Origin of the sequence: Bradyrhizobium uaiense (genome assembly GCF_010811875.1) — a bacterium.
Taxonomy (GTDB): Bacteria; Pseudomonadota; Alphaproteobacteria; order Rhizobiales; family Xanthobacteraceae; genus Bradyrhizobium; species Bradyrhizobium uaiense.
On the sequence record NZ_VKHP01000042.1, the window covers coordinates 1 to 46,384 of the forward strand.

Annotated in this window: 50 protein-coding genes and 1 pseudogene; 24 read left to right on the plus strand and 27 right to left on the minus strand. The window is 64.5% G+C overall.

From position 1 onward, the window contains the following. A pseudogene (locus FNJ47_RS13005) lies at window positions 1-222 on the minus strand (metal-dependent phosphohydrolase); the annotation flags it as partial. A gap of 128 nt (window positions 223-350) precedes the next feature. On the opposite strand from FNJ47_RS13005, the gene FNJ47_RS13010 reads away from it, so the two are divergent. Continuing rightward, the gene (locus FNJ47_RS13010; protein ID WP_163153580.1) at window positions 351-752 is read left to right on the plus strand and encodes a DUF1330 domain-containing protein; all 402 of its coding nucleotides are present in this window, start codon (window positions 351-353) and stop codon (window positions 750-752) included. A 143-nt stretch (window positions 753-895) separates the two neighbouring features. Here FNJ47_RS13010 and FNJ47_RS13015 read toward each other — a convergent pair whose 3' ends face one another. Continuing rightward, window positions 896-1,513, minus strand: coding sequence for a TetR/AcrR family transcriptional regulator (locus tag FNJ47_RS13015; protein ID WP_163153582.1), 618 nt, complete (start codon window positions 1,511-1,513; stop codon window positions 896-898). 71 nt (window positions 1,514-1,584) lie between these two features. Between FNJ47_RS13015 and FNJ47_RS13020 the strand changes: the two genes are divergently transcribed. Next, a complete protein-coding gene (locus FNJ47_RS13020; RefSeq protein ID WP_163153583.1) occupies window positions 1,585-1,989 on the plus strand; it encodes a hypothetical protein in 405 nt (134 codons plus the stop codon). A gap of 155 nt (window positions 1,990-2,144) precedes the next feature. Here the strand turns inward: FNJ47_RS13020 and FNJ47_RS13025 are convergent, their stop codons facing one another. From FNJ47_RS13025 to FNJ47_RS13045, 5 genes are all read right to left on the minus strand, one after another. Next, window positions 2,145-3,299 (minus strand): alpha-hydroxy acid oxidase, encoded by a 1,155-nt coding sequence (locus FNJ47_RS13025; protein WP_163153660.1) that lies wholly within the window; start codon window positions 3,297-3,299, stop codon window positions 2,145-2,147. Between the two features lie 212 nt (window positions 3,300-3,511). Continuing rightward, window positions 3,512-4,321: an MlaD family protein gene (locus tag FNJ47_RS13030; RefSeq protein WP_163153585.1), complete on the minus strand. Its 810-nt coding sequence runs from the start codon at window positions 4,319-4,321 to the stop codon at window positions 3,512-3,514. A 156-nt stretch (window positions 4,322-4,477) separates the two neighbouring features. Further along, the gene (locus FNJ47_RS13035; RefSeq protein ID WP_163153587.1) at window positions 4,478-5,404 is read right to left on the minus strand and encodes a DMT family transporter; all 927 of its coding nucleotides are present in this window, start codon (window positions 5,402-5,404) and stop codon (window positions 4,478-4,480) included. A gap of 213 nt (window positions 5,405-5,617) precedes the next feature. Next, the gene (locus FNJ47_RS13040; protein ID WP_163153589.1) at window positions 5,618-6,004 is read right to left on the minus strand and encodes a hypothetical protein; all 387 of its coding nucleotides are present in this window, start codon (window positions 6,002-6,004) and stop codon (window positions 5,618-5,620) included. A gap of 396 nt (window positions 6,005-6,400) precedes the next feature. Next, entirely contained in the window at window positions 6,401-7,174 is a 774-nt protein-coding gene (locus tag FNJ47_RS13045; protein ID WP_163153591.1) for a LuxR family transcriptional regulator, read from the minus strand. Window positions 7,175-7,253: 79 nt separating this feature from the next. Here FNJ47_RS13045 and FNJ47_RS13050 point away from each other — a divergent pair, with 79 nt between their 5' ends. From FNJ47_RS13050 to FNJ47_RS13060, 3 genes are read left to right on the plus strand one after another with little or no spacing between them, the layout of a single operon-like run. Further along, window positions 7,254-7,910, plus strand: a complete 657-nt coding sequence (locus tag FNJ47_RS13050; RefSeq protein WP_163153593.1) for an acyl-homoserine-lactone synthase — start codon at window positions 7,254-7,256, stop codon at window positions 7,908-7,910. After that, complete coding sequence (locus FNJ47_RS13055; protein WP_235999855.1) at window positions 7,870-9,234, plus strand: cytochrome P450; 1,365 nt, start codon at window positions 7,870-7,872, stop codon at window positions 9,232-9,234. Before FNJ47_RS13050 ends, FNJ47_RS13055 begins: the two co-directional genes overlap by 41 nt. Window positions 9,235-9,272: 38 nt before the next feature. Then, window positions 9,273-9,491, plus strand: coding sequence for a hypothetical protein (locus tag FNJ47_RS13060; protein ID WP_163153595.1), 219 nt, complete (start codon window positions 9,273-9,275; stop codon window positions 9,489-9,491). Between the two features lie 124 nt (window positions 9,492-9,615). Here FNJ47_RS13060 and FNJ47_RS13065 read toward each other — a convergent pair whose 3' ends face one another. Together FNJ47_RS13065 and FNJ47_RS13070 are read right to left on the minus strand one after the other, a co-directional pair. Further along, a complete protein-coding gene (locus FNJ47_RS13065) occupies window positions 9,616-9,837 on the minus strand; it encodes a hypothetical protein (protein WP_163153597.1) in 222 nt (73 codons plus the stop codon). 8 nt (window positions 9,838-9,845) lie between these two features. Next, on the minus strand, window positions 9,846-10,244 hold the full coding sequence (locus tag FNJ47_RS13070) for a hypothetical protein (RefSeq protein ID WP_163153599.1): 399 nt from the start codon (window positions 10,242-10,244) through the stop codon (window positions 9,846-9,848). Window positions 10,245-10,346: 102 nt separating this feature from the next. Here FNJ47_RS13070 and FNJ47_RS13075 point away from each other — a divergent pair, with 102 nt between their 5' ends. Then, entirely contained in the window at window positions 10,347-11,240 is an 894-nt protein-coding gene (locus tag FNJ47_RS13075) for a LysR family transcriptional regulator (protein ID WP_163153601.1), read from the plus strand. Between the two features lie 37 nt (window positions 11,241-11,277). Here the strand turns inward: FNJ47_RS13075 and ybaK are convergent, their stop codons facing one another. Then, a complete protein-coding gene (gene ybaK, locus FNJ47_RS13080) occupies window positions 11,278-11,760 on the minus strand; it encodes a Cys-tRNA(Pro) deacylase (protein WP_163153603.1) in 483 nt (160 codons plus the stop codon). Window positions 11,761-12,108: 348 nt separating this feature from the next. Between ybaK and FNJ47_RS13085 the strand changes: the two genes are divergently transcribed. From FNJ47_RS13085 to FNJ47_RS13110, 6 genes are all read left to right on the plus strand, one after another. Beyond that, window positions 12,109-13,401: an adenylosuccinate synthase gene (locus FNJ47_RS13085; RefSeq protein WP_163153605.1), complete on the plus strand. Its 1,293-nt coding sequence runs from the start codon at window positions 12,109-12,111 to the stop codon at window positions 13,399-13,401. 34 nt (window positions 13,402-13,435) lie between these two features. After that, window positions 13,436-15,028, plus strand: a complete 1,593-nt coding sequence (locus tag FNJ47_RS13090) for a hypothetical protein (protein WP_163153607.1) — start codon at window positions 13,436-13,438, stop codon at window positions 15,026-15,028. Window positions 15,029-15,227: 199 nt separating this feature from the next. Next, window positions 15,228-15,662 (plus strand): DUF5413 family protein, encoded by a 435-nt coding sequence (locus FNJ47_RS13095; protein WP_163153609.1) that lies wholly within the window; start codon window positions 15,228-15,230, stop codon window positions 15,660-15,662. A 148-nt stretch (window positions 15,663-15,810) separates the two neighbouring features. Next, the gene (locus FNJ47_RS13100) at window positions 15,811-17,433 is read left to right on the plus strand and encodes an inorganic phosphate transporter (RefSeq protein WP_163153611.1); all 1,623 of its coding nucleotides are present in this window, start codon (window positions 15,811-15,813) and stop codon (window positions 17,431-17,433) included. Window positions 17,434-17,488: 55 nt separating this feature from the next. Continuing rightward, window positions 17,489-17,857, plus strand: coding sequence for a cyclic nucleotide-binding domain-containing protein (locus FNJ47_RS13105; RefSeq protein ID WP_163153613.1), 369 nt, complete (start codon window positions 17,489-17,491; stop codon window positions 17,855-17,857). 322 nt (window positions 17,858-18,179) lie between these two features. After that, complete coding sequence (locus FNJ47_RS13110) at window positions 18,180-18,731, plus strand: DUF4112 domain-containing protein (RefSeq protein ID WP_163153615.1); 552 nt, start codon at window positions 18,180-18,182, stop codon at window positions 18,729-18,731. Between the two features lie 113 nt (window positions 18,732-18,844). On the opposite strand, the gene FNJ47_RS13115 is transcribed toward FNJ47_RS13110, so the two are convergent. The 6 genes from FNJ47_RS13115 to FNJ47_RS13140 form a co-directional block, all read right to left on the minus strand. Beyond that, on the minus strand, window positions 18,845-19,135 hold the full coding sequence (locus tag FNJ47_RS13115; RefSeq protein WP_163153617.1) for a hypothetical protein: 291 nt from the start codon (window positions 19,133-19,135) through the stop codon (window positions 18,845-18,847). A 222-nt stretch (window positions 19,136-19,357) separates the two neighbouring features. Then, window positions 19,358-19,522 carry a DUF3309 family protein gene (locus FNJ47_RS13120; protein ID WP_163153619.1) on the minus strand — a complete coding sequence of 55 codons (165 nt, stop codon included), beginning with the start codon at window positions 19,520-19,522 and terminating at the stop codon, window positions 19,358-19,360. A 137-nt stretch (window positions 19,523-19,659) separates the two neighbouring features. After that, a complete protein-coding gene (locus tag FNJ47_RS13125; RefSeq protein ID WP_163153621.1) occupies window positions 19,660-19,971 on the minus strand; it encodes a hypothetical protein in 312 nt (103 codons plus the stop codon). 163 nt (window positions 19,972-20,134) lie between these two features. Then, entirely contained in the window at window positions 20,135-20,548 is a 414-nt protein-coding gene (msrB, locus tag FNJ47_RS13130; RefSeq protein WP_163153623.1) for a peptide-methionine (R)-S-oxide reductase MsrB, read from the minus strand. Between the two features lie 116 nt (window positions 20,549-20,664). Next, entirely contained in the window at window positions 20,665-21,381 is a 717-nt protein-coding gene (gene msrA / locus FNJ47_RS13135; RefSeq protein ID WP_163153625.1) for a peptide-methionine (S)-S-oxide reductase MsrA, read from the minus strand. A gap of 392 nt (window positions 21,382-21,773) precedes the next feature. After that, on the minus strand, window positions 21,774-22,883 hold the full coding sequence (locus FNJ47_RS13140; protein ID WP_163153627.1) for an ATP-dependent DNA helicase: 1,110 nt from the start codon (window positions 22,881-22,883) through the stop codon (window positions 21,774-21,776). Between the two features lie 203 nt (window positions 22,884-23,086). On the opposite strand from FNJ47_RS13140, the gene FNJ47_RS13145 reads away from it, so the two are divergent. From FNJ47_RS13145 to FNJ47_RS13175, 7 genes are all read left to right on the plus strand, one after another. After that, on the plus strand, window positions 23,087-24,292 hold the full coding sequence (locus FNJ47_RS13145) for an LLM class flavin-dependent oxidoreductase (RefSeq protein WP_163153629.1): 1,206 nt from the start codon (window positions 23,087-23,089) through the stop codon (window positions 24,290-24,292). Window positions 24,293-24,509: 217 nt separating this feature from the next. Further along, window positions 24,510-25,460 carry an aliphatic sulfonate ABC transporter substrate-binding protein gene (locus tag FNJ47_RS13150; protein WP_163153631.1) on the plus strand — a complete coding sequence of 317 codons (951 nt, stop codon included), beginning with the start codon at window positions 24,510-24,512 and terminating at the stop codon, window positions 25,458-25,460. 40 nt (window positions 25,461-25,500) lie between these two features. Next, window positions 25,501-26,454: a sulfonate ABC transporter substrate-binding protein gene (locus tag FNJ47_RS13155; RefSeq protein WP_163153633.1), complete on the plus strand. Its 954-nt coding sequence runs from the start codon at window positions 25,501-25,503 to the stop codon at window positions 26,452-26,454. Next, entirely contained in the window at window positions 26,436-27,617 is a 1,182-nt protein-coding gene (gene ssuD, locus FNJ47_RS13160; protein ID WP_163153635.1) for an FMNH2-dependent alkanesulfonate monooxygenase, read from the plus strand. Before FNJ47_RS13155 ends, ssuD begins: the two co-directional genes overlap by 19 nt. A gap of 158 nt (window positions 27,618-27,775) precedes the next feature. Continuing rightward, the gene (locus FNJ47_RS13165; protein WP_163153663.1) at window positions 27,776-28,522 is read left to right on the plus strand and encodes an ABC transporter permease subunit; all 747 of its coding nucleotides are present in this window, start codon (window positions 27,776-27,778) and stop codon (window positions 28,520-28,522) included. A gap of 8 nt (window positions 28,523-28,530) precedes the next feature. Next, window positions 28,531-29,370 (plus strand): ATP-binding cassette domain-containing protein, encoded by an 840-nt coding sequence (locus FNJ47_RS13170; RefSeq protein ID WP_163153665.1) that lies wholly within the window; start codon window positions 28,531-28,533, stop codon window positions 29,368-29,370. Window positions 29,371-29,377: 7 nt separating this feature from the next. After that, entirely contained in the window at window positions 29,378-29,968 is a 591-nt protein-coding gene (locus FNJ47_RS13175) for a flavin reductase family protein (RefSeq protein WP_163153637.1), read from the plus strand. Window positions 29,969-30,216: 248 nt separating this feature from the next. Here FNJ47_RS13175 and FNJ47_RS13180 read toward each other — a convergent pair whose 3' ends face one another. Continuing rightward, on the minus strand, window positions 30,217-30,594 hold the full coding sequence (locus tag FNJ47_RS13180; RefSeq protein WP_163153639.1) for a hypothetical protein: 378 nt from the start codon (window positions 30,592-30,594) through the stop codon (window positions 30,217-30,219). A gap of 160 nt (window positions 30,595-30,754) precedes the next feature. Between FNJ47_RS13180 and FNJ47_RS49835 the strand changes: the two genes are divergently transcribed. Then, window positions 30,755-30,910 carry a hypothetical protein gene (locus FNJ47_RS49835; RefSeq protein WP_165445668.1) on the plus strand — a complete coding sequence of 52 codons (156 nt, stop codon included), beginning with the start codon at window positions 30,755-30,757 and terminating at the stop codon, window positions 30,908-30,910. A gap of 38 nt (window positions 30,911-30,948) precedes the next feature. Here FNJ47_RS49835 and flbD read toward each other — a convergent pair whose 3' ends face one another. The 6 genes from flbD to sciP form a co-directional block, all read right to left on the minus strand. Then, window positions 30,949-32,334 (minus strand): sigma-54-dependent transcriptional regulator FlbD, encoded by a 1,386-nt coding sequence (gene flbD, locus FNJ47_RS13185; RefSeq protein WP_163153641.1) that lies wholly within the window; start codon window positions 32,332-32,334, stop codon window positions 30,949-30,951. A 56-nt stretch (window positions 32,335-32,390) separates the two neighbouring features. Then, window positions 32,391-32,741, minus strand: a complete 351-nt coding sequence (gene fliN / locus FNJ47_RS13190; protein ID WP_050631817.1) for a flagellar motor switch protein FliN — start codon at window positions 32,739-32,741, stop codon at window positions 32,391-32,393. A gap of 20 nt (window positions 32,742-32,761) precedes the next feature. Continuing rightward, window positions 32,762-33,385: a FliH/SctL family protein gene (locus FNJ47_RS13195; protein WP_163153643.1), complete on the minus strand. Its 624-nt coding sequence runs from the start codon at window positions 33,383-33,385 to the stop codon at window positions 32,762-32,764. Beyond that, on the minus strand, window positions 33,385-34,470 hold the full coding sequence (gene fliG, locus FNJ47_RS13200; protein WP_021077001.1) for a flagellar motor switch protein FliG: 1,086 nt from the start codon (window positions 34,468-34,470) through the stop codon (window positions 33,385-33,387). Before fliG ends, FNJ47_RS13195 begins: the two co-directional genes overlap by 1 nt. A 1-nt stretch (window position 34,471) precedes the next feature. Beyond that, on the minus strand, window positions 34,472-36,100 hold the full coding sequence (gene fliF / locus FNJ47_RS13205; protein WP_163153645.1) for a flagellar basal-body MS-ring/collar protein FliF: 1,629 nt from the start codon (window positions 36,098-36,100) through the stop codon (window positions 34,472-34,474). Between the two features lie 173 nt (window positions 36,101-36,273). Next, a complete protein-coding gene (gene sciP, locus FNJ47_RS13210) occupies window positions 36,274-36,549 on the minus strand; it encodes a CtrA inhibitor SciP (protein ID WP_002714638.1) in 276 nt (91 codons plus the stop codon). Between the two features lie 582 nt (window positions 36,550-37,131). On the opposite strand from sciP, the gene FNJ47_RS13215 reads away from it, so the two are divergent. After that, window positions 37,132-37,911, plus strand: coding sequence for an alpha/beta fold hydrolase (locus tag FNJ47_RS13215; protein WP_163153647.1), 780 nt, complete (start codon window positions 37,132-37,134; stop codon window positions 37,909-37,911). Window positions 37,912-37,966: 55 nt separating this feature from the next. On the opposite strand, the gene FNJ47_RS13220 is transcribed toward FNJ47_RS13215, so the two are convergent. Next, window positions 37,967-39,187, minus strand: coding sequence for an OpgC family protein (locus FNJ47_RS13220; RefSeq protein ID WP_163153648.1), 1,221 nt, complete (start codon window positions 39,185-39,187; stop codon window positions 37,967-37,969). A gap of 846 nt (window positions 39,188-40,033) precedes the next feature. Here FNJ47_RS13220 and FNJ47_RS13225 point away from each other — a divergent pair. After that, complete coding sequence (locus tag FNJ47_RS13225) at window positions 40,034-41,011, plus strand: helix-turn-helix transcriptional regulator (RefSeq protein ID WP_163153650.1); 978 nt, start codon at window positions 40,034-40,036, stop codon at window positions 41,009-41,011. A 154-nt stretch (window positions 41,012-41,165) separates the two neighbouring features. Here FNJ47_RS13225 and FNJ47_RS13230 read toward each other — a convergent pair whose 3' ends face one another. From FNJ47_RS13230 to FNJ47_RS13240, 3 genes are all read right to left on the minus strand, one after another. After that, window positions 41,166-41,384, minus strand: coding sequence for a hypothetical protein (locus tag FNJ47_RS13230; protein ID WP_163153652.1), 219 nt, complete (start codon window positions 41,382-41,384; stop codon window positions 41,166-41,168). Between the two features lie 340 nt (window positions 41,385-41,724). Next, complete coding sequence (locus FNJ47_RS13235; protein WP_163153654.1) at window positions 41,725-42,447, minus strand: flagellar hook assembly protein FlgD; 723 nt, start codon at window positions 42,445-42,447, stop codon at window positions 41,725-41,727. Between the two features lie 10 nt (window positions 42,448-42,457). Continuing rightward, on the minus strand, window positions 42,458-44,032 hold the full coding sequence (locus tag FNJ47_RS13240) for a flagellar hook-length control protein FliK (RefSeq protein WP_347341662.1): 1,575 nt from the start codon (window positions 44,030-44,032) through the stop codon (window positions 42,458-42,460). A 359-nt stretch (window positions 44,033-44,391) separates the two neighbouring features. Between FNJ47_RS13240 and mnmA the strand changes: the two genes are divergently transcribed. Both mnmA and FNJ47_RS13250 read left to right on the plus strand, forming a co-directional pair. Continuing rightward, window positions 44,392-45,588: a tRNA 2-thiouridine(34) synthase MnmA gene (gene mnmA, locus FNJ47_RS13245; RefSeq protein ID WP_163153656.1), complete on the plus strand. Its 1,197-nt coding sequence runs from the start codon at window positions 44,392-44,394 to the stop codon at window positions 45,586-45,588. A gap of 74 nt (window positions 45,589-45,662) precedes the next feature. Then, window positions 45,663-46,301, plus strand: coding sequence for a class I SAM-dependent methyltransferase (locus FNJ47_RS13250; RefSeq protein ID WP_163153658.1), 639 nt, complete (start codon window positions 45,663-45,665; stop codon window positions 46,299-46,301). The last annotated feature ends 83 nt before the right edge of the window (window positions 46,302-46,384 follow it).

The following is a 46,384-nucleotide window of genomic DNA, read 5'->3' on the forward strand; positions in this document are numbered from 1 at the left end:
CGCGCGGCCGCGCAGGATGGCGTGGCCGGCCAAGGTTACCAGCATGGTATGCTCGACATTGTGATAGAGCGCGTCGCTGTTGCCGATGCATTCGAGCGCGATCCGCGCGATCGAGGGCACCATCTCGACCAACTGGGTCTGCGAAGAGCCGAACCGGCGCTGCATATATTCGCCGAGGAATTTGCTGAGCGCGTCGGCCGCAAGTTCGGGAAGGGTCATCACGGCATTGACCTCCGAGATCGGGTGGTGAGCTTACGGCCTGGCAGCATTTCAGGGTAGTCCCGCGATGTGACATAATGTTTGCGGCCGGACCGACCCGGCTGGACCGATGCGGCCTTGGGGAGCGGGTGATGGGTGTCGATCTCTTGAACGTCAAAGGCCTGAACGAGCTGGATCAAGAGACTCCGGTCGTGATGGTCAATCCGATGCGGTTTCGTGCGCGATCGCTCGACGGCGACGGCTTGGGCTGGGATGCCTATCTGCGCTACAGCGCGCTCACCGTCCCCATGATCAAGGCGCGCGGCGGCACGTTGCTGTGGACCGGCAATGCCGAGACGGTCGCGCTGGGTGAGCCGGCCGGCCAGCACTGGGACTATCTCGCGCTGGTCTATTACCCGAGCGTCGCCGCCTTCATCGACATGATGACCTCGGCCGACTACGAAGACCGCTGCGACCCGCATCGCCGCAATGGCTGCGAGGAGCACGTCATCATCGCCACGCGCGAGTCCTACAGCAAGTTCAAGGTCGGGTGAGGGGTGTTAGAACGCACTCTACGTGACCGCATATTCAGCTGTATCACCGTCACCCTGAGGTGGCTGCTTCTTCAGCGGCCCTCGAAGGGTCGACGGCCCCACCGTGGCCGATTCATCCTTCGAGGCTCGCAAGCGCTCGCACCTCAGGATGACGGGTTTGACAGATTAGCAAGCGCTGCATGGCACGCCGTCTGCACCACACGGCAGACCTCATCCTTCGACCGCCCCGCGCTCAGCGAGGCGAAGGTCGGGTAGCTCGTCAGTGCGAAGATCAGGTCGACGGCGTCCTTGCGGGCCTGCGGCGAGGTATGCTTGCCCGCGATCCGCTCGATCAATGCGGTGACGCCGCGGCGGCGGCGTTCGTTGCGCTCGCGGATCGCCTCGGCGAATTCGGGATCGGTCGCCATCGCGTCGTGCAGGCGTCCAACGGCGGAATCGCGGCTCCAGAATCTGCAGAAGATCTCGACCATGCGGTCGAGCGCGGCGCGCGGATCGGCCATCGTCATGGCGTCGGCGAGCTGATGCAGCCCGCCATGGCGCGCGATCTCGTCGAACACGGCCTCGAGCAGCCCGCGCCGCGACCCGAACTGATTGTAGACGGTCAGCCGCGTCACGCCTGCCGCCTTCGCCACCGTATCCAGCGAGAACCGCGCGATGCTCTCGCCTTCGCGCAGCGTGCGCGACGCGGCCTCGATCACGCGCTCGCGGGTCTCGGCGGCAGCGGCGCTGCGGGCCGGGCTCACATAGCTGCGCGGCGGCATCGGCTTGTGCTTTCGTCAGATTGACTATACATTATGTATATCTAATTTCCAATACCCTTTGGAGCAACTTCATGCAGGCCGTCCTCATCATAGCCCTGTCCCTTCACGTCCTGTCATCGGTGTTTTGGGCCGGCTCGAGCTTCACTTTGGCGCGCACCGGCGGGCTCGGCGGCGAAAAGTTGCTGTTTCCGCAGATCGGCGCTGCGACGGTTGCGATCGTGACCGGCGCCACGCTGTGGCGCCTGGTCCATGAAGGTTCGTTTGCGCTGTCGGAAAAGATTCTGGCTGGCGGCGCGATCGCCGCACTGGCCGCGATTGCCGTGCAGATCATCGTCGGCGGCGGCGCGATCCGGCAGTTGCGCAGCGATGCGGGTGATACCTCAGCCGCACGTTCGCGGCTGGCCATTGCGCAGCGTGTCGCGGCCGGGCTGCTCGCGGTGACGGCGCTCTGCATGGGCGCCGCGCGCTACGCCTGAAAACTCTTACCTCTCCCGCTTGCGGGATCGAGACGAGCAAAGCTCGCTCTTAGGGGGCTCTCTCCACGCGATGACCGTCTCGCAAGTGGAGACACCCCCACCCCAACCCTCCCCCGCAAGCGGGAGAGGGGGCACAGATCCGCTGCGGATATTCTTCAAAACTTCCGCACCAGGTCCGGGGTGATCTCTTTCAGGCTGCGGATGCCGAGCAGCGCGAGGTCGCGGTCGATCTCGGCATGCAGCAGCGAGATCGCGCGCGACACGCCGGCCTCGCCCGCGGTCACGGCGGCATAGAGGAACGGGCGGCCGATCCAGACGAAATCTGCACCGAGCGCCAGCGCCTTGATGACGTCGGTGCCGCGGCGGATGCCGCCGTCGACCATCACGGTCATGTTGCCCTTCTGCGCCGCGATCTCCGGCAGCGTGCGCAGGCCGGAGACAGTGTAGTCGAGCTGGCGGCCGCCATGGTTGGAGACCATCACGCCGTCGCAGCCGTGCTCGCGCGCCAGCCGCGCGTCTTCCGGCGAGATCAGTCCCTTGACCACGAGCTTGCCGCGCCAGCGCTTGCGAATCAGCTCGACATGCTTCCAGGCCAGCTGATCGCGGCTGCCGATGTTGCGCATCAAATTCTTCGACAGCACCGGCGGGCCCTGCTTGGCGTCCATGTTCTCGAAATGCGGCATGCCGTGGTTGAACACGGTGCGGGCCCAGGTGTTCAGCAGCCAGTCCGGATGGGTGATGGTGTCCCAGAACACCCGCGGCGTGATCGCAAGCGGCACCTGGAAGCCGTTGCGGATGTTGTTCTCGCGGTTGGGCGGCACCGGCACGTCGGCGGTGACGACGAAGGTGTCGTAGCCGGCCGCCGCGACGCGATCGACCAGCGGCTCGATGCGTTCGGGCAGGCCCGCGAGATAGGCCTGGTACCAGGCCTGCTGATTGGCGGCGCGGACGTCCTCAAGCCGGATCAGCGAGGAGGCCGAAAGGATCATCGGGACGTTGGCGCTAGCAGCGGCGCGTGCCAGCACGATGTCGCCGCGATAGGCGCACAGCGCCGACGAGCCCATCGGCGGAATCCCGAACGGCGAGGCGTACCTCTTGCCGAACAGCGTCGTGGTCTGATCGCGGCCGGAGACGTCGTTCAGCACCCGCGGCACGAAGCCGTATTCGTCGAACGCCCGGCGATTGTCCGACCGCGCCGTGTCGGTCTCGGCGCCGCCGGAGATGTAGCCGTAGAGGAATTTCGGCAACAGCCGCCGCGCCTGCGGCTCGAAATCGTCGAGCGTGAGATAGCGCCGCAAATGCCGGGGCACCGCGGGGGCTTCGCGGTTGACGGTTGCGGGAGGCGGAGAGGGGGCTGCGGTCCGGTCGTGCACGTCTGGCGCTTCCGTTGTTCTTGGTTCTTGACACGGGCAGTCTAAAGCACGAACCGGACAAGTGCGAAGCGGTTTTGCCTCGCGGCAAACGCGGAACGCGTTGCGCGGAGATCATGGTTCAACACGGGGCTGAAGCGCGCTGATATGCCTTAGCGCCTGGCGGCGGGCCCGGCAATTTTCGCGTTGAACGCGTTGACGGACTGGCTGACGTCGCTGAGCGTCTTGCGCGGCTCGGCGATCATGACGCCGGATTTCTTGTCGAAACTCTGGATCAGCTCGCGCAGCGAGATCACGGTCGGCAGCAGCTCGCCGCCATATTTGTCGCTGCCGAAGCTCTTCAGGAACTTGTCGGCGGAGGTCAGCTTGGCGTCGACAGTGCTGATGCCGTCGTCGGCGGCGTCGATGAAGCCGGCGATCAGCTCGCCATTGCCGGACAGCGAGTTGGTGAAGTTCTCGAGCCCGAGCAGCGAGTCCTTGATGTCGGCCTCGTTCTCGGTGATGACGCGATCGACATTGCGCAGCGCGACGCGCAGCTTCTCCTGGATGCCCATCGTGCCTTCGGCATCGGCGGTCAGCTCGGGAATGCCGTCGGGGCCGAGCGGCGGCGGCGGGGCTTCGTCGGTGCCGCCGGTGAAGGAGATCGAGGCGATCCCGGTGAGGCCCTGGAATTCGAGGCCGGCCTGGGTGTCCTTCCTGATCGGGGCGTTGCCCTCGATCCGGGTCATCGCCACCACGCGGTGACGGTCGAGCCGGATCGAGACCACCTCGCCGATCCGCACGCCGGCGAAGTTGACGCTGGCGCCGCGGCGCAGGCCTGACGCCGAGCCCTCGAACACGACGCGGAACGGCACCATCCGCTTGATGCCGGCATAGCGCTGATAGCCCAGCCAGCCGCCGAGCGAGCCGGCGATCAGGGCCAGCGTCAGGGTGCCGATCACGAGATTGCTGGCGCGCGCCATGCGTTTGGGACCTGTCCGCGAAGCAGAGCTCAAGAGATAGCGGATTTGCCGCCGCCAGTCACCGCGTCCCTCCGCAAGTTCTCTATCAACGCCTTTGCGGAGCTAGCCCCTCACCCCAACCCTCTCCCCGTAAGAACGGGGAGAGGGAGAGGAGAATTACGCGCTCTGCTTCCGCGACGCCGCAAAGACGCCGGCCAGCACCAGCGCGAAGCCGATGAAATGGAAGGCCTGCGGATGCTCGCCGATGAACACGATCGACATGACGGTGCCGAACACCGGAACCATGTGGAAGAACGGCGCCGCGCGGTTGGCGCCGATCAGCTGCACGCCGCGGTTGAAGCACAGATAGGCCAGCGTCGAGGGGAACACCGCGACATAGAACAGCGACAGCAGATTGTTCGTCGTGAGCTGCATCACCGGACGTGCGCCAAGTTCCCAGATGAGCAACGGGATCAGCACCAGCGCGCCGCAGCCGAAGGTGAAGGCCGCGACCGACAGGCCGTGGATCTCGGGCCGCTTCAAGGTCAGTACCGAATACAGCGCGAAGATCACCAACGCGACGATGAAGATCAGGTCGCCCTTGTTGAACTCGATCTTCGACAGCGTCGTGAGGTCGCCGTGCAGCAGGATCACCAGCACGCCGGCGAGCGACAGCAAGACGCCGCAGAGCTGCGCCAGCGTCAGCCGGGTGCCGAGCAGGATCAGCGACCACAGCGCCACCACGAGCGGCACCGCCGATTGCAACAGCAGCGTGTTGAGCGCCTGGGTGTGCTCGAGCGCCCAGTATTGCAGCGTGTTGAAGGCGCTGATGCCGGTGATCGACAGCAGCATCATGATGCCGAGATTCCTGCGGATCACGGGCCAGTCGCGAGCGAGGTGCTTCCAGGCAAACGGCAGGATGATCAGGAATGCCGCCGACCAGCGCAGGAACGACAGCGTCACCGGCGGAATGTGGCCTGCGGCGAGCCGGCCGACGATCGCGTTGCCGGCCCAGCACATCGCGGTGATGCAGAGCAGGAGATACGGCTGGTTGGCGATCCAGGAGCCGGACGCGGGCGCGGTGGTGGAATCGGAGGCAGACATTCGATGAGGCCCGGGTTCACGACGCCGCGGACCGCCCGGCTGGCTGTGCCGGGCCGGAATGGATCTCCCCGGCCCCTGTCACAGACACGGATTCCGCCATTGCATCAATGGGGATAGACGCATCGCGACCATGCGCGAAGTCCCCTTACGGAGAGGGGCCAGCGAGTTCTGCCCGGGCGGTCCGCAAGAGGCAACCTGATCCGGCGCGCGCCGCTAGCCGGCGCCAGGCGGCGTGGTCTGGCGCTTGACGATCTGCTCGGCGAGCTCGATCAGGATCCGCCTGGTGTCGGGGTCCTGTACGTCGCGGAACACCCGCAGCATGCGCAGTTCGAGCAGGGATTGCAGCGACTCCGCCGCCTGGCCGCCCTGTGTCGGTGCTGTCGCGGCGGGTCGACGATTGAGCATGTCGGCGGCAATCCCGAGCATCTCGGCAACGGTCGCCAGGCGACCGGTATCGACCTTCACCGTGCCGTCCACCCTGTTTTTTTGCAGGAAGGCCCCGCCGCACAGGATCTCGGCGAGATCTGCCTGCGACAGCCCGATGGCGCGCCAGCGCGCCTGCACCAGTTGATCGATCTGATCGTCCTGCGATGTGCTCATGGTGCGCCTAGGCGATCTCCAGCTACGTCGGTCCGTGGACAGCATTCCCGCGACGAATGTTGGTAGCAAATCGAGCAGGGGGTCGTCGCGACGGGACTTCTACGGATTATTCGGATCGACAACTGGTCTCGCCGAATCGGGCGACGTGCCGGAAGATCCGCACCTGTACTCCGGCCGGTCAGTCGCGCGGGGCGCGCACGCCATGATTCTGGGATGGTCGCATTCGCGTCATCCGGGCTTGGCCTTATTAGCAAGACCGTGCGCGAATGCAATCAGGGGGCGATGAATGAGATGAATCCAACCGGGATGTGTGACCTCGCCACACAATCCGGCGCTTCCTCGCGAAACGATGCCGGGGGCGCGGAAGCTGCCTTGCGAGCGCCGCGACGGTGCCGCTCACAAGTCGATGATCCCGAGTGCGATGCTTTTTGCCACGCCGTGGGTCTTGTTGGATGCCTCGAGCTTGCGCAGCGCCTGCTTGATGAAGCCTTCCACCGTCTCCGGCGAAATACCGAGGATCTGCGCGGTGTCGACCACGGTCTTGCCGCGCGCCGCCCAGGCCATCACTTCCTTTTCGCGTCCGGTGAGCTTGATGATTTCGGCGGCGTCGGCGGGCTTCAGGATGGTCGGTGCGTTGCGCTGGTCGCGGTTGACGATGTCCATCGCCCGCTGCACCCAGTAGATCATCAACAGATGCAGTTCATGCCGATGGCAGATGAACAGCTTGTCGAATTCGCGCGGTTGGTCTTCCCAGAAGAACACCGTCGAGCTCGAATGCACGGCGCCGAGCCGGTCGCGATAGTGGAAGGGCACGACGAAGCCGTCCTTGAAGCCAAACTCCCGGGCCGCGTCCATCGTCTTGGCCTCGGGCGCTCGCTTGTGTCCGCTGCGCTCCGGCAGCTTCAGGCTGCTCCAGCTGAACGGCGTGTTGGTGCGGCGCGACCGCGCCAGCGCCGGATCGGCGTGCACGAATTCGTTCTGCACATACGCCCGCTTCCAGGCATCGGGAAATGTGCCGATATGGTAGGGCAGATCGAGGTCGGGGCGGCCGGCATCGACAAAGGCAAAGCCCGAGAAGCCGTAGTCCTGGACAATACGGTGCAGTGACGAGCTGAGCTCGTCGATGCTGTCTGACGCTTCGATGGTCGAAATTGCGTCTACCAGGCCCATTGGAAAACCCCCGGTTTTCGGGGGTACCACAGTTGGCCCCTTTTGTCCCAGATGTTGCCGCATTTGGAGGAAGGGGCAAATGCTTTATTCATTGGACGGCTATCATGCACTCATCACCAGGGAAGAGCTTGATCCGGCACATGTCGAGGCGATGTTGCGGTTGCGCAAGCGGCTGTTCGTCGACCATTGCGGCTGGCTTCTGACCACGGTCGGGGACGTCGAACGCGATCAGTTCGACTGTTGGTATACCGAACACTGCCTGTTGTTTTCCGGCGTCGAACTCGTCGGCGGATTCCGGGCCATCCGCACCGATTACCCCTATCTCTCCAAGTCGATCTTCCCGCAGCTGGCGCAGCGCCGCTTTCCCAGCCGGCGTGACGCCTGGGAAATCAGCCGCTTCGGCGTGCTGCCGGGGGCCGCAAAAGCATCCGCCGCGCGCGTCAACTACGCGCTGATGTTCCGCTTTGCCGAGCTGCGCGGCGCAGCGGCGCTGGTGGCGATGGCCGACCTCACCTATGAGCGCTTCCTCGCGCGGATGGACATCCACACCCATCGCTACGGTCCGCCGCAGCTGATCGGCAACGACCGTTTCGGCCGCCCGCTGACGGCGCTCGCCGGCGAGATCCCGCTCGATATCGCCGGCAATCCCGGCCTGACCAAATTCCTCGACCTTGGACGGCAATTGGAGATCCACGATGCCACACATGTTCTCGGACGTTCGAGCATTCCAGCGTGATCCGCTGCGTCTGTTGCTGACGCGCGGCAACGAGGCCGAGCTTGGGCTCGTGCCATTGCGGCTCGGTCCCGCGCCGGTCCTGCTGGTGAATGATCCGGATCTGATCCGCCCGATCCTCAAGGCGCCGGAGACCGACATCGGCAAAGGCAAGCTGATCAAGAAGCTTTCGCCGGTGCTGGGCCGCAGCTCGCTAATGCTGAGCGGCGAGGAGCACAAGCGGCGGCGGGCCGTGCTGCAGAAGCACATGGCCAAGGGCAGCGTCGAGAAATTCCTGCCGCACATGTGCGCCGAGATCCGCGCGGTCGGCGCAAGGCTGGCGCGGCTCGGGTCGTTCGATCCGCACCATGTCACCGCGATGCTGGCGCTGCGCACTATCTGCGTCGCGATCTTCGGCTCCCAGGTGATGTCGTCAGGCGACGAGGAGGCCCTGGTTCAGGCCGTCGGCGTGATCGAGGACGATCTGGCGGAAGAGATGTTCCGCGCGTTGCCGTTCGGTCCCGTGGCCTGGTACCGGCGCCGGCAGAACCGGGTCTGCGCCAAGCTTGCGATGTCGACGGTGGTGCAACGTCTGCGCAGCAAGGCGGGCTCGAGCAGCGCGCTGCGGGATCTCGAGGCGCTCGGCCTGACCGATCGCGATCTCGAGGACGAGATCCTGACCTTGCTGCTGGCCGGCCATCACACCGCGGGTTCGACCGCGGCATGGATGTTCTACCAGATGGCCGCCAATCCCGCTTTGATGGACGACATCGCCGACGAGGCGGCGGAGTGCCTCGGCGATGACGGCGAGCTGCGGCTTGACGCGGTGAAGCACGCCAATCTGAGCGCGACGCTGGTCAAGGAGGTCTGCCGGCTCTATCCCAGCGCCTGGTGGTTCTCGCGCGAGGTGATGCAGCCGGTGACGATCGGCGGCCGCGAGCTCAAGGTCGGCACCTCGCTGCTGATCTGTCCCTGGCAGTTGCAGCGCGATCCCAGGCATTTCCCGGATCCGGACCGCTTCCTGATGACGCGGCGCTACAACACCGATGCCTACATCCCGTTCGGCGCCGGCCCGCGCGCCTGCGCCGGGATGGGAGTTGCGATGCTCGAGCTGCAATTGCTCGCGCTCGAGATCGCAGCCGCCTATCGCTTCACGGGTGTCAGCCCGAATCCGGCGCCGTGGCCGAAAGCCTCGGTGACGCTCGTGCCGCCCCCCATGACGATCGATATCGAAGTCCGCGAGATGCCATCGCGCATCCTGCATCTCGGCGAGGATGCCGAGCGGCTGCCATACATTCCATCCGCCAGCGCGGCGTCCATCAGCACACTACAATCGGTATCCCAATGACAACACACATCACGACGGCCGGCATCGGGCAGAGGGCCATGGATCAAGTGCAAGTGCGCAGTTTGCGCGACGTCATCGCGGTGCTGATCGAGCAGCGCAGCATCGTGACGGCTTCCGGTGCGAGCTTCGCCGCACATCTGCTCGATCTCGCGATCATGCAGCTCAGGCTCAACGTCAACGATATCACGGCGGAGGAATTGACCGGCCTGTCCGACTACGTCGGCGCGGAGTTTTCCAGGGACAAGTCCTCGCATTGATCGCGTCAAAACAAGAAGTCGGAGCTTCGGTTTCGATTCAATCGAAACCGAAGCCCTAGTCCTGCGTCGCCCCCAGCGCCTTCATCGTGGCGCCGGCGGCGAATGCCGGGATCGCCTCCTCCCTCTAGTCACCGATGGTAGCGAGACCACCGCGGATGCCGCGCGCGTTGGACAGCCGAACGACCAACTCCGCATGGCGCCGCAGCGGAGCCAATGTGTCGCGAACATACTGTCTGAGCTGATCGTCGGCCGCGACGCTCGCGTAGTCGGTGAAGATCGTAATGTCCCATGCGTGCATGACGCGCTGACGAATGAGGAAGTAACGGACCAGCTGATCGGTCGGCAACGCCTGGATCAGATCGAGCTGGCTTGCTCGACTGGCGAAAGGTTGCAGGGCAGTGTTATGTTCAAGCCGGCGGCGATTGAACGAAGTCTATCGATGCCCAGCTGGTGACCGTCCCGGACCACTTTTCCGAGTTCCTCGATATCCGGGTCGCTGACACGTTCGAGCACAATTTCCGCCAGCGCGCGTTCGCGCAGCGCGCCTTGATGCTCCTCGATCACGAAATGCTTGTCGCTGATGGACCGAGACTGTTCAGCCGACAGATTGAGCTGCTTGATTTGCGCCTGCTCGTCCAGCACCGCGCAGCCCAGGTCTCGTTTCTGCACTCGTTTGTCAGATGCGGCCTGACCGGTTGAAGCAGCGAATGCGCAGACAGTTGCAAATACCGCAGCGGCCCTGACTCCCCACATGGCGTCACTCCTCTTCGTTCTTGAGACGATGCGGAGCGTTTAGCTATTCAATTGGTCGATATATAGTGCAATGTTTCGACATAATTGATCGAAGGATACGATATGTCGTTGCATGTCTCCTTGGAGCAGTGGCGCACGCTGGTTGCCGTCGTTGATGCCGGCGGCTACGCCCAGGCCGCGGCTCGGCTTCACAAGACCCAGTCGTCGATCAGCTACGCGATTCAGCAGATCGAGGATCGGCTCAGCGTCGTGATTTTCCAGATCGAGGGCCGCAAGGCCGAACTCACGGAGACGGGGCGCGTGCTCTATCGCCGTGCAAAGGCCCTCGGCGAAGAGGCCGAGCGCATCGAGCGGACCGCAGGCAAGCTCGCCCAGGGCAGGGAGCCGCTGGTATCTCTGGCCGTCGAAAGCCTGTTTCCGATCGGACTGTTGCTGGACTCCATGGAGCGATTTTCGCAGGAGGTCCCCGACACCCGGATCGAATTGTATGAATCGGTGATGGGCGGGACCGACGAGTTGCTGTCGGAACGACAAGTCGACCTCGCGATCTGCGCAGATACGATCCCAGCCGGTTTCGCGGGCGATTTCCTCATGCCCTATCGCGCAGTCGCAGTGGCGGCGCCGTCGCATCCACTGCACCATCTGAAACGCAATCCGGTGCTGGACGATCTGCGCGGGCATACTCATCTGATCATCCGCGACAGCGGCACGCGACGCACACGCGAAGGTGCGTGGGATGTGGCCGAGCAACGCTGGACCGTCAGTCACCGGACGACGTCGATCCGCGCGGCATGTATGGGGATCGGATTCGCGTGGTATGCGGAGGACTGGATCCAGGACAAACTCCGAACCGGACAGCTCGCGCAACTCCGCTTGACAGAAGGAGCAGAGCGGCGTGGCGCCTTGTATCTCGTCTATTCAGACCCGGATGGGGCGGGCCCAAGCGCACGGCGCCTCGCTGACATCATCCGGGAGAACGCCGCCAAACCGGCGTAGGTAGTGTGCGGCCGTGACGTTGAGGCACGGGTTGCATCTAGTCCTGCGTCGCCACCAGCGCCTTCATCGTGGCGCCGGCGGCGAGCGCGGCGTCGTTCGGATCGATCTCGATCTGAAGGCCGCGCTGGCCGCCGTTGACGAACACGGTGACATGGGTGAGCGCGGTCTCGTCGATCGCGGTCGGCACCTTCTTCTTCTGGCCGAACGGGCTGATGCCGCCGACATGGTAGCCGGTCAGCCGCTCGGCATCGGCCGGGCGCATCATCCTGGCCGACTTGCCGCCGAAGGCTGCGGCAAGCTTCTTCATGCTGACCTCGCAATCGGACGGCACCACCGCGCAGACCGGCTTGCCGTCGACTTCCGCCATCAGCGTCTTGAGCATCCGGTTCGGGTCGACGCCGAGTGCCTCCGCCGCCTGCAACCCGATGCTCTCGGCATTGGAATCGTAGACATAGGTGTGGAGCCTGAAGGCAATGCCCAGCTTCCGCAGCGCTATCGTCGCTTGTGTCGAATTGGGCATGGACCCCGCCGGTTGATACGGCCGAATGATCGCCGCAATGGGCCCGGCGATCAATCGGCCGTATGGTCGGCCTCAGGCCGCGCCAACATTAAATTCCCGCGAGGGCGGCATAACCCGGCGCGGCATGGAATTTTCAGGGGATATCAAAGGGTTGTAGCTCGTCTAAAAGGCGTAAACGACCCCGTTCTTGCTTGCGCAGCCGACCCGCTTCCGTTATCCGGTAGGCGCCTTGCGTGCGCGGCCGGGCGCCGTGATTTGGGCTGGGCATATCAATGCATGATCGCTGTGGGCGGACGCGTTTTCGCCGCGATCATGGTCTCTGAAACACCTGAAGGGAACATCTTCGCAATGGCCAATGTTGTCGTCGTCGGCGCCCAGTGGGGCGACGAAGGGAAGGGCAAGATCGTCGACTGGCTGTCGGAACAGGCCGACATCGTCGTGCGCTTCCAGGGCGGCCACAATGCCGGCCATACGCTCGTGATCAATGGCCAGACCTACAAGCTGGCGCTGCTGCCGTCCGGCGTGCTGCGCCCGAACAAGCTGGCGGTGATCGGCAATGGCGTGGTGTTCGATCCGCAGGCTTTCCTCGACGAGGTCGCCAAGCTGAAGGGGCAGGGGGTTGCGGTCGGTCCCGATAATCTCAGGATCGCCGAGAACGTCACGCTGATCCTGCCGCTGCATCGCGAGCTCGATTCCTTGCGCGAATCCTCCAACGCCATCACCTCGATCGGCACCACCCGCCGCGGCATCGGTCCGGCCTATGAGGACAAGGTCGGCCGTAGAGCCATCCGCCTGATGGATCTCGCCGATCTCGATACCCTGCCGCACAAGATCGACCGCCTGCTGGCGCACCACAATGCGCTGCGCCGCGGTAACAATCTGGAGGAGATCGACGGCAACAGCATCCTGGCCGAGCTGTCGGCGCTGGCGCCGAAGCTCCTGCCCTATGCCGAGACGGTATGGCGGCTGCTGGACCTCAAGCGCCGCGAGGGCAAGCGCATCCTGTTCGAGGGTGCGCAGGGCGCGCTGCTCGACGTCGACCACGGCACCTATCCCTATGTGACGTCGTCCAACACGGTGGCGGCGCAGGCCGCGACCGGCACCGGCCTTGGCCCGGGCGCGGTCGGCTATGTGCTCGGCATCTGCAAGGCCTACACCACCCGCGTTGGCCAGGGCCCGTTCCCGACCGAGCTGAACGACGAGATCGGCGAAGAAATCGGCCGCCGCGGCAAGGAATTCGGCGTCAACACCGGGCGCAAGCGCCGGGTCGGCTGGTTCGATGCCATGCTGGTGCGGCAGACCGTCCGGACCTGCGGAATTGCCGGGCTGGCGCTGACCAAGCTCGATATTCTCGACGGGTTCGACAGCATCAAGGTCTGCATCGGTTACAAGCTGGACGGCAAGGAAATCGACCATCTGCCGGCGGGCGAGGGTGCACAGGCCCGCATCGAGCCGATCTACGAGATCATCGAGGGCTGGAAGCAGCCGACCGCCAATGCGCGGTCCTGGGCGGACCTGCCGGCCCAGGCCATCAAGTATGTCCGCCGGGTCGAGGAACTGGTGGGGTGTCCGGTCACCCTGCTATCCACCAGCCCGGAACGTGAAGATACTATTCTGGTACAGAATCCGTTCGAGGCTTAACGGGATATTACCTATATCCTCCAATTGTGTGGAAATGGCTGACTACTACCCGCTGATCGCCCGTGCCATCGCCGGATTGGACCCAACCGCCCCCGGCGAAGCTCGCCGCGCGCTGTACGCGCGGGCGCGCACGGCGCTGATCCAACAGCTCCGCGGCGTACAGCCTCCGCTCTCCGAGTCCGAGATCACCCGCGAACGCCTGTCGCTGGAAGAGGCGGTTCGCAAGGTCGAGTCCGAGGCCGCGCAGCGCGCCCGCGAGGCCTCGCGCCCCGGCGGCGCCGCGCGCAGCAACGATGCGCTGCGCCGTGCCAATGCAAGACCGCCGGAGGCAAGCCCAAGACCGCCGGAGGCAAATATAAGGCCGCCCGAGGCCGGTTCCGTCGACAATGCCGCCCGTCCGCGGCCTCCGGCCGAGCCGCGTCCGCCGCGCAATCTGCGCCCCGACGCGCCGCCGGTCCCGCCGCGGCCGCAGGTCTCGCCGGGTCCCGATAACCAGGCGCCGCAAACCCGGCCGCCGGGTCCGCCGCGCCGCGGTCCGGAAGGCGCACCGCCGCCGGTGCCGCCGGCAGCGCCGGGCGTGCGTGGCTTCCGCGACATCCCCGCCGACGCCGACGATCTCGGACGTGCCGCGGCGCAAGCCAGCCGCAACGCGCGCAAGACCTACGCCAACGTGCCGTCGCCCTCGCCGGAATTCGACCGGCTCGAGCCGAGCCTTGAGAACCGCGGCGGCGATCCCGAGGCTTCCTACTCCTACGATGAGTCGATCGAGGAGGCGGAGCGCTACACGCCGCAGCCGCCCCAGGCTCCGCCGCCGCAACGGTCGCGGGTCGGCAATGCCGAGCGCGCGCCGAAGCAGCCGCGCGTCGGGTCGATGTTCCCGTTCAAGACGGCGATCGTGATCGGCATCCTGCTGATCCTGGTCGGCACTGGAATCCTGTTTCGGCAGCAGGCCATGACCCTTGTCAGCAGCCTGTTCAAATCCTCCGCCCCCGTCGAGGCGCCGAAGGATGCCGCGGCGACGCCTTCGAGCAAGAAGATCACCGACCGCGTCGGCCAGCCCTCGTCGTCGGGCGAGCCGGTCGCTCCGGTGGCGCAGCGCGTGGTGCTCTATGACGAGGACCCGTCGGATCCGAAGGGCAAGCAGTATGTCGGTTCTGTGGTCTGGCGTACCGAGCAGGTCAAGGGCTCAGGCAACCAGAAGCCCGACATCGCCGTGCGCGCCGACATCGACATCCCCGATCGCAAGTTCAAGATGACGATGTCGTTCCGCCGCAACACCGACACGTCGCTGCCGGCGAGCCATACCGCGGAATTGACCTTCATCCTGCCGCAGGACTTCGCCAATGGCGGCGTCGGCAACGTGCCGGGCATCCTGATGAAATCCAACGAGCAGGCGCGCGGCACCCCGCTGGCCGGGCTCGCGGTCAAGGTCACCGACGGCTTCTTCCTGGTCGGCCTCTCCAACGTCGACGCCGACCGCTCGCGCAATCTGCAACTCCTCAAGGAGCGTTCTTGGTTCGACGTGCCGTTGGTCTACACCAACCAGCGCCGCGCCATCATCGCGATCGAAAAGGGCGCCCCCGGCGAGCGGGCGTTTAATGACGCGTTCGCGGCGTGGGGCGAGTAGCAAGGCTCGCTCTCATCTCCTGCACGATGTCGTCGCCCGGCTCCGTCCGGGCGATTCCGTATCGCAGCGACGTCAGCGGCATCAGGTTGTTGCAGCGCATTCGACGCAGAGCCCCGGAACATTGCCGGGCGCTGTCGATTTTCCCTAGAACCGTTGCGTGACTGCGTTACACTTGGCCAACGTCGGGCTAGGGCACGCCATGAAACGCTATCTGATCTTCGCAGCCATCGGGCCGTTCATCGGCGGCTTCCTGCTGCTGCTGATGACCACCTATCAGTCCGGCTACTGGACCGAGTCCAATGGCGGCGAGGTGACGAAGCTGTTCGTCGTGTTCGCCAAGTCGCTGCAATACAATTATCTGTTCGGCATCGTGCCGTCGCTGATGTTCGGCGCGATCGACGACATCCTGATGCATGTGCGGCGGATCTCGCCAACGGTGCGGATGCTGCTGGTCGGCGCGGTGGCGTTCGTCGGCGCGGCGCTGACCTACGCTTCGCACGGCTCCGAAAGCGGCGCGGTGCAGTTCATCCTGTACGGGCTGGTCGGCTTCATCCCGGGCGTGATCACGTCCTGGCTCGCCCACAAATATGCCGAAGAGCTGCATGCGCCGGCAGAGCCGGCATCCCAGCATTAGAGGCGTTACGCTAACTTTATCAATGCATTAGACGCTGGCCGCAAGCCGGCGCGCTATCCTTCATACAACCGTCATACAGACGTCATGCAAACGTAGTCCCAATGTCACATGGCCGCTTTTGTCCTCCCGCGGCCATGAGGGCGATCATATGAGCGATGTGGCGTTACCTGGTTCGATCGAGCCTGCGCGGCGTGGCGGGCCCGATCTCGAGAAGGGCTTTCATCCTCTCACCGGTATCATCTATCTGGGCATCATCGGCGCCGCGTTGCTGTTCGTGGCCTACAGCATTTATGCGGACGTCGGTGCGACGGGGGCCGGCAAGACCTCTTATCTCGCGTTCCTGCTGCTGTTCGTTGCGCTGCTGATCTCGCTCGGTTTCGAATTCGTCAACGGCTTTCACGACACGGCGAACGCCGTCGCAACCGTGATCTACACGCGTTCGATGCCGGCCCACATTGCTGTGGTGTGGTCAGGCCTGTTCAATCTGATCGGCGTCCTTCTCTCCAGCGGCGCCGTTGCGTTCGGCATCGTCTCGCTGCTGCCGGTCGAATTGATTCTTCAGGTCGGCAGCAGCGCCGGTTTCGCAATGGTGTTTGCGTTGCTGATCGCCGCGATTATCTGGAACGTGGGGACCTGGTATTTTGGACTGCCTGCCTCGAGCTCGCACACCCTGATCGGATCGATCATGGGCGTCGGCATCGCGAACGCCTTGATGCATGGAAGGGAAGGGACCTCCGGCGTGGATTGGTCGCAGGCCGCCAACACCGGCAAGGCGCTGCTGCTGTCACCGCTGTTCGGATTCATGCTTGCTGCCATCCTGCTCTACGGCCTGAAGAGCGCATTGTTGCGCGCAACGCCGGCGCTGTTCGGCGAGCCGAAGGGCGATCAGCCACCGCCGTGGTGGATCCGCGGCATCCTGATCCTGACTTGTACCCTGGTCAGCTTCTTTCACGGATCGAACGACGGTCAAAAAGGCATGGGTCTCATCATGCTCATCCTGATCGGCGTGGTCCCGACCGCCTACGCACTCAACCGCGCGATGCCTGCGAGCCAGATCGAGGCGTTCACCGCGAATTCGATTGCGGCGAGCAAGGTTGTCGAGGACAAGGGCGCCGATCGCAAGATCACGGGAAATCCACGTCCGGCGGTGACCAACTACATCGCGCTTCGGCAACTCACCGACGATACCTATCCCTCACTCGCCGTTCTCGTCCGCGAGATCAGCGACCAGGTCACCCAGTACGGTTCGCTGGCAAAATTCCCGGCCGAGACCGTCGGCAACACGCGTAACGACATGTATCTGGTGTCGGAGGCGTTGCGTCTGCTGATGAAGAGTAGCGACAGCGGGCTGAACGATATCGATGTTGCGACACTCAATCGCTACAAGAGCTCGCTGGATGCCGCCACCAAATTCATTCCGTCATGGGTGAAGATTGCGGTCGCCATCGCGCTCGGCCTCGGCACCATGGTCGGCTGGAAGCGGATCGTCGTGACGGTGGGTGAGAAGATCGGCAAGACCCATCTGACCTATGCGCAGGGTGCCTGCGCCGAGATCACGGCGGCTGCGACCATCGCCGCGGCCGACGGGTACGGCTTGCCGGTCTCGACGACGCATGTGTTGTCGTCCGGTATCGCAGGCACCATGACCGCGAACGGGTCCGGCCTGCAATGGTCGACCATCCGTAACATCGCGATGGCATGGGTCCTGACCTTGCCGGTGGCGATGCTGATCTCGGGTACGCTCTACTTTGTTTTCGCGCATTTATTCTAGCCGGCGCACAGACAGCCGGGACGTCTGCGTCCGGATTCGGGGAAAGGAATTCATAGTGGCAGATGCAAGCTTCAGCCTTCTGACGGGCAACGATATCGAAACGCGCCTGGTGCGAGCCGGTGGCGTCATTTTTCGCGAGGGCGAGCAAGCCAATGAGCTGTTTGTGATCAAGAGCGGCTATGTGCGCATTCAGGTCGGCAACAAGACCATGGCGGACCTGGCGCCTGACACGATCTTCGGCGAAATGGCGTTGATCGACAACGAGCCGAGGAGTGCGACTGCCACAGCGCTCACCGATGTCGAACTCGTCCCGGTCTCGGAAAAGCAGTTTCTCTTCCTCGTCAGCCAGACGCCGCATTTTGCCCTGAAGGTGATGAGGACGCTGGCCCAGCGGCTCAGAACCATGAACAAGGGCGTGTACTAAAGCGCGATGAGATTGGGTTGGTGTGGAGCGGCGCCGATACTTCACCTCTCCCTTGGGAGAGGTCGATTTGCGCAGCAAATCGGGTGAGGGGTTACGGTCTATCGAGGGAGCAAGAGCCCTCACCCGGATTGCTCTGGACGATGCTTCGCATCGCCAAGCGCAATCCGACCTCTCCCCAACGGGGAGAGGTGAACCGCATCCGTGGCCAAACCGATTCAACTTAGCTTCATGACGCGCTAGACGAACGCGAAGGTAACGGACCTTCAACGTGACACAGTGGTAATGTGACGCAACTTGAACCGCTTGCCTGCGTTACCATGTGATGGCCATGACTGAGGACGACATCTTCACGCCCAACGCCACGCGATCGCGGCCGCCCTTCGGCGGCGCGCAGGCGCGCAGCAAGGTCATCGATCAGGACGGGCGCGAGCTCGCCGATGGCCCGCTGCATCCGCAGTTCCAAAGCTTTCAGCAAGGCTTCCAGTTCGACTTCCGCAACTCCAGTGCCAATCCGTTCGGCAATCTGACGCGTGAGCAGCGGCTTCAGCGGCTGGAGATGATCGCGAAGCTGCTCGACGTCGCCTTCGTCGTGCCGGGCACCAATGTCCGCTACGGCATCGACGGCCTGATCGGCCTGATCCCGGTGATCGGCGATATCATCACGACAGCGATCTCGCTGTGGCTGGTGCGCGAGGCCCGTCTGCTGGGCGCGCCGTGGCACATCACCGCGCGGATGCTGGCCAATGTCGCCGTCGACGGCGTGGTCGGCATGGTGCCGGTGGCAGGCGATGCCTTCGACGTCATGTTCCGCGCCAATATCCGCAATGTGCGGATGCTGCGGCGCTGGCTCGACAAGCAGCCGAGGCGCGAATAATCCGGAAAAGCATGCAGCGGCTTTCCGATCGGATTGTTCGCGAAAGAGACTCCCCAAAACAAAAGCCCCCGGATCGGTCCGAGGGCTTTTCGTTAAGCGAGGGCTAGAAAAGCTTATGCGGCGTCGGCGTCGGTCTGGGCCGGCTCGGCGCGCGGACGGCGCGGCAGCGGGAAGCCTTCGCTCTCATACAGCGAGCGGATGCCGTTCTGGTCGAAACGGGCTTCCTCGACCTGGAGATAGGCGCCGTTCAGCGAGTCGGCCGGCAGCTCTTCCATCGCAAAGCGCACGGCTTCGGCGGCAGTGCCGAAACGGCGATAGGCGAAGCCCGCCCGCTTCTTCTTGCGGATCGCGGCAGGGAACAGTTCGGCGGACGTATTATAGTTGAACGGACGCAGGGGACGCATGGTCGACGACCTCTTGTGTTCTTGGCATAGAGCGGCGAAAGGGATTTTGGGGGACGGCGACCTATACTCGGCGGCGCGCCGTACATGTCATTTCGATCCCTAATATAGGCCTCTTTGACAAAAATGCGACCCCAGAAGCGGCCCGGGCAGAGCACATGCTGAATCCGCGCATGGCACCGCGCGCGGTCAAATAAATCTATTTACTTCAATGGCTTACGACCGTCAAATCTTGTCGAGCCAGGCCAGGATCGCGACCACGATCAAAATCACCCCGAAAAGGCCCATTCCGGAGTGGCCGAGCCCATAGCCATAGCCCCGGATCCGGCCGCTATAGCCGCCCAGCAGGATAACCAGCAGAACGATGATGAGGATCAGTCCAAGCGACATGGCGCCCTCCTCAGAACAGGCGGCAGCCGCACGGCGAGACGCCTATGGCCCCGCAGGTTCCAAGCAAAGCACATTCCGGGGCGCGAGTCGTTAAGGCTGCACGCCGATCACGAGGATGTTGTTGGCCGCCGGGGCGGCTACTTCCTGCTTTCGTCTATCGGAAGCACCTTCAGCGGGGTCGGGTAGGGCTCGACCCGTAGCGAGTGGCTGGCGATCAGGCCGACCTTGTGCAGCGGCGCCTGTTCGAGATCGCCTGAGGCGGATTTGTGCACCGCGTACTGCCAGACGCTCATCGAGCCCTTGGCGACCAGCATCTTGGCGATGCCGCCGGCGTTCTGGCCCTCGACCTGCGCGAGGTCGGCAGCGGACGCAGGCCCGCTGACCGCGCTTGCCATGATGACGCCGGCAAGACCGAGACCGAACAAGAGCTTTCCAGAAATCGGTGACATCAAAATTTCCTTATGTTGAAGCGCGCGGAAGCACGGCCGCGCCAAAGCAAAACCCCGCGCGACCGGTTCTTGGTCGCGCGGGGCGGAGCAAACGTTCGACGGATCGGGCCGATTATTCAGCTCGGCCGGTCACATGCGGGTCGAGCCTCGCGTCTGGCGGCCGCTACTTCTCCTCGTCGAGCTTCAGCGCCGCCGAGTTGATGCAGTAGCGCAGGCCGGTCGGGCCGGGGCCGTCATTGAAGACGTGGCCGAGATGGCCGTCGCATTTCGAGCACAGCACCTCGGTGCGGATCATGCCGTGGCTCATGTCGCGCTCCTCGTCGACATGGCTCTCGACCGCAGGCTTGGAGAAGCTCGGCCAGCCGCAGCCGGAATCGAACTTCTGGTCGGACTCGAACAACGTCTGCCCGCAGCCGGCGCAGACATAGGTGCCCTTGCGCGGATCATGCTCATATTCGCCGGTGAAGGGCCGCTCGGTCGCTTTCTCGCGCAGCACGGCGTACTGCATCGGCGACAACTCCTTGCGCCACTCGGCCTCGCTCTTGCGGACCTTGCCGTCGGTTTTGGTATCGGACATGGAAACTCCCTTGGTTTGATCGTCATTGAGAGGAGCGAAGCGACGAAGCAATCCATTTCTCCGCTCGCTGCGGCATGGATTGCTTCGCTTCGCTCGCAATGACGGGAAGCATTGCCTCAGTTGGTGACCTTGCTGCTGCTCACCAGCGTCGGCTTCTCGATGTAGTTCTCCACGAAGATCTTCTTCAGGTTCTCGACCTTCGGGATGTCGTTATACGCAATATAGGGTTGGTTCGGGTGCAGCGTCAGATAGTCCTGGTGGTAGCCCTCCGCCGGGTAGAACGCCTCCAGCGCGCCGACCTTGGTGACGATCGGCTTGTTGTAGACCTTGGCCGCGTTGAGCTGGGCGATATAGGCGTCCGCCACCTTCTTCTGCTCGTCGCTGGTGGTGAAGATCGCCGAGCGATATTGCGTGCCGGAGTCAGGGCCCTGGCGGTTCAGCTGGGTCGGGTCGTGCACGACGGAGAAGAAGATCTGCAGGATCTTGCCATAGGAGATCTTCTGCGGGTCGTACTTGATCTCGACCGACTCGGCGTGGCCGGTGGTGCCGGTCGACACCTTCTCGTAGTCGGCGTTCGCCTTGCTGCCGCCGGAGTAGCCCGACACCGCGCTGACGATGCCGGCGGTGTGCTGGAACACGCCCTGCACACCCCAGAAGCAGCCGCCGGCGAGTACCGCGGTCTTGATGCCGGTCTCCGGTGCGCTCGCGGCAGGCGGCGGGATGATCACGGCGTCCTCGGCGGCAAGCGAGGGCGCAACGGCGAAAGCGGCGACGGCCAGCGCGCCGATCGCGGCGGCGCAGAGCGAGACGCGGCTGAGGGAGCTTTTGGGCATGGGTTCCTCGTGGGATCGCAATTGGGGGCCAGTCTAGAGCGGGAGCCGGCATTGGCAAATCGGGCCGGACCGCTCTGACGCTTCAAAATACGGGTAAGGGGACGTTTTGTTACGGCGCCGGCCACACGGTTTCGTGAGGGAAATCAGCGAGGTTCAGGGATGACAGTGATGGATTTTTGCCCGCGGCCTCCCCCACGCCCGTCGTCATGGCGAAAGCCAGGACCCATAACCACCAAATCTAACTGTAGGCGGGATCGTGGCCCCAGCGTCCGCAACAACAAGCAGCCGGGGTAATGGGTCCTGGCTTTCGCCAGGACGACGCTGAATGTTGGTGCCGCCTGCGAGCCATACGCTGACCTGCTGTCAGGATGACGTCGGCGCCTGCGGGACTTTCACACCACGATGCTGAGCCGCTTCGCCGCCCGCGTGATGCCGGTGTAGAGCCACCGTGCCCGCGAGTCCTGGAACGCAAAGCTCTCGTCGAACAGCACGACGTCGTCCCATTGCGAGCCCTGCGATTTGTGCACGGTCAGCACATAGCCGTAGTCGAACTCGTCATAGGGCTTGCGCTGCTCCCATGGCACGCCCTCGACGCCGCCGTCGAAGCATTCGCCGCGCACCGAAACCTTGGTGACCTTGTAGCCGAAATCCTCGTCCGGCATCACGCGCATGGTGATGATCTTGGATTTCGACTGCGCCCGCGCCTTGACCCGCCACAGCCCGCCGTTGAACAGGCCCTTCTTGCGGTTGTTGCGCAGGCAGACCAGCTTGTCGCCGGCAACGGGAAGCGGATCCTCGAGGTTCAGGCGCTGCCGCACCCGCATGTTATAGGCGCGGCGGGTGTTATTGCGGCCGACCAGCACCTGGTCGGCGCTCATCACACGGTCCGGATCGAGCTCCTTGCGCGACACCACCTCGCTCTCGCCATGGCGGCCGATCTCGAGCTCGCGGCCTTCGCGGATATCCATCGACATCCGCACGATCGGATCGTCCTGCGCCTGGCGATGCACCTCGGTCAGCATCGCGTCCGGCTCGGCATCGGTGAAGAAGCCGCCGCCCTGGATCGGCGGCAATTGCGCGGGATCGCCGAGCACCAGCAGCGGGCAGTCGAACGACATCAGGTCGCGGCCGAGCTCGGCGTCGACCATCGAGCATTCGTCGATCACGATCAGCTTGGCCTTCGAGGCCGGCGCGTCGTCCCAGAGTTCAAAGCTCGGCTGCTCGACGCCGGATTCGCGGGCGCGGTAGATCAGCGAGTGAATCGTCGAGGCGCTGTCGCAGCCCTTGTTGCGCATCACCAGCGCCGCCTTGCCGGTGAAGGCTGCGAACTTCACCTCGCCGTCGACGCCCTCGGCGATGTGCTGGGCGAGCGTGGTCTTGCCGGTTCCGGCATAGCCGAACAGGCGGAACACCGGCGGCGTGCCGTTCTTGCCCGGCTTGGCTTGCAGCCAATCGGCAACGGCTTTCAGCGCGGAATCCTGATGCGGCGTAAAGGTGGTCATGAGGCTTTCGGAGGTAAGGAGCGCGCGACCGATAGCGCCGCGACTCATACCAGCACAAGCTAAACATTCATGCGTTCCAGGCAAGCCGTCTCCCGCCGCACGGAATTGGAGTTTCGCCCCCGTGGCTGGACTTGGCCTTCTCCGCCACTAGACTGACCGAAAACAACAAATGGTCGGGGACGGACCTTGGGAGTGATGACGCCATGAAATTTGGCATCTTTTACGAGCTGCAACTGCCGCGCCCCTGGAACGACGGCGACGAGCTCCGCCTCTACCAGAACGCGCTGACACAATTGGAGACCGCCGACCGGCTCGCTTACGACTACGCCTGGGTCGTCGAGCATCACTTCCTCGAGGAATATTCGCACTCGCCGGCGCCGGAATCCTTCCTCGCGGCCGCCAGCCAGCGCACCAAAAACATCCGGCTCGGCCACGGCATCTTCCAGCTCACCACCAATCATCCCGCGCGCGTCGCCGAGCGGATCGCGGTGCTCGATCTGCTCAGCAACGGACGCTGCGAGTTCGGCATGGGCGAGAGCGCCTCGATCACCGAGCTGACGCCGTTCGGTCGCGACATGGAGACCAAGCGCGAGGTGTTCGAGGAAGCCGTGCAAGCGATCTTCCCGATGTTCACCAAGGTCGGCACCGAGCATCACGGCAAGTATTTCGATATCCCACTGCGCAACGTCGTGCCGAAGCCGGTGCAGAAGCCGCATCCGCCGCTCTGGATGGCGTGCTCGCAGTTGCCGACGATCGAACGCGCCGGGCAGAACGGATTCGGCGCGCTCGGCTTCCAGTTCGTCAGCGCCGAGGCGGCGCATGCCTGGGTGCATGCCTATTACAACGCGATCACCAAGCGGCTGAACAAGCTCGCCGACTACGAGATCAATCCGAACATGGCGCTGGTCTCGTTCTTCATGTGCGCCGAGACCGACGAGGAGGCGCGCCGGCGCGCCGACGGCGCGACCTTCTTCCAGTTCGCGCTGCGCTATTACGGCCAGGCGCAGAACCGGCAGCGCCCGGCGCCCGGCACCGTCAACATGTGGGACGAGTACAACAAGTGGAAGCGCGAGAATCCGGAAGCGCAGGAGGCCGCGCTGCGCGGCGGCCTGATCGGCTCGCCGGAGACCTTGCGCAAGAAGCTGCGCCGCTTCCGCGCCTCGCATATCGACCAGGTGATCCTGCTCAACCAGGCCGGCAAGAACACGCATGAGCACATCTGCGAGTCGCTCGAGCTGTTCGGCAAGGAAGTGATGCCCGAGTTCCAGCACGATCCCGAGCACGATGCCTGGAAGAAGGGTGTGCTCGACGGCTCGATCCAGCTCGAGGAGATCGACACCCAGGCGTTCTCGGACCGCTATGGTAAACTCGCGGTCAATGTCGGCCCGAAAACCGCCGCCGCAGGCTGAGCAATTAATGTGCAGCGACCTCGCGATCTCGTGAGGAAAATAATTCGCTACACGCGCTCAGCGCTTTAAAAGAAATCGCATGCGTGATGCCCGCACCGAAGTGCAGGCATCGCTATTTTTGTACGGTGCTCGACAGCTTCATTCGCGCGCCCCATCATCCTGACGTCGCATGATCGTGCAGCGCGAGTGCGCGCTTGATCGTCAGGAGAGTCTTGGAATGAAGCGTCGTGAGTTCCTCCAGCTGTCGCTCGTCACAGCCGCCGCTGCGGCGCTGTCACGGCGCGCGCAGGCGCAGGCGGACACGAAGGAAATTCGTATCGGCTACCAGAAGAACGGCGTGCTCGTTGTCACGCGCCAGCGCGAGGCCTTGGAAAATCATTTCAGGCCGCAGGGCATCAGCGTGAAATGGGTCGAGTTCTCCTCGGGTCCGCCGATGATGGAAGCGATGAATGTCGGCAGCGTCGATTACGGCTCGGTCGGCGATTCCCCGCCGATCTTCGCGCAGGCTGCAGGTGCCGCCATCGTCTACGCCGCGGCTCAGCCGATCATCAACGGGTCGGGCATCCTGGTGGCGCAGAATTCGGCAATCACTGATATCGCCGGTCTCAAGGGCAAGCGTGTCGGCTTCACCAAGGGATCCAGCGCCCATAACGTCGTGATCCAGACGCTGGAGAAGGCGGGGCTGACCTATGACGACATCACGCCGGTCTATCTGACGCCGCCGGACGCCGGTCCCGCGTTTGCCAATGGCGGCATCGACGCCTGGGCGATCTGGGATCCGTATTTCGCGATCGCCGAGACCAAACAGAACGGCCGCATCCTGATCAACACCCGCGACGTCACCAAGACCAACGCGTTTTACATCGCCAATCGTGACTTCGCGAACAAGCACAGCGCGCTTCTGCAGCAGATCGTCGATGTCACGACGTCGACGGCGAAATGGGCCGAGGCGCATCCCGATGACGTCGCGAAATCGTTGGCCGCCGTCACCGGCGTGCCGCTCGACATCCAGACCATTGCGGCGCGGCGGGCCGGCTTCTCGGTCGGTCCCGTGACCGATGACGTGATTGCAACCCAGCAGGGCGTCGCCGACCGCTTCTTCAAGCTCGGCCTGATCCCGAAGCAGATCGCGATCCGCGACATCGTCTGGCGCAACACCCAGACCTGATCGGCGCGCGTTTGGTCAATTCAATGCAAAGGATATTCCCATGACGCGTTTGTTTCGACGCTGGGTCGCCCGCGCGGTGCTGTCGATCAGCATCGTCGCTGCGAGCGTCGGCGCCTCCTATGGTCAAGACAAGGTCGTCCGCATCGGCTTCCAGAAATACGGCAAGCTGGTGCTGCTCAAGAGCAAGGGCTCGCTCGAGGAGAAGTTGAAAGCGGTCGGCTACTCGGTCGTCTGGACCGAGTTTCCGTCCGGCCCGCCGCTGCTCGAGGCGCTCAACGTCGGCGCGATCGATTTCGGCAACACCGGCGAGGCGCCGCCGATCTTCGCGCAGGCCGCAGGTGCGCCGATCCAGTATGTCGCCTACGAGCCGCCGGCGCCGAAGGGCGAGGCGATCCTGGTGCCGAAGGACAGCCCGATCAAATCGGTCACTGATCTCAGGGGCAAGAAGGTCGCGCTGAACAAGGGCTCCAACGTCCATTATCTGCTGGTGAAGGCGCTGGAGAAAGCCGGGGTCAAATATTCCGAGATCGAGCCGGTGTTCCTGGCGCCGGCCGATGCGCGCGCGGCGTTCGAGCGCGGCGTGGTCGATGCCTGGGTGATCTGGGATCCGTTCCAGGCCGCGGCAGAGGCGGCGACCGGCGCACGCACCGTCGCTGACGGCACCGGCGTCGTCGCCAATTATCAGTTCTATTTCTCCTCGAAGAAGTTCCTGCAGGCCGATCCGAAGATCGTCGAGCTCGTGCTGGCGCAGCTCAGCGAGGTCGACGACTGGGCCAAGGGCGACATCCACGCCGTCGCCGAACAGCTGGCGCCGAGCATCGGCCTGTCGGTGCCGGTGGTGGAGGTCGCGCTGAAGCGGCAGGCCTACGGCATCAAGCCGGTCACCGATAGCGTGATCGCGGATCAGCAACAGGTCGCCGACACGTTCTTCGCGCTCGGCCTGATCCCCAAACACATCAAGATTTCCGACGTCGCATGGAGGCCGGGCACGTGAGCACCCCAACCAACGCCAACATCCTCTGGTTCCTGCCGACCCACGGCGACAGCCGCTATCTCGGCACGTCGATCGGCGGCCGCGAGGTGAACTTCAACTATCTGCGCCAGATCGCGCAGGCTGCCGACCAGCTCGGCTACTACGGGGTGCTGCTGCCGACGGGACGGAGCTGCGAGGACTCCTGGGTGGTGGCATCGGCCGTCGCGCCCTGGACCGAGCGCCTGCGCTATCTTGTGGCGGTCAGGCCCGGCCTGCAATCGCCGAGCGTCGCCGCGCGCATGACCGCGACGCTGGACCGGCTGTCGAACGGCCGTCTTCTGATCAACGTCGTCACCGGCGGCGATCCGGTCGAGAACAAGGGCGACGGCATCTTCCTCGACCATGACGAGCGCTATGCGGTGACCCGCGAGTTCCTCAACGTCTACAGCGATCTCTTGGCCGGCAAGACGGTCAATGTCGAAGGCAAGCACATCCAGATCGAGGACGGCCGCCTGCTGTTCAATCCGGTGCAATCGCCGCGGCCGCCGCTGTATTTCGGCGGCTCGTCGGACGCCGGCATCGACGTCGCGGTCGACACCGTCGACAAATATCTGACCTGGGGCGAGCCGCCGGCGCAGGTCGCCGAGAAGATCGCCAAGGTCAAGGCCGTGGCCGCGCAGCGCGGCCGCAAGCTCTCGTTCGGTATCCGCCTGCATGTGATCGTGCGCGAGACCAACGCCGAGGCGTGGCGCGCCGCCGATGAGCTGATCCAGTACGTCACCGACGATACCATCGCTGCCGCGCAAAAGATCTTTTCGCGGATGGACTCGGTCGGCCAGCAGCGCATGGCGCAGCTGCATGGAGGCCGCCGCGACCAGCTCGAGATCAGCCCCAACCTCTGGGCCGGCGTCGGCCTGGTGCGTGGCGGCGCGGGCACCGCGCTGGTCGGCGATCCGGAGACCGTTGCGGCGCGGATCAAGGAGTATCAGGACGTCGGCGTCGATACCTTCATCATGTCGGGTTACCCGCATCTCGAGGAGGCCTATCGCTTCGCCGAACTGGTGTTCCCGCTGCTGTCGCTGGCGCAGCCCGGCAACGTGACGCCGATCCGGGTCAACACCGGGCCGTTCGGCGAGACCATCGGCAATGAGTATCGGCCGCAGAAACAGGCATCGCAATCATGAGTCTCATCGACAGTCTCCCGCGCCGCAAAGCGTTTTCGAGCGAAGTGGACGCCGGTTCGCGTGAAGAAAACGCGTCAAAACAAAAATCTGGAGCTCCGTTCCGATCCGATCGGAACGGAAGTAGCTCCAGCGCGCCCAAACTACCGAAAGTCGACGGCCTGATCCCCTGGATCGTGCCGCTGGCGATCGTGCTGGTCTGGCAGCTTGCCTGCGTCACCGGTTTCGTGCCCTCGCGGGTGCTGCCGGCGCCGACCGACGTCGCGCTGGCGGGATGGAAGCTGCTGTTGTCAGGCGAGCTGGTCCGCAACATCTGGGTCAGCTTTTGGCGTGCCTCGATCGGCTTTGTGATCGGCGGCGGCATCGGCTTTGCGTTCGGCCTTGCCAACGGGCTGTCGCAACTGTCGGCCAAGCTCACCGACACCACGCTGCAGATGGTGCGCAACATCCCGCATCTGGCGTTGATCCCGCTGGTCATCCTGTGGTTCGGCATCGACGAGTCGGCAAAGCTCTTTCTCGTCGCGCTCGGCGTGTTCTTCCCGATCTATCTCAACACGCTGCACGGGATCCGCACGGTCGATCCGCAGCTGATCGAGATGGGCCGCATCTACGGGATGACCGACGGAGAGCTGTTCCGCCGGGTGATCTTCCCGGGCGCGCTGCCCTCGATCTTCGTCGGCCTGCGCTTTGCGCTCGGCATCATGTGGCTGACGCTGATTGTCGCCGAGACCATCGCAGCGTCGTCGGGCCTCGGCTACATGGCGATGCAGGCGCGCGAGTTCATGCTGATCGACGTCGTCGTGCTCTCGATCCTGATCTACGCCTTGCTCGGCAAGCTCGCCGACAGCGCCTCGCGGGCGCTGGAGCGATTGACCCTGTCGTGGCACCCGGCTTTCCAGAAGAAGTGAGAATGAGCATGCAAGAAGCGCTTCGTTTCCAGTCCGTTGACGCCGAGCCGGTCGACCGCGCCGACATCGTCGTGCAGGCGCGGCAGTTGCGGCGGGGATCGGAAGGCGCGACCCGCGGCCTGTCGCTGACCATTCGCGGCTTGCGCAAATCGTTCGGCGACAATGAGGTGCTGCGCGGCATCGACCTGCACATTCCCTCGGGCCAGTTCGTCGCGATCGTCGGCCGCAGCGGCTGCGGCAAGAGCACGCTGCTGCGCCTGGTCGCCGGCCTCGACGCGCCGACCGCGGGCAGCATCGCCTTTGGCGAGACGCCGCGGGCGCAGGACGTCCGCGTCATGTTCCAGGAGCCGCGCCTGCTGCCCTGGGCGCGGGTGCTGTCCAATGTCGAGGTCGGGCTGGGGCGCGAGCGCTCGTCCGCGGACGCGCAGGCGCGCGCCGAGCGTGCGCTGGTCGAGGTTGGTCTCGGCGACAAGCGCGGGCAGTGGCCGTCGGTGCTCTCGGGCGGCCAGAAGCAACGGGTGGCTTTGGCGCGGGCGCTGGTCAGCCAGCCGCGCGTGCTGGCGTTCGACGAGCCGCTCGGCGCGCTCGACGCGCTGACCCGGATCTCGATGCAGCAATTGCTGGAGCGGGTCTGGCGCGACCAGGGCTTCACCGCGATCCTGGTGACGCACGACGTCGCCGAGGCGGTCGCGCTCGCCGACCGCGTGCTGGTCATCGAGGACGGCCGCATCGCGCAGGATGTCACGATCGATCTGCCGCGGCCGCGTCGGCGCGGCTCGGCCGAGCTTGCCGCGCTCGAAGGCGAGATCCTGAAGCATCTGCTCGAAGGCAGCGAAGACACCCAGTGAGGTCGCCATGAATTCCCTCGTCCGCAATGTTTCGATCGCATCAGCGGTTGCGTCCGCTGAGTTTCGCGGCGCGATGCGCCATCTCACCGGCGGCGTCAGCGTCATCACGGCCGGGCGTGGAAAGGACATCTCGGGCATGACGGTGACCTCGGTGTCGTCGCTGTCGGTCGAGCCGCCGTCGCTGATTGTCAGCGTCAACCGCGCGGCCTCGTCATGGCCGCTGATCGCACGCCATGGCGTGTTCGGCGTCAACATCCTGACTGCGGATCAGCTCGACATCGCCGAGCGCTTTACCGGCAAGGGCGGCCTGAAGGGCGCGGACCGCTTCACCGGGGCCGAATGGACCACGCGCGCGTCAGGCGCTCCGTTGCTGGTCGGAGCGCTGGCTGCGATCGACTGTGAGGTCGAAGAGATTATCGAACGGCATTCGCACGCGATCGTCATCGGCCGCGTGCTCGACGTGATCGCATCGGAACGAACCGCTGCGCTCGCCTATTGGCACGGCGAATATGTCGCGATCGACCATGACGAAGACGCCGCGCGGCTGGCCGAGGTCAGCCTGCCGTCGCGTCACGTCCATCCCCGGGGCGTGCGCTAGGGCGGGACAGGATTAGGTCGGGTAGCGACCGCGGCGGCATTGCGCTCCCTCGCCCCGCTCTAGCGGGGAGAGGTCGGAATGCATCGTCAGATGCATTCCGGGTGAGGGGGAGCCTCCGCAAATGCGGTCATCGCCGGGTGCGCGGAAAGCGCCCCTCACCCCAACCCTCTCCCCGCACGCGGGGCGAGGTGAAGCGGAGTCCGCCGCTCGAAGTCGAAGCCTAGCGCGGCGGTTGTCCGGATCGGCCTCTAGAAGACTGCACTCAGCGACGCCGGGCTGTCGATGATTACGTTGCTGCCGCGGACGCCGGCCCACACGGCCTGGATGGTCTGAGCCGCATTGACCAGCGGAATCCCGACGACCAGCGTGGTCGGGATGCGGCCAAAGCTCGACGGGGTGTCGTTATAGGTGAAGCTCGCGACGACCGGCGAGGCCGTACCATTGATGGTGACGCCGAAAACGCCGCCCGGAATATCGTTGCCCGTCGCGTAGGGATTGGGAACGTTGAGGGTGATGACCGCGATGGTGCCAACGCCCTCCGGGATCGTCAGGCTGAGGCCTTTCATCGGCGTGAGGGTCGCGGAGTTGGTGGACAGGGTGCCGCTGGTCTGCGCGCAAAGAGCCATATCACTCTCCAGTTGTCTAAAATAAAAGCACAATAAGAGATTGAATACGGCAACGGACTGCAAAGTTCAAGCGATCACCGGCCAGCGCGGCATGTTGGCCGTGGCGCTTTGTTGATCAACGCATTAAAAGCGCGCGAGATTTCGGAGACGTGACGGTTCGATGAAGCGCGTGGCAACCTGGCTGTTCTATCTCGTCGGTGCGGTCGCCGTCGCCTATCTCGCGCTTTATGCCTATGTGACGTTCACCGGCCGCGAGATCACACCGGGCGATCCGATCCGGATCTTCCGCAAGCCCGACGCACCCAGCTATTCGTAAGGCGGGGCAGGCGGCGGGATTGCTCCGCCGCCACTTCTTCAACCAGCGTTCGCCATGCGCTGATAGTCGGGCGCGCCGTTGCCCGCCGGGGTGATCGGGATGCCGCCGTCGGCATATTCGTTCAGCTTGTTGCGCAGCGTGCGGATCGAGATGCCGAGGATGTTGGCGGCATGGGTGCGGTTGCCGAGGCAGTGCTTCAGCGTTTCCAGGATCAGGTCGCGTTCGACGTCGGCAACGGTGCGGCCGACCAGCGCGCGGGTGACCTGTTCGGCGGCCAGCGTCGCGTGCGCCACCGCGGGGGCGGTCTTGGCGAGGTCGAGACGGTCGCCATCGGGGGTGAGGATCGCGTCGGGACCGATCTCGTCGCCCTGCGCCATCAGGACCGAGCGGTGGATGGTGTTCTCGAGCTCGCGGACGTTGCCCTGCCAGCGGTTCGCGGTCAGGACGCGGCGGGCCTCGGTCGAGATCGGGCGGACCGGAAGGCCGTTGGCCTCGGCATATTTCTTGGCGAAATGCTGCGCCAGTTCGAGGACGTCGGCCGGGCGATCGCGCAGCGGCGGGATCTTCAAATTGACGACGTTGAGGCGGAACAGCAGGTCCTCGCGGAAGCTGCCCTCGCGCACCGCCTCCGACAGATTGCGGTTCGAGGTCGCGATGATGCGGATGTCGACCGGGACCGGCTTGGTGCCGCCGACGCGGTCGATCACGCGCTCCTGGATCGCGCGCAGCAGCTTCGATTGAAGCCGCACGTCCATCTCGGAGATTTCGTCGAGCAGCAGCGTGCCGCCGGTCGCCTCCTCGAACTTGCCGATGCGGCGCGCCACCGCGCCGGTGAAGGCGCCCTTCTCATGGCCGAACAGTTCGGATTCCAGCAGGTGCTCCGGGATCGCCGCGCAGTTGATCGAGATGAACGGCCGCTTGGCGCGGGCCGAGCGGGAATGGACGTAGCGCGCCAGCACTTCCTTGCCGGTGCCGGACTCGCCGGTGATCATGACCGAGGCGTCCGAGCCCGCGATCTGCTGCGCCAGCTTGATCACCCGGCCCATCGCCTCGTCGCGCCAGATCAGGTCGCGCGCGTCGTTGGCGACCGCGGCGAGCACCGCTGCGATCAACTCGGGGTCCGGCGGCAACGGGATGTATTCCTTGGCGCCGGCATGGATCGCCGCGACCGCGGCGCGGGCGTCGTTGGAGATGCCGCAGGCGACGATCGGAACGTGGATGTGCTCGGCTTCGAGCCGCATCACGAGGTCGCGGATGTCGAGGTTGACATCGACCAGCAGCAGGTCGGCGCCCTTGCCGCCGCGCAGCACGTTCATCGCCTGTTCGGCGGCCTCGGCGTGGGTTACCGAGGCGCCGTTGTCCATCGCGATCTTGGTCGCGGTCGTGAGCTGGCCCTTCAGGGTGCCAACGATGAGAAGCCGCATGATGATCTCCTGTTCGTCTGGTCGCGCAGGTTCCGCGCGCTACCGCCTAAGTTCACTTAAGAGCGTTCTGCCTTGATGATTTCGGTCATGGTCACGCCGAGCTTGTCTTCCACCAGCACCACTTCACCACGCGCAACCAAGCGGTTGTTGACGTAGATGTCGATCGCCTCGCCGACGCGGCGGTCGAGTTCGAGCACGGTGCCCGGTCCGAGCTTCAGGAGGTCGCCGACGTCCATCTTGGAGCGGCCGAGCACCGCCGAGACCTGCACCGGCACGTCGAACACGGCCTCAAGGTCGGCCGCAATGCGCGCGGCATTTTCGTCCTCGTTGTAGCCGATGTCGTCGATCCCGGGCGCGTCGGCGGCGTTGAGATCGGGAAGCGGGACTTGGGTGTCGGTGTCGCTCATGGTTCAGCCCTCAATCGCCTTCAGCCGGCCTGGCCGCGGGCCGCCAGATAGCGCCCGACGAGTTCGTTGATCTTGCCTTCGATCGCAGCGCGCTCCAGCACGACGCCGCCATCGGCCCATTCGATCCGGCAGTCGCCCGTTGCAATGGTCGGCTCGGCCAGGATCACCAGTCGGCCCTGGAAGCCGGAATGCGCCGCCATCTGCTCGATATTGTGATGCGCCGCCTCGTAGAGCGCGTCGTTGATGCGGACCACCAGATGCGGGGTCGCCACCAGATGCGAGAAGCAGTCGGAGACCAGCGCGGTGATCTCGCCGAGCGGCTCGCGCGCCACAAGTTCGGAGCAGAGCTTGCGGGCAACCGCGACCGCGACATCCACGGCCTCGGTCTCCATTCGCATCTCGATGCCGGCAAAGCGGGCGGCGATGCCCTTGATCGCGGTGCCGATCTCTTCCAGCGCCTGCGCCGCGCGGCGGTCGCTCTCGACCTTGGCTTCGCGCAGCGCGGCCTCATAGCCGGCGCGATAGGCCCGCGCCTCGGCGTCGGCGACCTTCTGCGCGACCTCGGCCGGGGTCGGCGCGCGTTCGCGTGCGCGGTCCGGCGCCGAGAAGTCGGTGTCGAACAGGAATTTTGCGGGTGCGGCCATCAGTACACCAGCTCGTCGTCGGCGCGGTTCTTGGTCAGGGTGATCTCGCCGCGGGCGGCGAGGTCCTTGGCGAGGTTGACCAGCAGCGCCTGCGCCTCGTCGACGTCGCGCAACCGCACCGGGCCCATCGCGGCCATGTCGTCCATCAGCATCTTGCCGGCGCGCGACGACATGTTGCCGAGGAAGAAGCTGCGCACCTCCTCGTTGGCGCTCTTCAGCGCGACGCCGAGCTTGTCCTTGTCGATGTTGCGCATCAGGGTCTGGGCCGAGGCGGAATCGAGCTTGATCAGGTCGTCGAAGGTGAACATCAGCGCCTTGATGCGCTCGGCGGATTCGCGGTTTTCCTCTTCCAGCGAGGTGATGAAGCGGGTCTCGGTCTGGCGGTCGAAATTGTTGAAGATCTCGGCCATCACCTCATGGGCGTCGCGGCGGCGGGTCTGCGACAGGTTCGACATGAACTCGGTGCGCAGCGTCTGCTCGACGCGCTCGATGACTTCCTTCTGCACCGCCTCCATCCGCAGCATGCGGCCGACCACGTCGAGTGCGATGTCCTCGGGCAGGATCGCGAGCACGCGCGCGGCGTGCTCCGGCTTCAGTTTCGACAGCACCACGGCGATGGTCTGCGGGTACTCGTTCTTGAGGTAGTTGGCGAGCACCTCTTCCTGCACGTTGGAGAGCTTCTCCCACATGTTGCGGCCGGCGGGGCCGCGGATCTCGTCCATGATGCCGGTGACGCGCTCGGCCGGCAAATATTGCTGCAGCAGCCGTTCGGTGGCGTCGAAATTGCCCATCAGCGCGCCGGACGCCGACATCCGCGAGACGAATTCCAGCATCAGGTCCTCGACCACGTCGGCCTCGACGGTGCCGAGCGTCGACATATGGACCGACAGCTCGCGGACTTCCTCGTCGTCGAGCATCGACCAGATCTTGCCGCCATATTGCTCGCCGAGTGCGAGCATCAGGATCGCCGCGCGCTTCGGGCCGGGCAGCGGCTTGCCCTTGGGGCGGGCACTTTGCCGGTTCGCCAGCGTCGAGAGGACGGTGGCGATGTCGTTGGCGTTGGTGGTCTGGGGTACGGCGGCCATGTCAGTTCTCTACCGGCTCGCTCAGCCATTGACGGACGATGGAGACGGTTTCGTTCGGATTGCGCTCGGCGAGCTCGCCGACCCGGTGCACGGCCTGGGCGTGGACCTGGCCCTGGATCTGGGCGACGTCGATCAATTGCGCCGCGCCGTTGCCGCTCGGGATCAGCGCCTGGCCGGGCGTGCCGGCGCTCTCGGCATGGGCTTCGGCGAGCGCCGGCAGGCCGGCGCCGGCCAGCGCCGGGATGACGTCGGCCGCAACGATGCGCTTGACCAGCGGGCGGACCACCATGAACAACACGACCAGGCCGAGCATCATCATGACGCCGAGCTCGATGACATACATCACGTCATCCTTGGTGAATTGCAGCATGCCGAGCAGGCCGGTGGGCTCGGTGATGGGCTGTGCGGTCGGCGGTTCGGCGAAGCGGAGGTTGACGACCTCGACCTGGTCGCCGCGCTTCTGGTCGAACCCGATCGCGGAGCGGACCAAGGCGGCGATGCGGTCGAGCTGCTCCTTGGTGCGGTCCTGGTAGACCATCTCGCCTTTTTCGTTCTTGGAATAGGCGCCGTCGACCAGCACCGCGACCGAGATGCGGTTGACGCGGCCGGCCTCGGTCACCTCGGTCTTGGTGGTGCGGGAAATCTCGTAATTGTTGGTTTCCTCGCTCTTCTTGCTCTGGTCGCGGGCGCGGGCGGCGTTGTCCTGGTTCTGGTTACCCGGCAGCTCGTTGTTGACGGTGACCTGGCCGGAATTGTCGGCGGTGAGGCTGGATTCCTCGCGGGTCTGGGTCGAGCGCAGCACCCGGCCCTCGGGGTCGAACTTGTCCGAGGTCTGGGTAATCTTGTTGTAGTCGAAGTCGGCGGAGAGCTGGACGCGGGCGCGGCCGGCGCCGACCACCGAGGAGACGATGTCCTCGACCTGCTTGCGCATCCGCTTCTCGAAGGCGGCGCGGCGCTCGTCGCCGACCGCGGCATCGGCGTCGGACTGGGCGCCGTCGGCGAGCAGCTGGCCCGCCTCGTCGACGATCGAGACCCGCTGCGGCTTCAGCCCGTTGACCGCGGAGGCGACGACGTGGCGGATCGCGCGGATCTGCTGCGGCTCCAGCGTGCCGCGCACCCTGAGCACGATCGAGGCCGATGGCTCCGGCGTCTCGCGCGAGAACAGCGGCTTTTCCGGCAGCACGAGGTGGACGCGCGCGGCCTGGACGCGGTCGATGGCGCGGATGGTACGGGCGAGTTCGCCCTCCAGCGCCCGCAAGTGATTGATGTTCTGGACGAAGCTCGTGGTGCCGAGCGCGTCCGATTTGTCGAAGATCTCGTAGCCGACGCCGCCGCCCTTGGGCATGCCGCCCTCGGCGAGCTTCATCCGAAGCCGCGTCACCTTGTCCTTCGGCACCATGATCGCGGCGCCGTCGCTGCGCAGCTCGAACGGGATCGCCTGGCGCTCCAGCTCCTTGATAATGGCCGAGGAATCCTCGGTCGACAGCTCGGTGAAGAGGGTGGTCATCTGCGGCGTGGTGACGCGCATGATGACGAAGGCGAAGAAACCAATCAGGGCTGCGGTGACCGCAACCATGGCCGCAAGGCGGGCCGCACCAAGACCTCTCAGGAAAGCAACCAGACTTTGCACCAACGGCCCCCAGGGATTCGGCCCACACGGGTCCGACTGGGCAAATATTGCCTAGGGTATGGTTTCCATATGGTTAACGAAGGTTAAGAACCGCGGCAAAAACGCGGACATGAAAAAAACCGGCTTCGCAAAGCGAGGCCGGTTTTCTTCAAATGCACCTTTTCAGGCGAAACTTACTGCCGGTACTGCTGGATACGTGTGGTGCGCAGTCCGGCCAGACCATGCTGGTCGATCGAGAACTGCCAGGAAAGGAATTCATCGACGGTCAACGTGTAGCGGCTGCAGGCCTCCTCGAGGGAGAGCAGGCCGCCGCGAACCGCAGCGACAACTTCGGCCTTGCGGCGGATGACCCACCGTTTGGTACCGGGGGCCGGCAAATCCGCAATCGTTAACGGGCTGCCGTCAGGCCCGATGACGTATTTCACCCTCGGGCGATGGGGTTCTGTCATGGCGTACTCACAAACTCTCAACCACTGAACTCGCGAGAGGTAACCTACGCCCACCGGTTTAAAATTTGCCTAAGCCCAAGCGTTCAATACGAATCTCGTTGGAACGGCCGGGAACAGCGGGCCGGCGAGGGACCGAATTGCCCGCTCGGGTGGCCGTAGCAGCTGGTTGTTGGCCTCTCGTCGGGTAGCGGAGCAAGCGGTACCCCTCTCCCTAACCCTCCCCCGCAAGGGGGGAGGGAACCCTGCCGATGGTGCGTCCCTCACATCCTTTCGCGCAATTCTGACGCGCAATGCATCGACGCAATGTGAGGTGGGCACAGCCATCAGGCTCCCTCCCCCCTTGCGGGGGAGGGTCGGGGAGAGGGGTAAGCCCCGGGCGAGATGATCAATTTGAGGCTGGCCCGAGCAACACAGTTGCACACACCACGAAACCAATGCCATCGCTCAGCCTCTTTCCGTTCACCGATCCTTGATCGTCACTTCGGCACCGCGCGTAACCAAGCGCGGTTGCGTGCGTAGGAGAGGGTGTCCGCTCACCGCACGTGCGCGCGCTTCTCCAATCCCTCGCTCCGAGCCTTGATCATGATGATGAACAGACGCACTTTCTCGACCGCCTTGCTGGCCGGCGCTGCGGCGTCACTGGTGTCCTCGCGCGGCATGGCCGCAACCACGCCGCCGGTGAAGGCGCGCAATGTCGTGCTGGTGCATGGCCTGTTCGCCGACGGCTCCTGCTGGTCCGAGGTCATTCCGCGCCTGCAGGCGGCCGGGCTCAATGTGACGGCCGTGCAAAATCCGCTGACCACGCTGCCGGATGCGGTCGCCTCGGCGCAGCGTGTGCTCGATCGTCAGGACGGTCCGACCGTGCTGGTCGGCCATTCCTTCTCCGGAATGATCGTCACCGAGGCCGGCGTGCATCCGAATGTTTCGGCGCTGGTCTATGTCGCCGCGCGCGCACCCGATGCTGATGAAGACTACACCGCGCTGGCGAAAACCTATCCGACGCCGCCGGCGAGCGCCGGCATCGTGTTCGATGGCGACGAAGGCCGGTTGAGCGAAGCGGCGTTCCTGCGCGACTTCGCCGGCGACCTGCCGGCAGCGAAGGCAAAGGTGCTCTATGCGGTGCAGCAGCCGTTCCACAAGCAACTGCTCACCGGCAGGACCAGCCACGCGGCCTGGCGCAGCAAGCCGAGCTACTACGCCGTCTCGACCGAGGACCGCACCATCAATCCGGATCTCGAGCGCTTCATGGCGAAGCGGATGGGCGCTACCACGGTCGAGGTGAAGGCCAGCCATCTCGCGCTGATCTCGCAGCCCGAGCCGATCGCGCGGCTGATCCTCGATGCAGCGGGACGGCCTGAGTAAGCGTCGGCTTCTCCGTGCGTCGCTAACGCAACGGCCGCGGAATCTCCGCCACGATTCAAACTTTCATCAAGGGCGGTACGTCGATCGCGTAGGAACGACTGTCAGCCGTGGCGCAAGCGCGGCCCTGCCTGTCTCGATCGACTGCGTCCGCCGCGGGCTTGCGCCTGGTGCTGAGCGCGTTCAAGAGCGCCGCAACGACGATCATCATCAAGATGCCGGCAAGGCTGAGCGCGATCTGCGTCGAGATCCGGTTCGATATGTCAAACAGATCAAATTGACTGACGAGCACCAGCAGAACGCCGAGGCAATAGATCGGCAGCGAATTCTCGCCGCAACACCGCGCACCGCGCAGCAGCGGCGCCGACAACCCCCGCCAGCCCTTGGGAACGAGCCACGACGCGACGACCGCTAGAGCCAGAAAATGCAGCAGCCGCAACGGGCTCAGATTCGATTTGTCCAATGGAAAGACGTGATCGGCCCAGGTCTGCGGCATCAGCGGGATGGCATGGCCGAGCGCAAGGGCCAGGCCGAACGCCAGATAGAGAGCGGCAAGAACCAGAACGGCGCGCGATGTCACCCATCGCCGGATCTTTTCACCTTCGATCACGTACCATGCACCCAGCACGACCAGAACCTGCCATGCCAGCGGATTGAAGAACCAGACGCCCTCGGGCCAGGCAGGAACGCGCAAGCCGAAGAGGTGCACCAGCGCATAGAGCAACAACGAAAGGCCGAGCGTCAGGCTTGGTGCTCGCAGCAGCAGCCACAGCAGCGGTGCGAACAGCACGTGACAGATCACAAAGACCGGCAAGACGTCGGTGTTGACGGGGCGATATTGCATGATCGCGGCGTGCGCAAGCGTCGCGCCGGGACGTTCGAACAGAACCCGCGTATTGCTTTCATCGGCAAGGTCCTTGCCGGCGACGTAGATGAGGACGGCGCAAGCGAGCGTAAGCAGGAGGAACGCGGCATAGATGTCCCATCCCCGCCGCAGCGAGCGGCCGATCATGCCCTTCCAGCCGTCACGCTGACGCGTCCTGCCGTAGGCCAGCGCGCAGGTCACGCCCGAGACGAACATGAATATTTCGGCGGCGTCGCAGAAGCCGTAGTTGCGCAGTGTCAGCCAGCTTCCGACGTTATTGGGAATGTGGTCGAGAAAGATCCACCATAATGCGATCCCGCGGCAGACGTCGATGCGCGGGTCGCGACCGGTCGACCTGAACTGCGGCGGAGTTTCACCGATCAATCGCTTCGAGGTGTGGGTTCGATCATGCATCTGTCGATCTGTCCGGCGTGCGCGAACTCAAGGGCCAAAGGCCCATGAGATGCCCGGATGCTCCGAGGCGCGCGCGTGCCGGACTAGCCTCCGGCCAACCGATGGGATTGTGCGCTCCGGCTACCCGAGGGTGGGCGGCGCTTCCGCCGGCCAACCGCAATCACGGGGCCCGGAAGGATCGCCGTCTTGCGGCGGCGCCTGCAAGACTTCGCCAATGATGGGTATCGAAAGCTGCTTTCGCATTTCGGCGAGGCGGGCACGACAGTATTCATGGTAAAGCATGTCGAATATGATGGACATGATCGAACGCCTTCTTGATCACTGAGGTTGAATTCCCACGTGACAGATTTCGACCATTTCAACCCGCGGCCAAAAGCCAATAGTGCCGCAGGCATTTATGTCCCACGAGTTCTGCTAGCGATTTGGCTGAGCAGCGAAATAAATTTGGTATCAGCAATCTTTCAAAGTAGCCTGCCCGCGGCTCTGTAAACTGGATCAACTGCGAACAGGGACGTAAGGCTGATCTGCAATTGCATGCCGCATGGCATGTCCAATGAATCCGATTGCGGCAATTAGAGATAGTGCCGTCGCGACCAGCTCCTCTTAAGGGAGTAAATATAGCCGCGACTTTCGCGATCAGTGTAAACCTAATAATCTGACCGACGCGTGAACCAGTTCACATCAGCATCGATACAGGTGGATGAGACTAGCAGATCGATAGCATGACTTCTTGGACATGCGCGCACGGATCGAGAGAAGACCGGTGCGTGAATTGCAAAATGCAGACATTTAATATGGTGTGCCGCAGCATTTCATTCTGATGTTCTGTGAAGGCTGGAGGTCCCGATGCATACGGACGCAGCCAATTTTGTATCTTATCGGTTTTCGACGCGCGATCTCCCGGAGCGTATTCGAATCCCCGCCTGGCGCGAGCACTTTGGGCGATGCGTGGTGCATGCCGATATCGAGCCTCTGTCGGATATTCCGCTCCAGGCCGATGCGTCCCTGCAGTCAGTCCAGGGCTTGCGTACGCTGGCGCTGAAGGGCACGTCGATGCGCTTCATGCGCCTGCAGGCGAACCTCGCCGATGGCGATGATTCCGTCGGCGTCATCTTCTGCGCTCCGGGCAGAAGCCAGTTATCGCAGCGTGGCCGGGACGTTGAGCTTCGCGCCGGCGATGCAATTGCGATTCTGCATTCGGAGCCCGCCAGCGTTACTTATGTCGATGGGTTGCAGTTCGGCCTGGCCGTGCCGCGCGAGGCGCTCGAGCTGCGTGTAGCGAACCTCGAAAGCCTGGTCATGCGGCCGATCGGGCACCGCACGGAAGCATTCCGGCTGTTCTCTGTGTATCTGAGGTCGATCCTCAAGGCGAGAGCACTGACCGCTCCAAGGCTTCGTCATACGGTCGTGACCCACATCCATGATCTCGTTGCGCTTGCACTCGGCGAGTGCCCTGCCTTGGGTGAGAGCAGCGCGAGCGCCGTCGTGGCCGCACGTCACGACGCAGCACTCGACTACATCACCATCCACTTTCAGGATCCGGGGCTCAGCGTTCAGACGGTCGCACGGTGCCAGGGCATCTCGCCTCGCTATCTGCAGCGCCTGATGGCGTCATCGGGAACATCGTTCACCGAGCGATTGAACGAGTTGCGTCTCCAGCGGGCGCTCAAGCTGCTGACCGAGTCTCACGCCGGCCGTCAGCGGATTTCCGATATCGCGCTGGCGGTCGGCTTCTCGGATGTTTCGCATTTCAACCGCTTGTTCCGAACTCGCTTCGGTGATTCTCCGCGCGGCGTTCGGCTCGCCCGAAAGGAGGCTGACTGAGCTGCGCCGCCTCGATCGAAACGTGCGCAATGCGATGGCGCGCGCAGCAAGCGGTTGCGTAGCGCAGGCTGGTGCCGGCCGCGCCGGTTGCGCGGAGGGCAATGATCGGTCGCATCGATCCCGCTGCGAGTCGTCCAATGATCCGGCTGCGTGCTTATTCGCCGACGGCCGGCGGCAGCCGCTCCTGGAGCGCTGCGATCTCGAGCATGACGGTGATGGCGATGGTCCTGAGGCGAGCGTTCTCGGCCATCGTCTCGGCGAGCTGCGGGTGAGTGGCCGCCGCATGTTGTGGAGAGTTCTGGGCGGGTTTGGGCGATGGAGGGCGGTGCAGGTTCACTGGCGGGCTCTTGCCGGTCGTAATGGCGCGCGGCATCGGCTGCCGCGAAGGTTCAAGGTGGAATCTCGGGTTAAAGTGCGGAGCAGAAGATAGCGCCCGCTAGCTTACAGCCAGCTTACATGTCGCAGTTTATTTCTGGATGTGTCTGGCGATGTCGATTTCGGAAGGTCCCCCAGGGCGAGGCGGGCGCTCTCGTGCAAACACGAGCCCTGGCACGACCCGGTCCGGGAACGCCCTCGGTTACCCAATCGCGCACCGGCACAACCACAAATCGTCATTGTTGTGCTTTTGCAGGGACGACGCTTGGAGGGAGCGCGGCCTGTGCTTGGCTATCCGGGTGGCGAAGGTGTGCGATCTGTCGAGCCGGCGGCGTAACTTAGCTGCTGCTGCCGCTGGTCGCGCCGCGCACCACGCGCTTGATCTTGTCGGTGGTGTAGGTCTGGCCGCCGATCGAGAGCAGCGGCGGGGAGGCGGTGAGGTCGACGGAGTCGACGACGCCCTGAATCTCGGTCGAGATGGCGAGGTCGTTGCCCTTGGAATCCTTGCCGGTGGCGGTCAGCGTGTAGGTGCCGGCCGGCCATTGCGTGCCATCATTGCCCTTGCCGTCCCAGACGAAGCTGGCGTTGCCCTGCTTCAGGTTGAAATTGCCGGAATAGGCGGTCTGGCCGGTCGCGCTCGTGATCGTGATGGTGGCGCTGGTGGCTTGCGGAGACACCAGATTCCAGGTCGCAGACTTGTTGAACTGGGTCTTGCTGCCGTCGACGGCCACGGTGTTGCCGACATAGACCAGCGCCTGGGTCGACTGCGCGCTCTTCTCGATTGCGATCAACTGCTTCAGCTGATCGTTCGATTTCAGCTGCTGCTCAACGCCGGCGAACTGCACGAGCTGCTGGGTGAACTGGTTGGTGTCGAGCGGGTCGAGCGGGTTCTGGTGCTGCAACTGTGTGGTCAAGAGCGTCAGGAAGGTCTGGAAATTGTCGGCGATGCCCTGCGACGAGGTCGTCATGCCGGTGCCGCTGCTGCCGCTCCCGGAGCTCGTTCCGCTGCTGGTGCCCGGTGCTGAGACGACGGGCGTCGGCATGGTTGCATCGACTGCCATGGTGAACTCCTTACACTCTGATATCGACGCCGCCGAGGGCGCCGGTTGCGCGGCCGTAGGAGCGGCCTGCCGCCGCTGCGGGAACGCTGTCCTCTTCGGCAACGATCAAACGATGGGCGTTCGGATGGGACTGGCCGTTGTTGTTCTGGCCCGATTGCGACTGGTCGCGCAGGCTGAATTGCAATCCGCCATTGCCGGTCGAGAGGCCGGCATTGTCGAGCGCGCGCTGCAGCTGATTGGCGTCCTGGCGCAGCATCGACAGCGTCTCCGGACGTTCGACGGTGAGATGCGAGGTCACCTGGCCGTTGCGATCGACGTCGATGCGGACGTCGATGCGGCCTAGCTCGGCGGGGTCGAGGCGAATCTCGAAGCGGCTCTTGCCGCTCTTGGCGGAGGCTGCGATCTGCATCGCAAGTCCGCTGAGCGGCACCGCGGCGTTTTGCGCGGCGTTGGTCACGGTCAATTGCGCGGTCGCAGACGGCGTCGTCTGGGTCGCCAATTGGGCCTGGAATGTCGTTGCCGCCTGCGCGCTCGGATCGGGTGTCGTGAGCTGAGCCTGCGCAGCCGCGTGGCCGCCGACCGTCGGCGTCGGCGCGGCGTTGCCGTCGCCATTCGCATCGGCCTTGATGGCATCGGCTGCACCGTCCGTGGCGGCCTTCGCCTTGCCGGCGACAGCGGCCGCCTGCGCGACCGCTGGCACGACGGTCGTCGGCGCGGCTTGCGCGGCGGTGTCGCTGCCCTGGGCTACGCCATCCTGGCCGGCAGGTGCCGCCGCAGCCGCATCCTTCGCGGCGACCTGTGTCTTGGCTTGCGTCGTGGTCTTTGTGGCAGGCGTTCCGGCGGCAACCGTGGCGGCGAGTGTCGCATCGCCGGTCGCTGTCGCTGCGCCCGAAACCGTTGCTGCGTCTGTGGTGGTGACTTGCGCCTCGGTCTTGACGCCGGCCGCCTTGGCGATCTTGTCGGCATTCGCCGTGGTGGTCGCCGCCGTTGCGGTGTCGGCGCCGGCAGGCGCGCCGCTGCCGGCAGCGGCACCAGTGCCGGCGATGGCCGAGCTTGCCGCAGCCGCGATCGCCAGCGGTGCGGCGGGCTGGTCGGACGGCGCGGTGGCTGCCGGTGTTGGGTTGGTCGCGGCAGCTGCCGCAACGGGAACAGCGATCACGGCGTTGGCCGTTGCAGCATTGGATGCGGACGCCTGCGGGGCAGCTTGTGTGGGGGCCGACTTGTCGTCCGTGGACTGCGCATCGGTGCTGGACTTCTGGTCGTCCGACTTCGATTTCGACTTGGTCTTGCGCAGCGCGCCGGCGTCGCTGTCGTCATCGACCTTGTTGTCATCCCGCGACGTTCGGTCCGGGGCCGTGCTGTTATCGCGGGAGCGTGCGTCGGTCGTCGAGGAGGAATCGTCGGACCGGTGCGAGGGCGCCGGCTGGCTGTCGTACCGGCTGTTGTCGCTCGTCGACGCAGTGCTGCTGTCGACCAGCGCGGAAAAGCCGTCGTTCCCCGCCTGCGAAGCGGGATCGGGCCGCGCCGACCGCGTCGCGCCCTGAAAAGACCGGCCTGCCAATGCTTCCAACGTGACGCTGACCACTGCCAATCCTCGCAAATGAGACTTCCGGCCTATTGTCAGCAAGGAGCGGGCCAACCATGGCGCGTAGTAAATAGTGAGATATTTCAAATTGTTACGGGTGGTTCTCGCGACCCGAAACGGGTTCCCGACGGGTCTCTTTTTTGCCCGGCGGCAAGATTTGCCGTCCGCGCGCGGCAAGGCCCGGCGTCCGCCGGATTGCCTCCCCGGAATACGGCCTATATTAAGAGTGGCCTCCGACGCGTCCCGAGCCGATCGACCCGGCCTTGGATGCGTTCTAAGGCTCTCTGGACAAAGGCTTTTTCCAATTTCGTCGCGGAGCGCCTAAGCTTACCGCGACAGTGACCAATGACCGCTTAGAGATGCTCAACAGTCTGGATCTTGAAGGCCGCCCTGAAGACACGCGGATCGTCGTTGCCATGTCCGGCGGCGTCGACTCGTCGGTGACGGCTGCGCTGTTGAAGTCGCAGGGCTATGACGTGGTCGGGATCACGCTGCAGCTTTACGACCATGGCGCCGCGACCCATCGCAAGGGCGCCTGCTGCGCCGGCCGCGACATCCACGATGCGCGCAACGTCGCGGAGCGGATCGGCATCCCGCACTACGTGCTCGACTACGAAAGCCGCTTCAAGCAGTCGGTGATCGACAATTTCGCCGACAGCTACGCGCTCGGCGAGACGCCGGTGCCGTGCATCGAGTGCAACCGTTCGGTCAAGTTTCGCGACCTGCTGGCAACCGCGCGCGAGCTCGGCGCGCAGGCGCTCGCCACCGGCCACTATGTCGCCTCGCGCCGGTTGGCCGACGGGTCGCGTTCGCTGGTTTGCGCGGCGGATGCCGATCGTGACCAGAGCTATTTCCTGTTTGCGACCACGCGCGAGCAGCTCGGCTTCCTGCGCTTCCCGCTCGGCGACATGACCAAGCCGCAGACCCGCGAGCTGGCGCGGCGCTTCGAGCTCGAGGTCGCCGACAAGCAGGACAGTCAGGACATCTGCTTCGTGCCGAGCGGCCGCTACACCGACATCATCGGACGGCTGAAGCCGAATGCGATCGCGCCGGGCGACATCGTCGATCTCGCGGGCAATGTCGTCGGCCAGCACCAGGGCATCGTTCATTTCACGGTCGGCCAGCGCAAGGGTCTCGGCATTGCCTCCGGCCACCCGCTCTATGTGGTCAAGCTCGATGCGGCGACGCGCCGGGTCGTGGTCGGGCCGCGCGAGGCGTTGCGGATGGATCGCATCGCGCTGCGCGACGTCAACTGGATCGGCGACGGCGCGTTGGATCGCGTGATCGGCGAGGGCATCGAGATTTATGTCCGCGTGCGTTCGACGCGCGCGCCGCAGCCGGCATGGTTGCGCGCCGTCGATGGCGGCTATGAGGTCGAGCTCGTCGCCGGCGAGGAGGGCGTATCGCCCGGCCAGGCTTGCGTGTTCTACGACGCGCCGACCGGGCAGGCGCGGGTGCTCGGCGGCGGCTTCATCAGGAGTGCGAGCGCGAGCCGCATTGCGCGCGTTGCGACGCAGGATGCGGTGGCGCCGATTGTCGAAGCGGTTCGCGGATAGCGCATGATCCGGAAAAGTGGGGACCGGTTTTCCGAAACGATCATGCGTAAGCAAAAGTAACGTCGGGGCAGGGAATGGCTGGGGACATCGACCGCGAGGGGGTCGAAAAGGCGTATGGACGCTGGGCGCCGATCTACGATCTCGTGTTCGGCAAGGTGTTCGATCAGGGCCGTCAATCGACGATCGCGGAAGCCGACCGGATCGGCGGACGCGTGCTCGACGTCGGCGTCGGCACCGGATTGTCGCTGTCGGATTACTCGCGCACCACCAGACTGTACGGCGTCGATATTTCCGAGCCGATGTTGCGGCGCGCGCTCAAGCGCGTACGGGCGCAGGGCCTCAGCAACGTCGAGACGCTGGCGGTGATGGACGCCAAGAACCTCGCATTCCCGGATTCGTTCTTCGACGCGGTGGTCGCGCAATACGTCATCACCGCAGTGCCCGATCCCGAGGCGACGCTCGACGATTTTATTCGCGTGCTGAAGCCGGGCGGCGAGCTGATCCTGGTCAATCACATCGGCGCCGAGAGCGGCCCGCGCCGCATCTTCGAGCTCGCCTTTGCGCCGCTGGCGCGGCGGCTCGGCTGGCGTCCGGAATTTCCGTGGGAGCGGCTGACCAATTGGGCCGCGAAACACGGCGGCGTCAGCCTTGCGGAACGCCGGCCGATGCCGCCGATGGGGCATTTCTCGCTGATCCGTTTCCGCAAATCGTGAGGATTTGACCGGGAACATCGGCGCCTCGTCCCTGTTTTCTCGTCATGAGGATCAATCGAACGCTCGCTTTGTCCTGTATGCTG

Bases quoted from the DNA above. Each gene is read 5' to 3' on its own strand.
- FNJ47_RS13010 (WP_163153580.1), top strand. From the start codon at position 351: ATGGGTGTCGATCTCTTGAACGTCAAAGGCCTGAACGAGCTGGATCAA.
- FNJ47_RS13015 (WP_163153582.1), bottom strand. From the start codon at position 1,513: ATGCCGCCGCGCAGCTATGTGAGCCCGGCCCGCAGCGCCGCTGCCGCC.
- FNJ47_RS13020 (WP_163153583.1), top strand. From the start codon at position 1,585: ATGCAGGCCGTCCTCATCATAGCCCTGTCCCTTCACGTCCTGTCATCG.
- FNJ47_RS13030 (WP_163153585.1), bottom strand. From the start codon at position 4,321: ATGGCGCGCGCCAGCAATCTCGTGATCGGCACCCTGACGCTGGCCCTG.
- FNJ47_RS13035 (WP_163153587.1), bottom strand. From the start codon at position 5,404: ATGTCTGCCTCCGATTCCACCACCGCGCCCGCGTCCGGCTCCTGGATC.
- FNJ47_RS13040 (WP_163153589.1), bottom strand. From the start codon at position 6,004: ATGAGCACATCGCAGGACGATCAGATCGATCAACTGGTGCAGGCGCGC.
- FNJ47_RS13045 (WP_163153591.1), bottom strand. From the start codon at position 7,174: ATGGGCCTGGTAGACGCAATTTCGACCATCGAAGCGTCAGACAGCATC.
- FNJ47_RS13050 (WP_163153593.1), top strand. From the start codon at position 7,254: ATGCTTTATTCATTGGACGGCTATCATGCACTCATCACCAGGGAAGAG.
- FNJ47_RS13055 (WP_235999855.1), top strand. From the start codon at position 7,870: ATGCCACACATGTTCTCGGACGTTCGAGCATTCCAGCGTGATCCGCTG.
- FNJ47_RS13060 (WP_163153595.1), top strand. From the start codon at position 9,273: ATGGATCAAGTGCAAGTGCGCAGTTTGCGCGACGTCATCGCGGTGCTG.
- FNJ47_RS13070 (WP_163153599.1), bottom strand. From the start codon at position 10,244: ATGTGGGGAGTCAGGGCCGCTGCGGTATTTGCAACTGTCTGCGCATTC.
- FNJ47_RS13075 (WP_163153601.1), top strand. From the start codon at position 10,347: ATGTCGTTGCATGTCTCCTTGGAGCAGTGGCGCACGCTGGTTGCCGTC.
- ybaK (WP_163153603.1), bottom strand. From the start codon at position 11,760: ATGCCCAATTCGACACAAGCGACGATAGCGCTGCGGAAGCTGGGCATT.
- FNJ47_RS13085 (WP_163153605.1), top strand. From the start codon at position 12,109: ATGGCCAATGTTGTCGTCGTCGGCGCCCAGTGGGGCGACGAAGGGAAG.
- FNJ47_RS13090 (WP_163153607.1), top strand. From the start codon at position 13,436: ATGGCTGACTACTACCCGCTGATCGCCCGTGCCATCGCCGGATTGGAC.
- FNJ47_RS13095 (WP_163153609.1), top strand. From the start codon at position 15,228: ATGAAACGCTATCTGATCTTCGCAGCCATCGGGCCGTTCATCGGCGGC.
- FNJ47_RS13100 (WP_163153611.1), top strand. From the start codon at position 15,811: ATGAGCGATGTGGCGTTACCTGGTTCGATCGAGCCTGCGCGGCGTGGC.
- FNJ47_RS13110 (WP_163153615.1), top strand. From the start codon at position 18,180: ATGGCCATGACTGAGGACGACATCTTCACGCCCAACGCCACGCGATCG.
- FNJ47_RS13115 (WP_163153617.1), bottom strand. From the start codon at position 19,135: ATGCGTCCCCTGCGTCCGTTCAACTATAATACGTCCGCCGAACTGTTC.
- FNJ47_RS13120 (WP_163153619.1), bottom strand. From the start codon at position 19,522: ATGTCGCTTGGACTGATCCTCATCATCGTTCTGCTGGTTATCCTGCTG.
- FNJ47_RS13125 (WP_163153621.1), bottom strand. From the start codon at position 19,971: ATGTCACCGATTTCTGGAAAGCTCTTGTTCGGTCTCGGTCTTGCCGGC.
- msrB (WP_163153623.1), bottom strand. From the start codon at position 20,548: ATGTCCGATACCAAAACCGACGGCAAGGTCCGCAAGAGCGAGGCCGAG.
- msrA (WP_163153625.1), bottom strand. From the start codon at position 21,381: ATGCCCAAAAGCTCCCTCAGCCGCGTCTCGCTCTGCGCCGCCGCGATC.
- FNJ47_RS13140 (WP_163153627.1), bottom strand. From the start codon at position 22,883: ATGACCACCTTTACGCCGCATCAGGATTCCGCGCTGAAAGCCGTTGCC.
- FNJ47_RS13145 (WP_163153629.1), top strand. From the start codon at position 23,087: ATGAAATTTGGCATCTTTTACGAGCTGCAACTGCCGCGCCCCTGGAAC.
- FNJ47_RS13150 (WP_163153631.1), top strand. From the start codon at position 24,510: ATGAAGCGTCGTGAGTTCCTCCAGCTGTCGCTCGTCACAGCCGCCGCT.
- FNJ47_RS13155 (WP_163153633.1), top strand. From the start codon at position 25,501: ATGACGCGTTTGTTTCGACGCTGGGTCGCCCGCGCGGTGCTGTCGATC.
- ssuD (WP_163153635.1), top strand. From the start codon at position 26,436: ATGGAGGCCGGGCACGTGAGCACCCCAACCAACGCCAACATCCTCTGG.
- FNJ47_RS13170 (WP_163153665.1), top strand. From the start codon at position 28,531: ATGCAAGAAGCGCTTCGTTTCCAGTCCGTTGACGCCGAGCCGGTCGAC.
- FNJ47_RS13175 (WP_163153637.1), top strand. From the start codon at position 29,378: ATGAATTCCCTCGTCCGCAATGTTTCGATCGCATCAGCGGTTGCGTCC.
- FNJ47_RS13180 (WP_163153639.1), bottom strand. From the start codon at position 30,594: ATGGCTCTTTGCGCGCAGACCAGCGGCACCCTGTCCACCAACTCCGCG.
- FNJ47_RS49835 (WP_165445668.1), top strand. From the start codon at position 30,755: ATGAAGCGCGTGGCAACCTGGCTGTTCTATCTCGTCGGTGCGGTCGCC.
- flbD (WP_163153641.1), bottom strand. From the start codon at position 32,334: ATGCGGCTTCTCATCGTTGGCACCCTGAAGGGCCAGCTCACGACCGCG.
- fliN (WP_050631817.1), bottom strand. From the start codon at position 32,741: ATGAGCGACACCGACACCCAAGTCCCGCTTCCCGATCTCAACGCCGCC.
- FNJ47_RS13195 (WP_163153643.1), bottom strand. From the start codon at position 33,385: ATGGCCGCACCCGCAAAATTCCTGTTCGACACCGACTTCTCGGCGCCG.
- fliG (WP_021077001.1), bottom strand. From the start codon at position 34,470: ATGGCCGCCGTACCCCAGACCACCAACGCCAACGACATCGCCACCGTC.
- sciP (WP_002714638.1), bottom strand. From the start codon at position 36,549: ATGACAGAACCCCATCGCCCGAGGGTGAAATACGTCATCGGGCCTGAC.
- FNJ47_RS13215 (WP_163153647.1), top strand. From the start codon at position 37,132: ATGATGATGAACAGACGCACTTTCTCGACCGCCTTGCTGGCCGGCGCT.
- FNJ47_RS13220 (WP_163153648.1), bottom strand. From the start codon at position 39,187: ATGCATGATCGAACCCACACCTCGAAGCGATTGATCGGTGAAACTCCG.
- FNJ47_RS13225 (WP_163153650.1), top strand. From the start codon at position 40,034: ATGCATACGGACGCAGCCAATTTTGTATCTTATCGGTTTTCGACGCGC.
- FNJ47_RS13230 (WP_163153652.1), bottom strand. From the start codon at position 41,384: ATGCCGCGCGCCATTACGACCGGCAAGAGCCCGCCAGTGAACCTGCAC.
- FNJ47_RS13235 (WP_163153654.1), bottom strand. From the start codon at position 42,447: ATGGCAGTCGATGCAACCATGCCGACGCCCGTCGTCTCAGCACCGGGC.
- mnmA (WP_163153656.1), top strand. From the start codon at position 44,392: ATGCTCAACAGTCTGGATCTTGAAGGCCGCCCTGAAGACACGCGGATC.
- FNJ47_RS13250 (WP_163153658.1), top strand. From the start codon at position 45,663: ATGGCTGGGGACATCGACCGCGAGGGGGTCGAAAAGGCGTATGGACGC.